The following is a 57,671-nucleotide window of genomic DNA, read 5'->3' on the forward strand; positions in this document are numbered from 1 at the left end:
CTGAGCGCCGCCCGCATCTGGGGAATCCCGCGGGCGCTGGAGCGGGCGGGGATCGTCACCCTCGCCGACAAGGGCTACCAGGGCGCCGAGGGACCACTGATCACCCCGTACAAGGGCAAGAACAAGCCCGAATCCCAGAAACGGGCCAACCGCGCCCACGCCAGACTTCGCGGACCCGGCGAACGCGCGAACGCCCAGCTCAAAGGCTGGAGGATCCTCCGAAAGCTACGCTGCAGCCCTTCCAAGGCCGGCCATCTCTGCAAGGCCATCGCCGTCCTTCAGAACCACCGTGTCGCTCACGCCACCCGAGGATGAAAAACATTCAGTCGCGGGCGGCACCTGGCGCTGGTCTGACCAGACAACGGTCTATAACGGCGATGGCCTGGCGATCAGGGTGAACGACCTTGGCGACACGGCCACCAGCAGCGACAACACTTGCACTACTACCACCTACGCGCGAAACGTGGCCTCCGGCGCATGGATGACGAACTTTCCGTCCACCGTTGATCGCCGAGCCGGGGATGTCTGCGGAAGCGGAACCCTCGTTGAGAGGACGGTGATGCTGTATGACGGCGGAACCGACCCAGCCACAAACGCGCCCAGCGACGGCAACATAACGGAGACGCGTTCTTACATCACTGCGTCTGCCTTCAGTGCGGCACGAGCCGCATTCGACAACTACGGGCGCCCCACCTCCGGCACTGACCCGATGGGTAAGACCACGACGATGGTCTACAGCCCCGCGATCGGATGGCCAAGCGCCGGCACAACGACGACGAACCCGCTCGGTCACTCCAGCACCGTTGTCGCTTCGCACCTGACCGACCTGCCGATTCGGGAAACCGACCCCAACGGGCACGTACAAGAACTCGACTACGACGCGCTTGGTCGGGCCACGAAGATGTGGGGATTGGGCGAACTCCGCGCGAACAACACTCCCACCGCCACTGTCTCATACAACATCCCGTTCGACGGAAATCTGGGCCAGCCGACAGGACCCGCGAAGACCACACTGCGGCGTCTGCTATCTGGTGACGGCACGTCGGCAAAGTATCTGACGACAGTCACTTATGACGACGGCCTCGGACGACTCCGCGAACAGCAATACGAGTCGTCTGCCGGTGGCCGGGTCGTGGCCGCTACCACGTACAACTCGCGTGGACTGACCGCCACGACTTCCCAGCCCACTCACAATTCCGCGAACCCCGGCAGCGGACTGCTCAATCCGGTGTTGACCACCCTGCCACAGTGGGAAGCCTCGATTTACGACGGCTTAGAGCGACCCAGCGCGCAGGTCAGCAATCATCTCGGCACCGAGCTGCGCCGCACGTCCATCTCATATCCAGGACTTGACCGGGTCGAAACGACTCCGCCTGTGGGTGCCAAGACAGTCACCATCCACGACCTGGCCGGACGGACGACCAAGGTTGAGGAATGGAAGGATGCGTCCACGCATCACGACACCACCTACTCGTACAATCGGTCGGGAAATCTGACTTCCATGACCGATGCAAACGGTAATGTCCGCACATTCACCTATGACCTGCTGGGCCGACGAACCGCCACCACCGATCCCGACGCAGGGGCCTCGTCCAGCGCCTCCGACGCCGCGGGTCGGCTCTTGTGGACGATCGACGGAAACGGCACCAAGGTTTCCTATACTTATGATGATCTCGGCCGCAAACTGACTGAATGGCAGGGTGAGATCGGCACCGGCACGAAGCTCACCGAATGGTTCTACGACACCCTTGCCAAGGGGAAACTTACGTCCGCCACTCGCTACGCAGGTGGGCAAGCGTATGTGAACTCCGTCGTCGGCTATGACACATCCTACCGACCCACCAAAACCACGGTGACGGTTCCGGAGTTCGGAGGGTTGGCGGCCGCAACTTACGGCTTTTCCGTCAGCTACAACCGGGCCGGAAAAGTGATCAGCCAAACTATGCCCGCCGCAGGAGGCCTGCCTGCCGAGACCGTCACCTACACGTATACCGACCTCGGCCAGCCCGCCACCGTCACCTCCGACTACGGCGGCGGCACAACATATGTGAAAGAGACGAATTACACCAACACCATGCGTCTCGCAAGTCGCGCATATGGAAATGACGGTCGCGTCACGCGCACTCAGGCATACGACGCGGTAACGGGATGGCTCAACACGGCCACGACCGCGACGGGTGCTGGCACTGCCAGCCCAGTCACGGTCCAGGACGACCGCTTCACATATGACGCCGGCGGCCAGGTCACCCGCGTTCTGGATGCTGTGTCCGGCTCTCCCGGCCAGTCCGAGTGTTTCGGCTATGACGGCCTGCGCCGGTTGACCTCGGCATACACGACGACAAATGTTTCCTGCGGCGTGGCCGACAACGGCGGAATCGATCCCTACAGGCAGACGTATACCTACGATGCTGTCGGCAACATGACGACGCTGGCGAGCAATGGCGACACATCGACGTACGCCTATCCGGCCGCTGGAGCCGCCGCGGTCCGTCCGAATGCCGTGTCGTCCATTACTCGCCCCAGCGGCGCGGAGACCTTCAGCTACAACAGTGCGGGTCAGCTCTCGGCGCGGACGGCAAACGGCGACCAGACGACCTACAGTTGGAACCCACTCGGCCAGATTGACCAGATCGTGGTGGACGGGACCCCCACCTCGATGATCTACGACGCCGGAGGCGAGCGGCTCCTCCGACGCGACGCTGCTGGAACGACGCTCTATCTCGGTCCGATGGAGCTCACGTTGTCCGCTGGTCAGGTTTCCGGTCGACGTTACTACAGCACCTCCGACGGGTCCTCGGTCGCGATGCGTGAAGCGGGAACACTGACGTGGCTGCTCTCCGGGTCACATGGAAGTGCGCAGCTGGCGATCGACGCGACCACGGGGAACGTCAGCCGGGAACGGTATCTGCCCTTCGGGCAACGGCGGGGTAGCGATGATCTGGCGTTCACCGACCGAGGGTTCCTCGGAAAAACCGAAGACACCTCTACCGGCCTTGTCCTCCTCTCCGCGCGCTACTACGACCCGGCGATCGCAAAGTTCATCGGCTCCGACCCCGAACTCGACCGGCGCAAACCTCAGTGGGCCAACCCCTATTCGTACGCTGGCAACAACCCCATCTCTCTGACGGACCCCGATGGGCTCAGGCCCGACGGTTGCGGAGACGGCTCAGGCCGGATGGAGTGCCCCAAGACTGGGCCGTCCCTTGTCCCGACCCCTTCACCGCAGCCCAAGGACACCTCTCGCCCCACACCCAGCCCGAGGCCCGGCGAGAACATGGCCGCCTTCGGAAGATGGTGCGACAAAATCGGCTGGGAGAACTGTCCCCGCAATCCGCACATGGTCACCGCACTTTACGACCTCTTCGTGAAGGACTTCGCCGACTGCGTCAACGGCAGCGTAGGCTCCTGTTTCTGGGCCTTCGCCGGGGTAGTGTCCTCGGGGTACGGCAAGGCTGCGCGAGCCGCCGCCGCAGGGCTCAAGGCCAAAAAAATAAAAAAGGCGGGCGCTCTTCGCCGAAACACCGACACCCCCGGTGCGCGTGGCCGCAGGCTACTAATGACCATGGACACGGTATACGCCGTGGCGGAAAAATGGGGAATCGATCTGGCGGGGGTGAAAATCAAGTTCAACAAGAGTCTACGCGGCATGACCGGCATAACCGGCCCAACTGGGGTAATTACACTGACCCCTCAGGCCTTCGCGGATGAGATCACTCTAGCTAAAACCCTCGCCCACGAGCGATACCATGTCGACCAGGTGAGGCGCGGCGAGCCGTATCCGAAGACGGAGAAAGAAGCGATCCCGTGGGAAGACGAGGCGTACGCATTCGAGAAGCTATGGTGGGATCACCATCCCCTCAATCCAAAGAATGCGAATAAATAGACTTCCATGAAAGACATCTTCGAAGAATGGCTTCAGGCATACGTTCGGGTATACGACGATCCCCAATCACTGGAGATCCTCCCCTGTCCTAGCTGTGGCCATTCAGCCCTCCGGCTGGTGTACAACGTTTACGATTCGGACCGATCCGTCGGCTGGGTGGAGTTCTGGTGCGACAACTGCCGTAAGGGGATTTTTCTCTCACGCGCTGTCGTGCCAGAATGGGGCGTAACCGTCACTAGCCAAGAACGCCAGGCCATGTCCGGTGACCAGGATTCGAGATTCGAAATCATTCCTCCGCCAATCGACGAGGATTGATCACATAGCTCTATGTGCGAAACCTAACCGCCTGGCGCCAGAATTGGCGCCAGGCGGTTAGCGCTCCTGCCGCATTTTAATATCCAGATATTTGGGATTGGTCGACCCCAGCAGGCGAAAGCCCTACCGATCGTCGGCCAAGAATTAGCAGGCAGAGATCGGCCTGGCTCACAAGCGCATCGGCTACCTCACCAAGTGCCTGACCGAGAGCCTCGGTGACCCCCTCGACCCCGACGACCCCGCCACCGAAGCCGCAGAGGCGCAGCTCGAACAACCTCACCGTTAAGGAGCGGACGCAGGGCGAGAAGGTCAAGCAGAGATCAATCCCGATTTACGATGACAGTGCTTGACCTGGGTTCCGCGTGTCCAAAGAGAGGGTGGGGCCAGGAATCATCGCCATTCAACACGGATGAGATACACCTCACGTTGGCCGAAGGTCGCCTTCGGCTCGGGCCGCTTGAACAGCCGATCAGCGATCCTCGAGGTCACCGCCGTGAGCTCGGTATCCCATGACACGACGAGATCGTAAGTGAGGCACAAGATCACTCGCAGACCATCGCCGATACACCCGCAGCCACGCTGACGAACGCCTCAAAGATCTATCGATGTAGTACCGGCCGGACCGGTTTCCGGTACCGGTTTGTGTTGACCCGCGGAGGGAGTGGCTGAAGGATGGAAAAGGGCTCTTGACGAAGGGGTGGGAAAAGGATGCGGTGGTGGCCGGAACGCTGGCGACGACGTGCGACCACATCTGATTCTTTCTCTGACTCCTTGCTGGCGGCGGCGCGGGAGCGAGGCATCCCCGTCGAGCGGGTGAGCAGTTCCGACGTCGATGACCTCGCGATCGCGGTGGCGAAGAACACCTACGAGAAAGGCGACATCGCCGCGGCGGAGAAAATGCTGCGACTGATCGCGGCCGAGGGCAGGCCGTCGGCCGCCGGGCTGGCGGCCTTCAACCTGGGCGTGGTGCTGGAATCCCGCGGTAATACGCGCGATGCCCGGCAGGCGTACCGGATGGCCGTGGATCTTCCCAATCCCGACGCGACGGCGATGGCCGCGTTGAACCTGGGGATCATCCTGTTCTACGAAGGCGACATCGAGCAGGCCCAGACCTTCCTGACCGTCGCCATGGAGTCGGGACACCCGGAGGCCGCGCCGAAGGGGGCCTTCAACCTGGGTGGCCTGCTCGCCCGGGGAGGGCCGTACCGAGGAGGCGATGCGCGCGTTGCAGCGCGCGGTGGACTCGGGTCATCCTGACGAGTCGCCGGGAGCACTGACCCAGCTCGGTGCCCTCTGGTTTACCGTCGGCCGGGTCGCGGAAGCCGAGGCCGCGTTCGAGCGGGTCATCGCGACACGGCACCCGGAGTTCGCGGCCAGGGCACACGCGTGCCTGGTCGACCTGCGTCGCCGACGACGCTGACCGCGACCGTGGGGAACGACCTCGCGGCTCCTCAAGCAGGGACCGGCCCGCCGGCACCTTGACGGGCGGCCGAACCACGGATCGGCCGATCGCGGGACGCCGCGTGGTGACACGGAAGCCGGACGCGCGGAGGCCAAACACGCGAAGGCCGGACACCCGGAGGCCGGACACGCGGACCCCGGACGCGCGAAGGCCGGGCGCCACCTGGGTGACGCCCGGCCTCACGGTCCGGTTACCGGTAGGAGAACCCGGTTACCCGACCAGGTATTTCATGATCTTCTTGAGGGTGGCGGCGCGTTCGGCCGGGGAGGCCACCTGCTCCAGGCCGAAGCCGAGGAACACGGTGTCCTTCGTCGAGACGGCCGCCGTGTTGTCGGCCTGGGCCCTGGCGAAGTCGCCGGCGTTCGTCGGGCTGCCCGGGGGCGGGCCGGGGATCGCCCAGGCGCCGAGGCCGGACTCGAAGCCCTCGGCGGCGAGCTGGCCGCCGCTGGTGGTGATCCTGGTGTCGTCCACGAACGCGCCGACGCCGCCGGTGCCGGGGTCGGTCACGTAGCTGATCGACACCTCGACCTGCTGGCCCGCGTACGCGGCCAGGTCGAAGGCCACCTGCTGCCAGCCGCCGGAGCTGCCGGTGAAGGCGTTCCAGGAACCGCTGGTCCCGCTCGCCGTGCAGGGGTTGCCCGGCGTCAGGTAGCGCAGCAGCCACGGGTGCTCGTCCAGCAAGAAGCCGACCTCGCACTCGGCCGGGACGTCGGTCGAGGTGCCGCCGTTGAGGTCGGGCAGGGTCGTCCAGTTGTCCTGGCCGACCGTGTGCGCCTCGACGATGACGTTGTCGTAGCCCTGCTCGGTGTCGTACGAGAGCTGGAACTGGAGCTTGGGCTGCTGCGCGGCGGTGACGGATGTCAGGTCGACCGTGCGGGTGAGCCGCTTGTACGCGTCGTCGGTGTGCGGGCCCGCCACGTACCAGTCGCCCTCGGCCGGGTCGAACGGACCGGTCGCCCCGGTGTACTGGGCCGTGGCCTCGCTCCTGAACTGCGGGAACTGCGCGGGCGGCAGCGTGTCGCTGGTCACCAGCAGGGAACCCGCCTCGTCCAGCGGGTTGTCGGCGAGCGCCTGGCCGCCGAAGGTGCCGCTCGTACCGTTCATCGCGGCGTCGCTGCCGGTGAACCCGGTCGGCCCGACGCGCGTGTTGCGGCCGTAGACGCCGAGGTAGTACTGGGCGAAGTCGTCGGCGAGGATGAGGCACTCCTCGAAGAAGCCGTCCTGGCTGGTGATGACGCAGTCGGAGTCCGGTGCGCCGTCCAGGCCGTAGTAGATGCCGCCGAGGCTGGCACCGAAGAAGCCGAAGTACGCGGCGGTCTCCCCGGTGTAGAGCAGCTTGCCTCCCTCGTTGAGGTAGTCGCGGACGGAGATGGTGAGGTCCTGCTGCTGCCGCTTGACGTCCATGTCGGGGAGCGGGCCGAACGGGGTCTGGGTCGCCACGTCCTGGGCGTCCATCGCGAGCCGGTCGTCACCGAGGTACCAGGCCACCGCCTTGAAGTGGCCGAGCACGCCGAGGTGGTGCGGCACGCCCTGGGCGTCGACGTCCCACGTCTCGGAGGCGTATCCGGCCGTCTGCAGCGCCTGCCTGTACTGCGCCGCGTACTTCGGCGCGGTCACCGACGCCGGGTAGTCGGGGTTGAAGCCGGTGTAGTCCTCGTTCGCCACGATGAGCACCTTGGCGTCGGACTTCTTCTCCAGCTTGTACGTGAAGTGCTGGCTCTCCACGGTCCCGGTGCCGGATTTGTGGCCGCTGAACCAGACCTCCACGTTGTCCCCCGGTTCGGCGCCCTCGACCTTGGCGCGGTACTCGGCGAAGTACAGGTCGTTCTCGTCGCCGTACCGCTCGCCGCCGTCCCACTCCTTGAGGTCGCGCACGTGCACGGGGCCGCCGTCGATCCGGAAGTGCAGCCGCTTGGCCGACAGGGAGCGCCGCGCGGTCACGGCCACCGGCTGCGGGTCGCCGTACGAGACGGTGAAGCTGTCGGGCCGGAAGTCGGGAACCGTGCGGTTCACCGGGGAGACCGGGCTGTCGGGGTTCTGCACGGACTTGGCGAGGTCGACCGCGAGCGGGACGTTCTTGGCGAACTCCGCCTGGATCAGCGCCTCGCTGTCGGGGAAGGTGAAGCCCGAGCCGCCCGCGCAGTCGGCGAGCGTCCACTCGTCGTCCGGCACGCTCTCGACCGCCACCTCGCAGGTGGTCATCTCCGGCGTGATCGTCAGCGCGTCGCGCTTGTTGGTCATGTGACCGTCGGTCTCGCCGTTGGTCGTGTAGAGCTCGGCGCCGATGTCGGGGTCGTAGCCGGGCACGGCGGGCGTCGCGTCGTCGCCGAGCAGCGCCTCGAAGATGAGGTCGTCGGGAGAGGGGGTGGCCTGTTGCCAGCCGATGCCGTACAGCAGCAGCTGGGCGGCCGAGTGGTAGTTGAGGATGTAGGTGAAGTCGACCTTCTTGGCGAGGGTGTCGACGGCCATGGTCTCCGGCTCGGACTGCGCCTTCGGGCCCCGGTAGGTCTGGCTCGCCGGGTTGTCGGAGGAGCCCTCGTTGTCGTAGCCCCACTTGTAGTCGAAGTTACGGTTCAGGTCGACGCCGTCGGCACTGGTGGTCTGGCCGTCGCCGTTGTTGTCGCGGAGGTTCTTGCGCCAGAGGCGGTTGCCGTCGGTGAAGCTGTGGTCGTAGCCGTCGGGGTTGGAGACCGGGATGAACCAGAGCTCGGTGTTGTCGACCAGCTGGGTGATCTCGGGGTTGGTCCCGTAGCCGTCCAGATAGTGGAGCAGGAGCCTGCGGGTCATCTCCGGCGTGATCCACTCACGGGCGTGCTGGGCGGACATGTAGAGCACGGCCTTGCGCGACCCGTCCCTGAGCTGCCGCGCGTTATTCGTCACCTTGATCGCGGTGAGCTTCTGTCCCTTGACCGTGGTGCCGAGGTCGACGACCTTGGCGATGTTCGGCTTGGCGTTCGCGGCGTTGACGATCTGCTCGCGGATGCCCCCCGCGCCGCTGTACGGCTTGAAGACACCGTCCCCCTTGGCCGCCTGCCTGCTCGCCGCCGCGGACTTCTGGACCTTCAGGCCGAGGCCCGCCTTGCCGAGCTGCTCCGCCTGGGCCGCGCCGAGGATCGCCTCGACGGTGACCTTCTTGCCGTCCGCGGACTTGGTGAACCGTAGTTCCTCGCGCTCCACCCCCGACTTCAGCAGCACCTCCAGCTGCTGCGCGGTGAGTTCGCCGACGTAGACGTTCACGCCGTCGTCGCCGGCGGCGGCGGGTGGATCGGGTACGGCCGCCGCGGGCGTGCTCACGACCAGGCTTGCGAGTAGGGCTGTGACTGCGAGAATGGCTAATCTCGCACGTTTCATTGCAACCTCCGTACATCCCCCGAAAACAGGAATGCCCGAAATCTGCGCGATAGCCGGGCCGGAGTCAACGTCAATCCTCGCCAGCTTTTCGCTCTGGCCTCATGTGGTCAGAACAGGCTCGGGGTCTTCCGGAATCGCGAGGGGCGTGCAGGGTGCGAACTTCCCGGGAACGCGGAGGGCCCCGGGCCGGTTCACCGGCCCGGGGCCCTCTTCATATGGGAGCGACGGGGAACGGGTTACCTGCCGTAGACCTCCAGCTCCCACAGGGAGTAGCCGTACGGGGTCGCCCGCTGGGTGCCGTACACCCGCACGTAACGGGCGCTCGTCGCGGTGAAGCTCACGTCGTCCACGCCGCCGTCACCGGCGGTCGTGGCGTGGACCTGCGTCCAGGTCGTGCCGTTGGCCGAGGTCTCGATGCGGTACGCCCTGCCGTAGGCGGCCTCCCAGTTCAGCCGGACCCGGCTGACCTGCTTGGCGGAACCCAGGTCCACCGAGATCCACTGCGGGTCGGAGAACGCCGACGACCAGCGGGTGCCGCCGTTGCCGTCCACCGCGTTGCCGCCGACGAACGCCCCGTTCTCGGTGGAGGAGGTCGTCACCGGACGCCCGGACGACAGCAGCACGATGCCCGGACTCGGGGTGGGAGTCGGGGTGGGGGTGGGGGTCGTGGTGGTCCCGCAGTTGCCCGCGACGACCCCGGCCGCGTAGCGCAGACCGCCGTACAGGTGCGCCCGGAAGTTGGCCTCGGTGTAGGAGGCGATGGTGTGGCCGAGGCCGGTGTACCAGGACCGGCCGCCCTGGTAGGCCTTGCACCAGGAGATGGGGTGGTCGGCGCCCATCGACCCGCCGGAGTAGGTCGACTCGTCCAGGGTGGCGAGCACGCGGGCGCTGGAGCGGGGGTTGGTGCGGTAGTTGTACAGCTCGTCGGTGCGCACCCAGTTCGCCGGGAGGTGGGTCGTCGAGGGGTGCGTGCGGTCCTCCACCTTCACGGTCACCTGCTGGATGGCCGGGTGGGAGGCGAAGTAGGCGCCGACGAGGCCGCCGTACCAGGGCCAGTCGTACTCGGTGTCGGCCGCGGCGTGGACGCCCACGTATCCGCCGCCGCCCGCGATGTAGGACTGGAACGCGGTCTGCTGCGTGGCGTTGAGCACGTCGCCGGTGGTCAGCAGGAAGACGACCGCCTGGTACTGGGCGAGGTTGGCGGTGGTGAAGGCGCCCGCGTCCTCGGTGGCGTCGACGGTGAAGCCGTTCTCGGTGGCCAGCCCGCGCAGCGCGGTGATGCCCGCCGGGATGGCGTCGTGCCGGAACCCGGCCGTCTTGGAGAAGACCAGGACCTTGTACGCCGGATCGGCCGCCAAGGCCGGAGCCGCCACCAAACCGACCATGACGACGAAGAACGCGGTGACGACCGCGATGACATTACGCACCGTAGACCTCCATTTCCCACAGGGAGTAGCCGTACTGGGTAGCCCGCTGGGTGCCGTACACCCTCACGTAACGGGCGCTCGTCGCGGTGAAACTGACGTCGTCCACGCCGCCGTCACCGGCGGTCGTGGCGTGGACCTGCGACCAGGTCGTGCCGTTGGCCGAGGTCTCGATGCGGTACGCCGTGCCGTAGGCGGCCTCCCACTGCAGCTTCACCCGGTTCACCTGGCGGGCCGAGCCCAGGTCGACCGAGATCCACTGCGGGTCGGAGAACGCCGACGACCAGCGCGTACCGAGGTTGCCGTCCACCGCGTTGGACCCCGCGGAGGCGGCGTTCTCCGTGGAGGAGGCGGTGACCGGGCGCCCCGCCGACAGCAGCGTGCCCGTGGGCGGCGGGCCCGTTCCGGTGGTGAGGGTGAAGTCGTCCACGTCGAACAGCGAGCCCGTCCCCCCGGCGAAGACCAGGAAGAGCTTGGTGGTCCCGGCCGGGGCGTTCGCCAGGGTGGCGGAGACGTCGACGAACGTCTCCCATCCGCCGGTCGGCGCCACGGTGGCGGTGCCCAGCAGGGTCCCGGTCGCCGAACCGGCCCTGACCTGGATCGTCCCGCCGACCCCGCCCGAGGAGACCCGGGCGGTGAACCCGGTGACGCCGCTCAGGACGTAGGGATCGAAGGAGATCCAGTCGCCGTTCTCGATGCTGCCCACGGTCTTGGCCCCGTGCGCGGTCGGTTTGTCGTACTGGGCGACGCCTTGAGAGGTGGTGTAGTGCTCGGCCTGCCGGTTTCTCGGCTGGGTGACGTGCTGGGTGTGGGTGGTGAGGCCGCCCGCGTCGGTGTACTCGGCGTCCCAGACCCCGAACAGGTTGGCGGCCCCGTCGTGCTCGCCGTTGCCCGGCGTCTGGATCGTGCCGGTGCAGCCGTTGGCGCTCGCCATCGGGTGCCCGTGGGTGTCGTGCCCGAGGATGTAGTTCATCTTCACCCGCGCGCAGTCGATCGTCGTGTCCTCCGCGTCGGTGACGGTGATGCGGTACGGCACGGCGTCGTTGAAGCCGAACACCTGCCCGTTGAGCGGGAGGTCGATCCGCACGACGGGCGCGGTGTTGCCGACGTTGATCTCGATGTTCGCCGTCGCGGTGTTGCCGGTGCTGTCACGCACGGTCAGGGTGACGATCCGCCTGCCGTCGGTGGTGTAGGTGTGGGTGGGATTGGCCGCGGTGGAGGTGGCGCCGTCACCGAACGCCCAGGAGTAGGTGAGCGCGTCGCCGTCCGGGTCGGAGCTGCCCGCCGAGGAGAACGCCACGGTGAGCGGCGCCCTCCCGGAGACCTTGTCGGAGGTCGCCCTGGCGATGGGCGCCCGCCCGCCGGTGCCGATGTGCTCGATGCGGTACAGCGCCGAGTCCTGGTTGCCGTTGAACCAGCCGGTGCCGTAGTCGAGCACGTAGAGGGCGCCGTCGGGGCCGAACGCCATGTCCATCACCAGCTTGCCCGACCAGGGGAAGGGCTGGATGGTGCCCCGGGTGCCGTTCGCGTTCACCTCGATGTCCTTGATCCACTGCCGCTGGAGCTCACCGGCGAGGAAGTGCCCGTCGAGCGACTGCGGGAACTTGACCGGCGAGTTCAGCGCGGCGGAGTAGCGGTAGACGACGCCGCCCATCGGTGACTCCGCGCCGCAGCCGAACTCCGGGACCAGGGTGCAGCCGTCGTAGGTGATCCAGGCCGGCTTGGCCGCGGGCAGCTTCACCAGGCCGGTGTTCTTGCGCGAGGTGTTCTCCGGGCCGCCCGCGCAGTCGTACTTCGCGCCGATCGTCGAGGTGTCGTAGTTGTAGCGGGCGTAGGTCTCGGCCGGGGTGTTGTTGCCGGTGCAGTACGGCCAGCCGAAGAAGCCGGGCCCGGTGATCCGGTTGAACTCGACCTGCCCGCCGGGCCCGCGCGGGCCCGCGGTGCCCGCGTCGGGGCCGTAGTCGCCGAGGTAGACGACGCCGGTGGCCTTGTCGACGCTCATCCGGAACGGGTTGCGGAAGCCCATCGCGTAGATCTCCGGACGGGTGTTCGCGGTGCCCGGGGCGAACATGTTGCCGGCCGGGATCGAGTACGAGCCGTCGGCGTTCACCTTGATGCGGAGCACCTTGCCGCGCAGGTCGTTGGTGTTGGCGGCGCCGCGCTGCGCGTCGAGGGCGGGGTTGCGGTTCGGCCTGTCGTCCAGCGGGGCGAAGCCGTCGTTGAACCCGGGCTCGGTGTCGTCGCCGGTGGTCAGGTAGAGGTTGCCCGCGGCGTCGAAGTCGATGTCGCCGCCGACGTGGCAGCAGGCGCCCCGGCTGGCCCGTACCTCCAGCACGGTCTTCTCGCTCGCGAGGTCGAGGGTTCCGTCGGTGTTCAGCCTGAGGCGCGTGAGCCGGTTGACGCCGTCGAAACGCGCGAACTCCGCCGGGGTCCCGTCGGGCGGGGAACCGTGCGGCGGCGTGGACAGCGGCGGCGCGTAGTAGAGGTAGACGAACCGGTTGGTGGCGAAGCCGGGGTCGACGCCGATGCCCTGCATGCCCTCCTCGTCGTTGAAGTAGACGGAGAGCTTGCCCGACACCTTGGTGTTCCCGGCGGCGTCGGTGATCCGGACCGTGCCGTCACGGGCGGTGTGCAGGACGGAGCGGTCGGGCAGCACCGCCATCGTCATGGGCTCTCCCACCTCGGCGACCCCCTTGGCCAGCGTGACCTGCTGGAATTTGGCGGGGTCGACGGGCGGGGCGGCTGCTTTCGCTGTGGTGGTCGCTGTGGCCGGGAGCGGGGACAGGAGGGCGATCACGGTGAGGAGAGCGGTCAGGGGTGGTAACCATCGGCGGAGCGAGGCCATGGATGAGACTCCGGGTCTCTGTGGGGGGTGGACCGGTGGTCATAGGTCTCGGGACAGGGGGCCGGGGTCTCTGGAGGGGGACGCCGGAAAACACTGAGGGAGCGCTCTCCCAAACCGAGATTGCTCTTGCTCGACAATCCTTGTCAAGGGGCTGTTTAACCTGACGGAAACAGGCCGCACATCGCGAGCGAACACGGGTGCACCTCGGGGAACGCTCCCTTTGCGCCTCTTTGCACCGTGCCAACCATCGCTGAGCTGGCCGAACCCGCGGCTCCGCGGGGAGGCGATTTCCTGACTCCACCCCTTCCGGCGGCGGGGCGGGCCTCTTCTGCCACTGAAAGGAAACGTGAACGCGACCGCCCGTCTCTGGGGAGCGCTCTCTTCATGATCGCCGTTTCTCGGGCGTCCGGCACGCCGCCTCTGCTTGGCCTTCGGTTCCTACCTCCCGATCCGGATCACGCCGTCCTCGGTCCCCTTCACTCCGGGGCGGGGGTCTTCGAGGAGGCGACGTCGTTCCTGAGATTGACCGGCCGGTGTGCCCGGAACTGGTCGCCCGGCTTCAGCCCGTGCTCGACGACGCGGTGGTCGGTGCCGTAGCCGGAGCGCTGCTGGTAGGCCCAGTACGAGGTCCGTCCGGCGTCCGCCCACCGGTCGAAGATGACCACCGAGCGGGCGGTGTTGCCGCCCACCGGGTCGATGACGAGGTCACCCCGGAGCAGCTCGCTCATCTTGATGGGACGGGTGTGGGCCCTGGTGGCCAGGCTGATCGTGTTGAGGCCCGGTTTCGGGAGCCCGAGCGTCATGGAGACGTAGCCGGAGCCGTCGGTCCGGTAGCCGCCGTACGACTTGAACTGGCTGTAGGGCACGCGCCGCGCGGTGGCCGGGTGCCAGCTCCTGGCCCGATCGATCATCCCGGCCCGGTCGACGACCGGTTTCACCGCTCCGGTGGCGCCCCCCTTGACGCCGCCCGCGACACCGCCGGAGACCGACGGCGTCGACCCGGTGCCGTCGCCCGCGCGGCTTTCCAGCGCCGATCCGCCGAGCAGCACACCGGCGGCCACGCCGACGGACAGGCCCAGCGCGGTTCCGATCAGGAACCGCCGCCGTGGGCGGCTCATCAGCCGTCGCGGCGCGGGCGGACCGGGCTCGCTCTCGTCTCCGGGTCCCCCACCGTTCCCGGATCTGCCGCCGTTTCCGGATCTGCCGTCCCCGGGGTTCTCCACGTTCCCGGGTTCCCTTCCGTCCCGGTTCCCCTCTCCTCCCGAGACCTCCGCCTCCTCGGACGTCTTCTCGGACGCCTCTTCGGACATCTCTTCGGACGCCTCCTCAGGCGTCTTCGCGGTCGTCTCCGGGGTTCGCTCACTCGCCTCCGGGACGCCTGCCATCCGCCGTGCGTGTTCGGCCGCCTCCCACAGTTCGCGGAACCGGCCCTCGTCCTCCCGGCAGAGCCGGGCGAGCCCTTCCACGGCGCCGAGGGGAATCCACGTGTCCCCGGCGAGCCATCGCCCCCAGGACGACCGGCTCGCGTGGGTGGCCTGCTCCAGGGCCCGCAGATCGAGCCCCGCCCGTTCCTTGAGAGCCCTCAGCTCCCGCAGGAGAACGCGGGTCGGCTCGGGCAGATCGTCGGGCAGCGGGCGCTGTCGTCGGCTCCGGCTCGTGTTCTCGATCCCATTCACCACGGTGATTCGTCCCAACCTTGTCCCAGAGGCCTGAGTCATCGCAGGTCATACCGCCACATTGGGAACTATTGTCCCAACTTCCCCAATTTCACGATGTGTTTCAGGAATTTCCTGTCAGCGTGTGTCCCGCCAACCGAACGATCAACGGCAGGGACAAGGAGAGCACATGCCCTCGAACCGAAGCTCATGGATCACGGCGGGAAACCTGGCACTCATCACGGTGCTCGCCTGCGGAGGCGGCCTGGTGCCGGCGTCCGCACAGGCGGCGAGCACCCACACCGACCCGCTGGCGAGCGCGACCACGACGCCGGCACCCACCCCCACCCCGACCCCGACCCCCACCCCGGCGCAGACGTCGGTGCCGGAGGACGAGACGGAGTCATCCCCGGAACCGGATGAGGAGGAGGGGGTGCAGACGCTGGCCGCCGCCGCTCCGGTGACCCGCTCGCAGATGATCGCGCGGGCCAAGACCTGGAAGCCCGGTACCGCGCAGCGCATCCCCTACAGCCAGACCAAGAGACACGGCGGCTACCGGACCGACTGCTCCGGCTACGCCTCCATGGCACTCGGCCTCGGCAAGCCCGGACAGATCACCGTCGGGCTCGCCAAGAGCGCCTTCACCCGTCCCATCAAGATGTCCCAGCTGCTCAGGGGCGATCTGGTCATCGACGCCATCGGCAGCAACACCACCCGGCACGTCGTCATCTTCGACCGCTGGGCCAACTCGGCGCGCACCTCGTACTGGGCCTACGAGCAGCGCGGCGGCTACGGGACGGACTACCGCACGCGCAACTATGGGCTCGCGGCGAAGAGCCAGTACAAGGCGTACCGGGCGCTGAACATCCGTGAGGACGCGCCGCCGAAGCCAACCACGGTCACCCGCGCCCAGGTGATAGCGCGGGCCAAGACCTGGAAGCCCGCCACCGCGCAGCGGGTGCCCTACAGCCAGACCAAGAAGCAGGGCGGCTACCGGGCCGACGGTTCGGGGTATGTCTCCATGACCCTCGGCCTGGCCAAGCCCGGACCCATCACCACCGCCCTCGCCACCAGTGCCCACACCCGTCCCATCAAGATGACCGAACTCCTCCAGGGAGACCTCGTCATCGACCCGGTCGGCGGCAACACCGCACGACAGGCCCTCATCTTCGACCGCTGGGCCGACGCCAAGCGCACCTCCTACTGGGCCTACCAGCAGCGCTCCGGCTACGGCACCGACCACCGCGTCGTCAAGCACGGCCTCACCGCGGGCACCCAGTTCCGTGCCTACCGGCCCCTCGCCTTCCGCTGACCCGGAACGTCCACTGACCCGGAGCACTCACTGGTCCGGAACATTCACTGATCCGGAACGTCCACTGACGCGGAGGAGCGTTCACCGGCCCGAAGCGGGAGCCCGGTCACACTCGTGACCGGGCTCCTCGCCGTTCTCGTTCCCGCCGTTCTCGTTCTCGCCGTTCTCGTTCTCTCCGGGGCGTTCCTCCGTGTGCCGTACCGCGATTTTGTCGGTGGGCTGCCATAGCGTCGGTGGCCACGGCCGTGGCGGACCGGTCGTGAGCGGGGTCGGCTCCGATCCCGATCGGACGACCATGAGCATGGCCGCGGCGCCGACCCGAGTCGGCACCGGGCCGGAAGGGAACGCCGGTGAGTGGTGTACGAGTGCTGGTCGGCACGCGCAAGGGCGCGTTCATCCTGACGTCGGACGGCAGGCGCGAGCGGTGGGACGTCAGCGGCCCCCACTTCGGGGGCTGGGAGATCTACCACGTCGCCGGATCCCCCGCCGACCCGTCCCGGCTCTACATGTCGCAGTCGGGCGGCTGGTTCGGGCAGGTGATCCAGCGTTCCGACGACGGCGGCGCGACGTGGGAGGCGGTCGGCAACCGGTTCGAGTACGACGGCGTCCCCGGCACCCACCAGTGGTACGACGGCACGCCGCACCCGTGGGAGTTCAACCGGGTCTGGCACCTGGAGCCGTCACCGACCGACCCCGACACGGTGTACGCCGGGGTCGAGGACGCCGCCCTGTTCCGTTCGGTGGACGGCGGGCACAGCTGGCAGGAGCTGCCCGGGTTGCGCGAGCACCGCTCGGGGCCCTCCTGGCAGCCGGGCGCCGGTGGGATGTGCCTGCACACGATCGTCCCCGACCCGCGCGATCCCGGGCGCATCACCGTGGCGATCTCGGCGGCGGGCGTGTTCAGGACCGACGACGCCGGCAAGAGCTGGCGGCCGACGAACCGCGGCCTGCGCTCCGAGGGCATCCCCGACCAGGACGCCGAGGTCGGCCACTGCGTGCACCACATCGCCTCGCACCCCTCGCGCCCGGACGTGCTCTTCATGCAGAAGCACTGGGACGTCATGCGCAGCGACGACGCCGGTGAGTCGTGGTACGAGATCAGCGGTGACCTGCCCAGCGACTTCGGGTTCCCGATCGCCGTGCACGCGCACGAGCCGGAGACCGTCTACGTCGTCCCGATCAAGAGCGACTCGGAGCACTACCCGCCCGAGGGCAAGCTGCGGGTGTACCGCAGCCGGACGGGCGGCAACGAGTGGGAGCCGCTCACCAGGGGGTTGCCGCAGAGCCACTGCTACGTCAACGTGCTGCGGGACGCGATGGCCGTCGACACGCTCGACTCCTGCGGCGTCTACTTCGGCACGACCGGCGGGCAGGTCTACGTGTCGGCCGACTCCGGCGACAACTGGACGGCCATCGCCCGGGATCTCCCGGCCGTGTTGTCCGTCGAAGTGCAGACGCTCCCATGATCCGGGTGGTGCTCCCGGCTCATCTGCGCAACCTCGCGCGTACCGAGGGCGAGGTGGAGCTCCAGATCCAGGGGGAGGCCACCCAGCGCTCGGTCCTCGACGCGCTTGAGGCCCGTTATCCGATGTTGCGCGGGACGATCCGTGATCACGCCACGCAGCGGCGCCGCCCGTTCGTGCGGTTCTTCGCCTGCGAGCAGGATCTGTCCCACGAGCCGCCGGACACCCCGCTGCCCGAACCGGTCGCGACGGGGGCCGAGCCGTTCATGGTCGTGGGAGCCATGGCGGGCGGGTAGGTCCGCCCTCGGGCCCCTCACCGTCCGCGTCCCCCGAGCCGCCCGCCCGGGAAGGATCGGCGATCACGTGAGGGGCCGCCAGGGCCGAGGAGCCACGAGCCAAGGAGTCACGGGCCAAGGGTGATGACAGGGGCCGGAAATGACTGAGGGCACCTCCGCGATGCGGAAGGTGCCCAGGTCATCGGCTTCAGCCGGTGGTGCGCCGCCAGGGACTCGAACCCCGGACCCGCTGATTAAGAGTCAGCTGCTCTAACCAACTGAGCTAGCGGCGCTTGCAACGGAGGTAACTCTAGCAGCAGCCCCAGCGCGCTCGCACCACGGTTGATCCCGTTCGGCTCCTGCCCGTCTTCTGGGGAAATTTCCGGAGAAACCGGATCATTCGGCCCCCACACAGACTCGGGGCCGGACAGTCCCCCAACTGCCCGGCCCCGGCCTCTTCGCGGGCGTCGCCTTCGTCTCCCCCAAGACTTCCGGCTGCTCCGCTCAGGAACGCGATCCCCCTCGCGTTCTTATCCGGTGAAAAGTCTCTGCAACGCTCCCCCCGGGCTTCGCAGACCCCTCGACCTGCATCAACACTACCTAGCCAAATGCAACGGGAGCGTCATCCAAAGGTTGATTTTGCGCCTACACCCAACCTTGACCCGGTATCACCGAAGCGCCACCGGCCTAAGGATTCGTAAGCCCGGCGTCGAGAGGCGACCGCGGAGGTTTCCGGGCGCGTGACCCGAGCACACGGCCAGAGCACGCGACCAGAGCACACGACCAAGGCGCGCGGCCAGGGCCCGGCGGCCGTCCAGGGCCGGGGCCGGGGCGTGGTGATCGTCAGGTTCACGGCCGGGAAGAGCGGGTTCCCCGGCGGAGGCCGTCAGGGGAGTTCGAGGTTGATCTCCATGTTGTCCTTCAGGACCCGGCTCACCGTGCAGTACTTCTCCTCGACGCGGTGGGCCACGGAGCGGAGGACCTCGGCGGCCTTCTCGTCGCCCTCGGGCAGCTCCACGTCGTAGGTGATGGTGATCGGCCCGAGCCTGGACGACTCGACCTTCTCCGCCCCGACGGTCATCGCCAGGCGGACCATGCGGTGGCCGCGCTGGGCCGTCAGCGGCTCCACGGTGACGATGTTGCAGCCGCCGAGCGCCGCGAGCAGCAGCTCGACGGGGGTGAAGACCCCCTGCTCGTCACCGCCGCCCATGGCGACCTCGGCGCCGCGATCGTTGCGCGCCACGAACCCGTCCTCGGTCCGCTCCACTCTCACCTGTGCCATGGCGTTCCTCCCCCTGGATCTGCGGATCACCCTACAGATGCCCGCGAAGGGAGGGACGCCCGGGTAAGGGCGGGAATCAGGCCCGCCCTCAGGCCTCCGGATGTTTGGACAGGTACTCGATGTAGAACGGCCGCAGTGCCTCGCCCAGCTCCCCGTGGCCCGAGGCCATCGCGTCGCTGAGCAGGGCCGAGACCCGGCTGAGGTCGTTGGTCGTCTGGTCCTCGTTCCCCGCGGACGCCTCCGCCGCGGGAATCAACGTGAGCAGCTCCCACAGGAAGCCGAGATCTCCGTGGTGCACGGCGTAGTGGACCGCGCGATCGTGCAGTTCCTGGGCCGACAGCGACTCAAGCTCGTCCGTTTCCAACAGACCCACCCCCTCACGCCCCTTCTGCCCCGAGAATATGGCCATCATGCGCAATTGACGGTGCGTACCGTCAGTGCACCAGCCTGACCAGCATCTTTCCCGTGTTGGCGCCGCGGAGCATGTCGACGAACGCCCGCGGGGCGTTCTCCAGGCCGTCGACCACGGTCTCGGTGAAGACGATCTTTCCCTCGCGGAGCCAGGCGCCCACCTCGGTGATCATGTCGGGCAGGCGGTCGGAGTGGTCGGACACGATGTACCCGCGCAGGGTGAGCCGCTTCCCCACGACCAGGCCGATGTTCCTCGGGCCCGGTACCGGCTCGGTGGCGTTGTAGGAGGAGATCGAACCGCACATCGCGACCCTGCCGTACGTCCTCAGCTCGTCGATGGCCGCCTCCAGGTGGTCGCCGCCGACGTTGTCGAAGTAGACGTCGATCCCGCCGGGAGCCGCCCTGGCGAGCTGCCCGTGGATGTCACCGTCGTGGTAGTCGAAGGCGGCGTCGAAGCCGAGGTCGCCGACCAGATGGGCCACCTTCTCCCGCGACCCGGCGCTGCCCACCACGCGCGAGGCGCCCCGCAACCGGGCGATCTGCCCGGCCATGCTGCCCACCGCCCCCGCCGCGCCGGACACGAACACCGCCTCGCCGTCCTTGAAACGGGCGATGTCGAGCAGGCCCACGTACGCGGTGAGGCCGGTCATGCCCAGCGCGCCCAGGTAGGCGGTGAGCGGTACCCCGGAGATCTCCTCGACCTCGCGGGCCTCGCCGGCGTCGAGGACGGCGTACTCGCGCCAGCCGTAGCGGTGGGTGACGGTGGCTCCGGGCGCGAGGCCGGGGGCGCGTGACTCGACGACCTCGCCGAGCGCGCCGCCGTCCAGGGGCTCGCCGACCCGGAAGGGCGGGGTGTAGGACTTGCCCTCGTTCATCCGGCCCCGCATGTACGGGTCGACGCTCATGAAGAGGTTGCGGACGAGGATCTCCCCCTCGGCGAGGGCGGGCGGCTCGACCTCCGCCAGCTCGAAGTTCTCCGGGACCGGCCACCCCGAGGGCCGCGACGCGAGCCGGATCTCCCTGGAGACCGTACGTCCCCCTCCTCGTGGCGCGTGACCGGCGACCGTGGCCTTCGTGCCGTTCACGGCGGCGGGCCCCGCCCACGACGCTCCCGCCGGGGCGGGTCCGGCCCCCTTTCCAGTCCTCGCCTCCGACCCGGACCCGGGCCCGTTCCCCGTTCCCGGCCCGTCCTTGGGGTTCGGCCTGTCCTTGGGGCCCGGCGCGGGAGAGGATCCCGGAGGGGGGCCTGGCTTGGGAGGGCCGGGTTTCGGCGGAGGGCTCGGCTTGGGCGGGGGGCCGGGCTTGGGGGGAGGACCGGGCTTGGGAGCGGAGTGGGCCTCGGTTCCGGTTCCGGGCGTCGAGCCGGCTCCGGCGGACGGCTTCTCCGGTCGGCCGGCGGATGGTCGGGCGTTGGACATGATGAGGCCCCCTCGGCGATTCGTGCTCCTCACCTGGGACTTTCCCATCCGGCCGCGTTTCTTCCCGCCGGGGAACGGCACGCCTGACGCGATCTCGCCACTTTCATGACCGCATACGGTCACGGATGCGAAACTTTCCGCGGCGGCCGGGCCGGCTCACCGTTCCCGGCGCTCGTGGCGACCGCCGCGTCCTCGCCGTCCGAGGTAACCGGATCGGCGGGTACGCGACCGGTCGGCAAATCACCTGTTATGCGTATATATCCACATTCGGGGCGCGAACCTACCGCCCGCTCGACCATCCATGCGAGGATCCCAAAACGTGAAAATACTCATCAAAATAGTGGTCGTAGCAGCCGCTCTGTGGGCGGCGACCCAGCTCGTGGACGGCATCACGGTGTCCGCGCGCACCCCGGTCAGGGAGATCGGCACGCTCGTCGCCGTCGCCCTCGTCTTCGGGATCGTGAACGCCGTCCTGAAGCCGATCATCTCGACGCTCGGCTGCGCCTTCTACATCCTCACGCTCGGCCTGTTCGCCCTGGTGGTCAACGCCGGGCTGCTGCTGCTGACCAGCTGGATCGCCCGCCAGCTCTCGCTGCCCTTCCACGTCGACGGCTTCTGGGCCGCGTTCTGGGGCGCGATCGTCATCGGCATCGTCAGCTGGCTGCTCGACCTCATCCTCGACAAGATCGTCGGCGACTGAGCCGATGACCGTCGTCCTTGACGGCGCCCACCTGACCTGCGAGCGGGTCGACCGGGCGGCCCGCGGTTCCGGGATCGCGCTGGGCTCCACCGGCCGTGCGGAGGCGGCATGGCGGACGGCCGGCCTGCTCGACGGGCCCGTGTACGGCCGAACCACCGGCGTGGGCGCCAACAAGGACGTGGCGGCCACGGACACCGGCCTGGACCTGCTCCGCAGCCACGCGGGCGGCGCCGGACCGGTCATCGAGGAGTTCCGCGCCCGCGCCACCCTCGTGGTCCGTCTCAACCAGCTGCTCGCCGGGGGCTCGGGGGTCGACCCGGCCCTCCTGCCCGTCCTCGCCGACGCTGTCAACCAGGGCCTCACCCCGCCGATCCGCACCTACGGCGCCATCGGTACCGGCGACCTCACCGCCCTGGCCACCACCGCGCTCTGCCTCATGGGCGAGCTCCCCTGGACCCCTCCCGCCGGACCCTCCGAGCTCTCCGAACAGGGCGGGACGCGGGCGGGCGATCCGGTGCCCAGGTTCGCGCTCGCCCCGGGCGACGCGCTGCCGTTCATCAGCTCGGGCGCGGCGACCCTGGCGGACGCGGCGCTGGCCTGCCACCGCCTGGGGGTCCTGCTGTCCGCCGCCACGACGGTCGCGGCCCACTCCTTCCGGGCGATCGAGGCCTCGCTCGAACCGCTCTCCCCCGTCGTGCAGCGCGGCCCCGAGCAGACCGGGGTGGCGTCCGGGCTGCGCGCCCTGATCGGTTCCACCAGCCCGCGCCGCGTCCAGGACCCGTACGGCTACCGCGCCTTCCCGCAGGTCCACGGGGCCGTCCTCGACGCGCTCGGCCGGGCGGAGCGGACGGTCGCCGAGGAGATGAACGCGGCCCCGGAGAACCCGCTGATCGCCGACGGCCGGGCCTGGCACAACGGCAACTTCCACTCGGCGCGGGTCGCGCTCGCCCTCGACGCCCTGCGGGCCGCGCTCGTGCAGACCGCGACGCTGAGCGCCGCCAGGCTCGCCACCCTGAACGACCCGGCCCACACGGGCCTGCTCCCCTTCCTGGCCGAACGTCCCGGGTTGTCCGGGGTCATGATCCTCGAATACGTCGCGCACTCCGCGCTGGCCGAGCTGCGCCACCTGGCGGCCCCGGTCACCCTGGGCGGCGCCGTGCTCTCCCTGGGCACCGAGGACCACGCGAGCTTCACCCCGCAGGCGGCCCGCTCCGCGCTCGCCGCCGCCGAACCGCTGGAGATCGTCCTGGCGTGCGAGCTGGTGGCCTCCGTACGGGCCCTGCGGCGGCGCGGCCTGCCCTGCGACCTGCCGCTTGACGACGCGATGCACGACCGTCCCCTGGACGCCGACCTCGACGCGGCGCGCGGGCTCCTGCCCGGCCTTACCCCTCGGCGTCCTTGAGTCAGCCGACCGAGCCGCGCTCGCGCAGCTGGGGCGCCTGGACGATGCGGCGGCGGCGCGTGTTGCCGTCGGCGGCGGCCACGACGATGCGGACGGCGGCCCGGACGATGCCGTCGATGTCCCAGTCGACCGTGGTCAGGCCGGGGGTGAGCAGTCCCGACATGGGATGGTCGTCGTAGCCCATCACGGACACCTCGAACGGGATGCCCAGCTTCCGCTCGGCCGAGGCCGCGTAGACGCCGTAGGCGATCGAGTCGGCGAAGCAGAAGAACGCCCGGTGACCGGCGTCGAGCATCTCGCCCGCGACCCGGGTGGCGGTTCCCAGCGACTGCGAGGAGGTGACCGTCTCGATGTCCAGGCCCAGCCGCCCGGCCTCGGCCAGGACGTGCACGTCGGCGGGCCGGTCGGGGGTGCTGGCCCGCGTCGAGGTGAGGACGGCCAGGCGCCGGTGACCCCGCCCGCGCAGGTGCTCCAGGGCGAGGGTCACCCCGGCCCGGTTGTCGAAGACGACCTCGCCCGCGGTGCGCGCCCCGGCCAGGGCGTCGCCGATCGACACCACCGGCAGCCCTTCGCACAGGTCGGCCCAGAGCGGCGCGGCGGGGTCGACCGGCTGCACGATCAGCGCGTCCACCCGCTGGTCACGGAGCTGCCTGGCGAGCGTGTGCTCCCTGGCCGGGTCTCCGGCGGCGTCCAGGATCAGGGCGTAGCGGTCGTTGTCCTTGAGCGCGCGGCCGATGCCGACGGCCAGCGCCTGCTGCCAGAGGTCCTCCAGCGAGCCGCAGAGCAGGCCGATCATGCCGGTCCGGCCGCTGGCCAGGGCCCGGGCGATGGGGTCGGCCTCGTAACCGAGCTCGGCCGCGACCCTGCGCACCCGCTCGATGGTCTCCTCCGACACCTGCATGCCGCGCAGGGCGTACGAGACGGCGGCGGGCGACAGGCCGGTGGCCTTCGCCACCTCGCGGATGGTCGCTCGTTTCCGGGGCTGGGGCATCGGACCAGCCTATTCCCCGGGCCCTCCGGAGACGCGGTTCCCACGCGATCGGGGGCTTCGCAGGACATTCGGGAGGGATTGACACGATCTTCGTGAAGCGGTTCACTGAAACGGTTCACTGAACCGTGTCACTGTTGGATGTGGCGAGGTGGAGGCGTTTACCCCTATTCTAGGTAGGGAATACCTCGAAGCGTGAAAGGAGGGGACCCGTCGTGACCGTCGACGTTCACCAGCATCTGTGGACGCCCGCGTTCGTGGACGCGCTCAGACGGCGCACGGCCGCGCCCCGCCTCGACGGCTGGACCCTCCACCTGGACGGCGAGCCCGCCTACGAGGTCGACCCCGCCGACCACGACCTCGCCGGGCGCCTCGCGCTGAACGCGGGCCTCGACCTCGCCCTCGTGTCGCTGTCCAGCCCGCTGGGCATCGAGTCCCTGCCCCCCGACGACGCCTGGCCGATCATCGACGCGTACCACGAGGACGCCCTCGCGCTGCCCGCGCCCTTCGGCGCCTGGGCGGCGACCTGCCTCAGCGAGATCGACCCCGCCAGGCTCGCCAAGACCCTCGACACGCGAGACGGCGTCAAGGGCGTCGGAGGGCACGTCGACGGGAACGCGCGGCCGGGGCTCGTCGGGCTCCAGCTGCCCGCGACCGCCGTGCGCGACGCCGCCGGTCTGGCCGGGGTCGCCCCGCTGCTCGACGTGCTCGCCGAGCGCGACCTGCCGCTCTTCGTGCACCCCGGCCCCGCCACCGAGCCCGAGGGGCCCGGCTGGTGGCCGGCCGTGGTGCCGTACGTGCAGCAGATGCACGCCGCGTGGTACGCCTTCGCCGCCTTCGGCCGGGCCCGCCACCCCCGCCTGCGGGTCTGCTTCTCGCTGCTCGCCGGGCTGGCCCCGCTCCACTCCGAGCGCCTGGCCAACCGGGGCGGCGAGGGCCGGGGCCAGGTCGATCCCGACCTGTTCCTGGAGACCTCCTCCTACGGCCCGCGCGCCATCGACGCGATCGTCCGCGAACTCGGCGTCGACATCGTGGTCAGCGGTTCCGACCAGCCCTACGCCACCGCACCCGACCCCGCGCTCGGCGACGCCGCCTGGCACGCCGTCGCGGTCACCAACCCGCACCGCCTTCTGAACGGAAAGGAGTCGCGCAAGTGAACCAGTACCAGGGCCGCGAGAGCTGTGTGCTCCCGGCGAACCACGCCGCGGGCAAGCGGCGCGCAAGAGTCATCGGTCATGCCGGTCACGCCGGGCGAGTGGACATCGCGGGCTCCGGGCCGTCCGGCGGTGAGACCTCATGAGCTACGAGGCCCTGCCCGCCCGCGCCCTCGACCGGCGCGAGCTCCTCGACCTGGTCAACGAGCTGGCCGCCGACCCGTCCGGGTGGGCGGACCAGGTGGAGTTCCCCGAGGAGGGCGGCCGCCACTTCGCCTCCCTCTACCGCGACTCCCACGTGGACGTCTGGCTGCTGTGCTGGCGTCCCGAGGACGACACCGGCTGGCACGACCACGACACCTCCTCGGGTGCCGTCCGCGTGGTGGCCGGGACGCTCCTGGAGTGCAACCCCCGCATCGGCGGCGAGCACCTGGAGACCGTGATCTCGGAAGGCGAGTCCTTCTCCTTCGGCCCCGACCACATCCACCGGCTGACCGGCGCGGTGCACGGCAGCGTCTCGATCCACGCCTACTCGCCGCCGCTGTGGCGCCTGGGCCAGTACTCCATCAGCGACAGCGGCGTGATGCGCCGCGTCTCGGTCAGCTACGCCGACGAGCTGCGTCCCATGGACGACGTCGAGCAGATGGTCGAGGTCGCCTGAGAACGCGGGTTCCGTTGAGAATTTGACAAGAAGGTAATCCCGGACCGTTGCCGGATTTGGTCAGAAAGGCTTTGATCAAATCTGGTAACGGAAGGGGACCTGTGAACATCCCGACCATCGTCCGTAGCTCGCTGACGGCCTTGTGCCTCCTGGTTGCGAGCGCGTGTGCGAACGCCGACACCGGCGGCGCCCCCGCGACGGGCTCCGGCGCGCCGTCCGCGCCTCCCGCGGCCACCAAAATCAACTACCTGACCTCGTTCAACGTCTTCGGGCGCGACTCCTACGCCTACGTCGCCCTGGAGAAGGGCTATTTCAGGGACGCGGGGTTCGACGTCACCATCAGGCCCGGCAGCGGCACCGCCGACTCCCTCAAACTGATCGCGAGCGGCCAGGCCGACTTCGGGATCACCGACCTGACCGGCTCCATCGTCACCCTCGCGGGGCAGAGGCTGCCGGTCACCGGCGTGGCGGCGATCCAGCAGCGGTCGCTCACCGCCGTCATCGCCCTTGAGGACTCGGGCATCACCGCGCCCGAGGACCTGGAGGGCAAGCAGATCGCCGACCCGCCGGGCTCGGCCGTCAAGCTCGTCTTCCCCGCGTACGCCAAGGCCGCCGGGATCGACCCGGCCAAGGTCACCTTCGTCCCCGCGCCGCCCCCGTCGCTGCCGCAGCTGCTGGCCTCGGGCAAGGTCGACGCCATAGGCCAGTTCGTGGTGGGCAGGCCGACCATCGAGCAGGCGGCCCAGGGGCGCAAGGCCGTGGTCCTGCCGTACAGCGACCACGTCAGGGAGATGTACGGCAACATCCTCACGACCACCGCGAAGATGGCGGCCGAGAGGCCCGAGGTGGTGACGAAATTCCGGGACGCCCTGCTCAAGGGGCTGGAGTACGCCATCGACAACCCCGACGAGTCCGGAAAAATCCTGAACAAGTATCACCCGACCCAGAACGCGGTCACCGCAGCCGCGGAGCTGAAGGAGATGGCCGCCTTCGTACGGCCGTCGGAGGCCGGGGTGCCCGTGGGCGCGCTGGAGGAGAGCCGCCTGGCCGCCGTCATCGCCATCCTTGAGGACGCGAAGGTGATCAAGCCCGGTTTCAAGCCCTCCGACATCGTCACCTTCGGCCTCGTCCCCGGATCCTGAGGTGATCGAGATCTCGGATCTGTCCTGCGTGTTCCCTGGCAGGACCGGACCGGTGACCGCGCTGGAGGGGATCGGCCTGCGGGTGCGCGAGCACGAGTTCGTGGCGGTGATCGGGCGCTCGGGCTGCGGGAAGTCGACGCTCCTGCGGCTGGTCGCCGGTCTCATCCCGGCGACCGGCGGGCAGGTGCGGGTCGCGGGAGAGCCGGTGACCGGGCCGCGCCCCGACGTCAGCCTCATGTTCCAGCGGCCCGCCCTGCTCCCGTGGCGGACGGTCCTCGGCAACGTGCTGCTGCCCGTGGAGTTCCTCGGCCGGTCGAGGGCCGCCCATCTCGGCCGCGCGCGCGAGCTGCTGCGCGTGGCCGGGCTGGAGGGGTTCGAGAGGCGGCTCCCGCACGAGCTGTCGGGTGGCATGCAGCAGCGGGTGGCCCTGTGCCGGTCGCTGATCTGCGAGCCGAAGGTGATGCTCATGGACGAGCCGTTCTCCGCGCTGGACGCGCTCACCCGCGAGGAGCTCTCCGCCGAGCTCCAGCGGATCCGGGCGGAGAGCGCCGCCACGGTCGTCCTCGTCACCCACTCCATCGAGGAGGCGGTACTGCTCGCCGACCGGGTCGTGGTGCTCAGCCCACGGCCCGGCCGGGTCCGGGAGATCGTGGAGATCGACGTACCCCGGCCGCGTTCCCTCGGCCGCGACGCCCACGCGGAGCGGCTGGCCGGGTACGGCGCACGGCTGCGCTCCCTGCTCGCGGAACCCCTCGGCGAACGAGCGGGCGAGCGGCCCGGTGAGCGGGCCGACGAACGAACCGATGAGCGGGCCGACGAACGAACCGGCGAGCGGGCTCCGGGCTCGTCCGGGGAGCCGACGGGGAGAGGCGCCCGATGAGGGTCTGGGTGCTTCCCCTGATCGGCGCGGCGCTGACCGTGGCGGCGTGGTGGCTGGCCACGGTCGCCTTCGGCATCGCGCCGTACGTCCTGCCCGCGCCGCCGGACGTGCTCGCCGTCTTCGGCGAGCACGGCGGCTACCTGCTCGACCAGACCTGGGTGACGCTGGTGGAGACGCTGCAGGGGTACGCGCTCGCCGTGGTGACGGGCGTGCTGATCGCGGTCCTGATCGCCACGTTCCGGATCGTCGAGGAGAGTGTCTACCCCCTGCTGATCGCGGTGAACGCGGTGCCCAAGGTGGCCGTCGCGCCGATCCTGGTCGTGTGGATGGGGTTCGGTCAGCTCCCCAAGGTGGTCATGGTCTTCCTGGTCTGCTTCTTCCCCATCGTGATCTCCACGGCCACCGGCCTGCGGTCCACCCCGGCGGAGTTCGTCGAGCTGAGCAGGTCGCTCCGGGCGAGCTGGTGGCGCCTGTTCCTCCAGGTCCGCTTCCCGCACGCCCTGCCGCAGATCTTCGTCGGGCTCAAGGTCGCGATCTCGCTCGCCGTCATCGGCGCGGTGATCGGTGAGTTCGTCGGCGCCCAGGCCGGGCTCGGCTACGTCATCGTCCAGTCCGGCGCGAGCGCGGACACGGCGCTGGCGTTCGCCGCGATGGTGCTGCTCGGCGCGATGAGCATCGCGCTGTTCTACGTCCTGGTCGCGATCGAACGCCTCCTGCTGCCGTGGGCGCGCGAGACCACCGCCTGAACCCGGCTCTCCCGGCAGGGACCCGCCACATCATCCGAGTCGACACGGAGGTATCCGATGAGTGATCCAGAAGCGGGCGAGGCCGGGCTGGGCCCGGTGGGCCAGCACATCGTCTTCGAGAACGAGCTGGTCAGGGTCTGGCAGATCGAGCTGGAACCGGGCCAGACCCAGCCCCTGCACCGGCACGACCACCCGTACCTCATCGTCGCGGTCGAGGAGGCCGTCAACGTCATCGAGACCGCCGACGGGCAGCTGATCGACGCGCCCGAGCCGCGCGGCTCGGTGATCTTCAGGGAGCCGGGCGCGGTGCACAAGCTGACGAACGTGGGAGAGACGAGATACGTGTCGCGCCTGGTGGAGTTGAAGAATGGCTGACCGCCCGGCCGCCGGGGACCGGCCCGCGTCGGCCCCCGGTGAACGGCCCGCACCGGTCCACGGTGAAGGGCCCGCTCCGGTCGTCGTGGCCGGTGCGGGTCCCGTCGGGCTCATCACCGCGCTCGGGCTGGCCCACCACGGCCTCCCGGTCGTGGTGCTGGAGGAGGACGAACGGCTGTCCCCGGACACCAAGGCCGGCTCGCTGCTCACCCGCAGCCTGGAGATCCTGCACCGGTACGGGGCACTGCCCCCGGTGCTGCGCGCCGCGCTGCGCGTCGACGAGATCGGCGAGTTCGAGCGCGCCACGGGCCTGCCCAGGTTCCGGGTGGGTACGGACGCCCTGGCCTCCGACACCAGGTTCCCGTTCCTCGCCAACATCCCGCAGCACCACCTGGAGCCGGTGCTCCGCGACGAGCTGGAGCGCAGGGCCCCGGGCGCCCTGCGCATGGGACACCGCGTGACCGGCTTCCGGCAGGACCCGGAAGGGGTGGAGGTGACCGCCGAGACGGCCTCGGGGTCCCGGGTGATCCGCGGGTCGTACCTGCTGGGCTGCGACGGCGGGCGGTCGTTCGTCCGGGGGGCGCTCGGCGTGACCGTCGAGGGCCGGACGCTGGAGGAGCGGTACGTGCTCGTCGACCTGGAGGTCGACCTCGACGTCGAGACCCCGCGCGACTACCCCTACCTGGGCTACTTCTCCGACCCGGAGGAGTGGGTGGTCGTGGTGCGCCTGCCGCACTGCTGGCGCTTCGTCTACATGCTCAAGCCGGGCACGCCGGAACCGGACGAGGCCGAACTGCGGGACAGGGCGCTGCGCTTCCTCGGGGAGGTGGGCCCCTCGCGGCTGGTGGGCTGCAACGTCTACCGCGTCCATCACCGGATCGCGAGCCGCTGGCGTGACCACCGGGTCTTCCTGCTCGGGGACGCCGCCCACCTGATCACGCCGATGTGGGCCCTCGGCCTCAACACCGGGGCGCTGGACACCTCCAACCTGGCGTGGCGCCTGGCGTGGGTGCTGCGGGGGTGGGCGGACGACCGGCTGCTCGACGGGTACGAGCGCGAGCAGCTCCCGATGGCCTCCCTCGGCTCGGGCAGGATGGCCGAGGCGGCCCGCGCCGTCATGGCCCATCGCGGTGAGGGCGCCGCGGCCATGACGGAGGGCGGCTGGGGAACCGCCCAGACGCGCACGCTGCTGGGAGTACGGCTCGACGTGGACGGCACCGGCGACTGGGCCATGGTCAGGACCGGTGACACCCCCGCACCGGTGCGGGCCGGTGACCGGGTCCCGGACCTGCCGCTGTTCGGCCCTGCCGGGGAGGTCCACCCGCACGACCTGTGCGCGGACTCCTTCGTCGCGCTGTACTTCACCGACGCCCGGCGGGCCCCCCTGGCCCCTCCCCCCGACTCCCCCGCGCTGCGGCAGTACGTGGTCAGCAGGTGGGACGTGCCACCGGGCTCGGAGCTGCGCGACCGGCTCCTGCTCGACCCCGGCGAGCGGGTCCGCCTGCGGTTCGGCGTCCCCGGCGACACGCTGGTGCTGTTGCGGCCCGACGGGCACGTCGTCGCGATCAGGCCGTTCGCCCCGCGGGGAGGCGAGGGTCTCGCCGAGGACCTCTACACGGCCGTCACGGACAGGCCCCCGCCACCCGCCCCCTCCTCGGCCGGCTAGCCGCGTTCCCGACCGTACGGGGTCGTGCCCGGACGGTCGGGAACGGGAGGGGTCAGAAGACGCGCGCCCTGACGGCGTTGGCCATGCCCGGGTCGTCGGCGAAGACGCCGTCGATCCCGAGGGAGTAGAGCCTCTCCAGCCAGCCCATCACGTTGCCGGTGGCGCGCGGGTAGGCCGGGCTCGCCGGGTTCCCGAACCGGAAGTCCACCGGGAGCTGGGCGTTCTCGTTCCTGACGGTCCAGGTGTGGACCTTCAGGCCGGCCCGGTGGGCGTCCCGGACGAGCGTGGTGGGCGGCAGGAGGCGGCCGTCGGGGCCGGTGGGCACGATCCGCCTGGTGTCGACGCCGACGCCGTCCGCGTAGCTCGCCACGTCGCGCAGCCCCGCGGGGGTGACCATGGTGTCGTAGGTGCGCGGGTCCCCGGCGGCGATCCAGTCGTACGGGGCGCCGGTGGCGGTGATCAGCTGGACCAGCGGCAGCCTGGTCCTCTTGCTCAGCTCGCGCAGGTTGGCGGTCTCGAAGGACTGGATGAAGACCGGGTCGCGGCTCCCGCGCCAGCCGTGGCGGCCGAGCACGTCGAGCAGCGGCTCCTCCAGGGAGAGGCCGATGGAGTCGAAGTAGCTCGGGTGCTTGGTCTCGGGGTAGACGCCGACCCCGCTGCGCCTGGCGAGCGCCACGACCTCGTCGAAGGTCGGGATCTCCGCGAGGCCGTTGAAGACGGTGTTGTCCGGGCGCAGGTCGGGGATGCGCTCCTCGGCCCTGAGCGTCTTCAGCTCGGCGAGCGTGAAGTCCTCGGTGAACCAGCCGGTGATCGGGGTGCCGTCGATGGTCTTGGTCGTCCGGCGCGCCGCGAACTCGGGGTGGTTCTCGACGTCGGTGGTGCCGCCGATCTCGTTCTCGTGCCTGGCCACCAGCACGTGGTCCTTCGTCGAGACCAGGTCGGGCTCGATGTAGTCGGCACCGAGCGCGATCGCGGTCTCGTACGCGAGCAGGGTGTGCTCGGGCCGGTGCGCGCTGGCGCCCCGGTGGCCGATGACGACGGGTTCGCGGCCACGGGGCTCGGCGGTGGCGGGTTCGGGTTGTTGCAGCACAACGGCGACGGTACCGGTCGCGAGGACCGCCAGCGCCGCGGCCAGAAGCCTACGGATCATGTTCAGGAACGTAGGCCGCCCGGATGACCATTGGAACAACGACTCGCGAAGGAAACGGGTCGTACGGGCGGCCGGTGATGCGGCCCGTCCCGGAGGGTGGGGAACCGCCTCAGCCGCCGCCGGGACCGCCCCCTTCCGCCCTTCTCGTCTCGGCGTCCACGTCGTGGCCGGTGAGGTCGGCGTTCATGAACTGCGGCGTGCGGGGGAGGCTGAGACGCAGTTCGGCCTCGGTGCTGATCCGCAGCGTCGCCCGCCGTACCGTGACGTCGATCACGTGGCCGCCGCCGGTGCGTCCGGCGTCCAGGAAGTGCAGGTGGTACCCGGCGACCGCGATCCCCTGCGCGTAGTCCGGCGTACGGAAGCCCGCGACGGTGCCTTCGACGTCGGTGAAGGTGGTCAGGCGCTGGTCGCGGGTGGCCTCGACCAGGGGCGGGTAGGGCCGGTGCTGCCTGGCCACGGTGCGGGTGGTCACCCGCGCGAACAGCCCGTCGAGGCGTACCGCGTAGAAGAGGTTGCGCCCGGCGGCGAGCCCGTCGCACAGCGACTCCAGCTCCGCGCGCGACATGCCGGGGCCGACCTCGGCCTCCCGGTCGGCGCGGAAGAAGGTGACGGCGGCGAAGGGGGTCTTCTCCGCGGGATCGGCCGGGACGGCGGTGCCGTCCGGGCGGAGATGGTGGAACCGGCCGTCGAACCCCACGAGCTCGCCGTCCAGCCCGTTGAAGGTCCCGAGGCCGAAGTCCCCGTGTCGGCGCAGCTCGCCGATGGTGAGGTCGCCCTCGTACACCCCGTCGAGGAGGGCGTCCATCGTGGAGGACTGGAAGATCTCGCGGGCGCGGGCGGTGTCCCGGTGCAGGGCGCCGCCGACGTCGCGGTGCGCGAGGAAGGCGCGCAGCAGTCCCCCCAGGAGGTCGTGGTGTCCGTTCATCGTGCCGTCACCCCTCCCGGGAGGATGTCACTCGAACGACTCCAGGCGCAGAACCGCCGCGAGGCTCTCGTTGTCGCCGTAGTCGACCGGCACGTCGACGACGACGGGCCCCGGAGTGTCGATGGCCCGGCGGAGCACGCCGGGGAGCTCGTCCGCGGAGGTCGCCCGCATCCCGGTCGCGCCGAAGCTCTCGGCGAAGCGCACCGTGTCGATCGGGCCGAAGTCGACCCCCGACGTCCGCCCGTACTTCAGCCGCTCCTGGAAGGCGACCATGTCGTAGGTGCCGTCGCGCCACACCAGATGCGTGAGGTCGGCGCCGACGCGCACGGCGGTCTCCAGCTCCATCGCGGAGAAGAGGAAGCCCCCGTCGCCGGAGACGGACACCACCTTGTGGCCCGGCCGCACGAGCGCGGTGGCGACGGCCCAGGGCAGTGCCACGCCGAGCGTCTGCTGGCCGTCGGAGAACAGCAGGCCGCGTGGCCGGTAGGTCCGGAAGTGACGGGCCATCCAGATGTAGTGGGAACCGACGTCGCAGACCACGGTGGCGTCGTCGTCGACCGCCTCCCGCAGGGCGCGGACGATCCGCAGGGGATGGATCCGGCCCGGACGGGACTCGGCGGGCGCGGCGTCCAGCTCGGCGAGCCTGGCGCGCAGCGCGGCGACACGGGCCACGGCGCCGCGGGCGGGAGCGAGCCCGTCCAGCCGGTCGGCCAGCGCCGTCACGGTCGCCGCCACGTCGCCGCGCAGCTCGATCGACGGCCGGTAGCGGTTGTCGATCTCCGCCGGGCCGTCGTCCAGGTGGACGATCTCCGGTCCTGGGCCGGGGCCCGGGTTCCACAGCCCGGGGTCGTACTCGACGTGGTCGTAGCCGACGGCGAGGACGAGGTCCGCCTGGCCCAGCGCCTCGTCCCCCGGCTGGTTGCGGAACAGGCCGACCCTGCCGAGGAAGCGTTCCTCCAGGTCCCCTCGCGGCACCACCCCGGCGGCCTGGAAGGTCTCCACCACCGGCAGGCCGGTACGGGACATCAGGTCGCGCACCGCCTCGGCCGCGTCCGGGTCGCCGGTCCGGGCCCCGAGGAGCACGACCGGCGTCCGTGCCCCCCTGACGGTGTCCGCGGCCCGGTCGATCGCCTCCGGAGGGGCGGCCCCGAGCCGCGGCACGTCCGGCGTCCCGGCGGGAGGCTCGGTGGCGGCGTCGGCGAGGAGGTCCTGCGGGAGGATGACGGCCACGGCCCCGCGAGGCGAGGTGGCCGCCGCCCGGCAGGCGTTCGACACGACCTCGGGCAGGGCGGCCACGTCGTCCACCTCCCAGGTGAACTTGCAGACCGCCCGGAGCAGGCCGGCCGAGTCCATCGACTGGTGCGTCCGCTTCAGCCGGTCGGCGCGGGGCACCGCCCCGGCGAACGCGACGACCGGGTCGCCCTCCGTGGTCGCCGTCGCCAGGCCGGTGGCCAGGTTGGAGGTGCCGGGTCCAGAGGTCACCAGCACCACGCCGGGCCGTCCGGTGAGCCGTCCGGCCGCCGCCGCCATGAACGCGGCGTTCTGCTCGTGCCGGCACACCACCAGCCTCGGCCCGGCGTCGAGCAGGGCGTCGAACACCGCGTCGATCTTGGCGCCCGGGATCCCGAAGACGTACTCGACCCCCGACATCTCCAGGCAGCCGACCAGCAGGTCGGCGCCGGTGGCGGGAACCCGCCTCACGAGCCGGCGCGCCGTCACGGCCATGTCCCCACCTCCCCGTCCGCATGGTGAGAGGTCCCTGTGACCCAGGGTCCCGTCGCGAGTCGCAAAGAGTGACGGCCACCCTGGATCCGGGTGGACGCGATGCCGTACGGCCTGCCGCCGATCACGGCCCCGCCGTCCGGCCGGCCGGTGACGGTCCCGTCCAACGCTACGCGCCCGCCCAGGAAGCCACAAGAGGCCCCTCAACCCCGCTGACCAGCGCTTTTACGGCACGTACGTCACGCCGGAAAGGGTGGAAAGGGCGGAAGGCCGGCTTCCCGGCGCGGGCCAGGCCGGGGAGGATGAGCCCCGTCGCGGGCGAGATCGGGGAGCGTGCCGGGCCGGGAAGCGGGTCAGGCCAGGGAGGGTGATTCCTCGGCCGGTCGGGGCTCGCCCGCGCCGGACGGCGCGACCGGGCGCCCGGCCAGGAAACCGGCCGCCAGTTGCAGGCCGCACGCGCCGAGCCCGGCCAGCAGCGGCAGCGTCCAGCCGCCCGAGAGCTCGTGGAGCGCGCCGATCAGTAACGGCCCGAGCGCGGCCAGCGTGTAGCCGACGGACTGGGCGACGGCCGACAGCGCGGTCACCGAGACCGGGTCGGGCGCGCGGAGCGTGATGATGAGCAGGGCGAGCGCGATCGAGGCGCCCTGCCCCACCCCGAGGACGATCATCCAGAGCCACGGCAGGGTGGCCGGGGCGATCAGCACGCCGAGGTACCCGGCGACCGTGAGGACGGTCGCGGTGGTGACGTACGGCACCTGCGACCGGGCCCGTCCCGCGAGCACCGGGACGGTCAGGGTGGCCGCCACCTGGGCCAGGTTGGTGAGGCTGAGCATGTATCCGGCCTGGTCGGCGGGGAGCCCCGCGTCCTTGAAGATCGTCGGTATCCAGGCCAGCATGATGTAGAAGGTCAGCGACTGCAGGCCCATGTAGACGGTGACGTACCAGGTCACCCGGCTGCGGAGCAGCTGGGCGAACGGCCTGGGCGCGGCCTCCGGGCGGGCGGGGCGGCGCAGGGCCTGGGGCAGCCAGAGCGCCGCGGCGGCCAGTGCCGGGATCGCGGCCATCGCGGTCACCTCGCGCCAGCCGAGCCCCGTGGCCCGCTCGATCGGGACCGCCGAGCCGGACGCCATCGCGGCGCCCAGCACCAGGCCGGAGACGTAGATCGCGGTGAACGGCCCGACCCGCGAGGGGAAGTGCTGCTTGACCACGCCGGGCATCGCGACGTTCATCACGGCGATGGCCGTACCGGCGACGGCCGCGCCCGCGTAGAGCGCGGGGACGCTTCCCACGCTGCGCAGCGCCACGCCCGCGGCCAGGATCAGCAGCCCGGCCATGAGCGTGCGGTCCAGGCCGAAGCGGCGGGCGAGCAGGGGGGCGAGCGGGCCGAGGACGCCCAGGCAGACCACCATGACCGTGGTGATCGCCCCTCCCCCCGCGGCGCTCAGCCCGAGATCGTCCATGATCTCGCCCAGCACCGGGGAGACGCCCGCGAGCGCGGGCCGCAGGTTGAGCGACGCGAGCACGAACCCCGCGATGAGCAGAACCCGCGACACCCATGACACCGGCGACACCCGCGACACACTGACCCCCCGTTCGGACATTGCCCAACTCTCCCATAAGCCTCACAGAGCACCAGAGGGGGAGGTTATTCAACGCATCAGAAGGGATACGTCGCGATATTTCCTTGCATAGTCACCCAGCGCGTCTCGGTGAAGGCCTCGATGTTGGCCCGTCCCCCGCCGAAGCGCGAGCCGGTGCCCGACGCGCCGACCCCGCCGAACGGGGCCACCGCCTCGTCGTCCACCGTCTGGTCGTTGACGTGCACGATCCCGGTGGGAACGAGGTCGGCCAGCGCCAGGCCGCGCATCGCGTCACGCGTCAGGATGCCCAGCGACAGGCCGTACTCGCTGTCGGACGCCAGCGCGGCGGCCTCCTCGATCGTGGAGAACGGCAGCACGGGCGCGACCGGGCCGAACACCTCCTGGACGTACGCGGGCGCGCGCGGGGGCAGGTCGGCCAGGACCGTGGGCCGGTAGAAGAGCCCCTCGTAGGTGCCGCCCGCCGCCAGCCGCGCCCCGGCGTCGACGCTCGCGGTGACCAGGCCGTGGACCTTGTCCCGCTGCCCGGCGTCGATCAGCGGGCCGAGCGCGACCTGCCCGCCCGCCGGGTCGCCGACCGGCAGGTGGTCGGCCTTCTCCGCGAGCCGCGCCACGTACTCCTCCGCGATCGAGGAGTGCACCAGGTGGCGTCCGGTGGTCATGCAGATCTGCCCCTGGTGCAGGAAGGAGCCCCAGGCGCCCGCCGAGACCGCGAGGTCCAGGTCGGCGTCGTCCAGGACGATCAGCGCGCTGTTGCCGCCGAGCTCCAGGTGGGCCCGCTTGAGCAGCCGCCCGCACGCCTCGCCGACCGCGCGCCCCGCCGAGGTCGAGCCGGTGAAGGAGATCACCCGTACCAGCGGGTCGCCGACCAGCGCCTGCCCCGCCGCCACCCCTCCCGGCAGCACCTGGAGCAGCCCGGACGGCAATCCCGCCTCCTCGAAGACGCGGGCGAGGACGACACCCCCGGAGACGGCGGTGCGCGGGTCGGGCTTGAGGATCACCGCGTTCCCCAGCGCGAGCGCCGGGGCGACCGACCGGATGGCGAGGACCAGCGGGAAGTTGAACGGGGAGATCACCCCGACCACCCCGGCGGGCACGCGCCGGGCCAGGCTGAGCCGCCGCTTGACGGTCGGCAGGATCTCCCCCAGCGGCTGGGAGGCCAGCGCGGCGGCCTCGTGACACTCCTGGGCGGCGACGTGTGTCTCCACGCCCGCCTTGGGGCGGATCGACCCGGCCTCGCGGACCAGCCAGTCCTGGATCTCCTCCGCGTGCTCCTCGAACAGCCCGCCCGCCCGCCGCAACACGGCCGCCCGCTCCTCGAACGAGGTCGCCGCCCACTCCCGCTGCGCCCGTACGGCGAGCACGGCCGCCGCCGCCACGTCCTCGGCCCCGGCGACCCCGACCCTGCCGAGCTCCGCGCCGGTGGCGGGCTCGACCACGGCCGCGTCACCCGCGCGCGAGGTGACCCATCCGTCCCCGAAAACCTGCCCGGCCCACTTCGTGGCATCCATAAGCGGCATGGTGTCTCCTTCGTCGTTCTCATCATGGCGAGGTGCGCGGTCGTCACCCGGCCCTGTCCTTCACTTGGCTGTCACTCGGCCGTCACGGTCGGAAGTCCGGGTCGGGCACGACCGCCACGTCGAGCGGCAGCGGTTCGCGTCGCCCGGCCGGTCCCGGGACCACCTCGTCCAGCGCGCCGGCCGGCTCGCGGTAGGTCTCCACCCGCCGCGCCGGGCACCCCGGCGACCTCGCCAGGGCCGCCATGCGGACCTCGGTGAACGGCGGCCAGGGGGCCTTGCCCGCGCCGGCCCGCTCCGCCGGCCGGTCCATGACCGCCCCATGACCGAGTACCGGCCGTTGGCGAGCACCACGAACAGCGTCCCCACCCCGTAGTGCGCCGCGCTCCACAGGGCCTGGACGCCGTGCGGCGCGGAGCCGTCGCCCACGACCGGCACTCCCGCGCGGGCCGTTCCACCCCGTGTCGCGGGTCAAGGGATCAGCGCGGCCACGCCGGCCCTGCTCCTGAGGACACCGTCCCCCTGCGCCAGGTCCGCGATCGCCTGCACCGGCTCGCGGTCGATCTCCGTACCCCACCTGGGCAGGTCGATCCCGGCGATCGCCCTGTCCTTGGCGTCCTTGGCGTCCTTGGCGTCCTTGGCGTCCTTGGCGGGTTGCCCGCCCGAACCACACGCGACCGCGCCGGTCAGGACGGCTGTGGGACGGTGCACAGGACCTCCCGAGAGGGGAAGAACGCGAGGGGTGACGTTCGTTATACGAACAATGATTCTCCGGACGAACGGGGCATATCGCGGAAGTTACGCCGTCGATGTCAAGTGTGTCAAGGAATCGCGAGCCTCCGAGTTGACCGTCGGAACGGCGGATCAGTATGTTCATTCTGAGAACATTCGTTCATATAACGAACAAACACTCCGGAATCACGTCACCCGAGCACCGGAGCGGCCGAAGCACCGGGCGGACAGGAGTCTCCGACCTTGAACGACGTCTACATCCTCGACGCGGTCCGCACCCCCATCGGCCGGTACGGCGGCGCGCTGTCGGGCGTCCGCCCCGACGACCTGGCCGCGCACGTCGTCCGCGCGCTGGCCGACCGCGCCCCCGCCCTCGACCCCGCCGCCATCGAGGACGTGTTCTTCGGCGCGGCCAACGGGGCGGGCGAGGACAACCGGGACGTCGCGCGGATGGCCGTGCTCCTGGCCGGGCTGCCGGTGACGGTGCCCGGCACCACCCTCAACCGGCTGTGCGGCTCCGGCCTGGAGGCGGCGATCGCCGCCTCCCGCGCGGTGGCCGTGGGCGACGCGTCCCTGGTGGTCGCCGGGGGCTCCGAGTCGATGAGCCGGGCGCCGTGGGTGATGCCCAAGCCCGCGCGGGGCTTCGACCGGGGAGAGCGGACCCTGCACGACACGGCCCTCGGCTGGCGCATGGTGAACCCCCGGATGCCCGCCGAGTGGACGGTCGCCCTGGGCGAGGGCGCCGAGATCCTCGCCGACCGCTACGACATCGGCCGCGAGGCCCAGGACCGGTTCGCGCTGCGCAGCCACCGGCGCGCGGCGGCGGCCTGGGAGCGCGGTGTCTTCGGCCGCGAGGTGGTCCCGCTCGACGCCCTCGACCACGACGAGTCCGTCAGGGCCGACTCGACCGAGGAGTCGCTGTCCCGCCTGAAGCCGGTCTTCCGCTCCGGCGGCACCGTCACCGCGGGAAACGCCTCCCCCCTCAACGACGGCGCCGCCGCGCTGCTCGTCGGCGACGAGGCGGGGGCCGCCCGGTCCGGGCGAGCCCCGCTGGCCAGGATCGTCTCCCGCGCGGTGGCCGGCGTCGAGCCGCACCTGTTCGGCATCGGACCGGTCGACGCGGCCCGTACGGCCCTCAAGCGGGCGGGCGTCGGCTGGTCCGACCTGAGCGCGGTCGAGCTCAACGAGGCGTTCGCCGCCCAGTCGCTGGCGTGCCTCGCCGAGTGGCCCGACCTCGACCCCGAGATCGTCAACGTCAACGGCGGCGCCATCGCGCTCGGCCACCCCCTCGGCTCCTCGGGGGCGCGCATCCTCGGCACCCTCGCCCACGAGCTGCACCGCCGGGGCGGCGGGTACGGCCTGGCCGCCATCTGCATCGGCGTGGGCCAGGGACTGGCCGTCGTCCTTGAGGGAATCGGTTCCTGAGCGGCGTCCGAACCACCCGGAGGTGGACATGACCTCTCCCGCCGAGCCCCCGGCTCCCGCGGCTCTCACGACCGGGGGCCTGTTCTCCGGGATGTTCGCCAGGGGCGCGACCCCGGCGGAGGTGTCGGACGTCGCGTGGCTCGCCGCAATGCTGGACGCCGAGACCGCGCTGGCCCGCGCGCAGGCCGGGATCGGCCTGGTCCCGGCCGAGGTGCCCGCCGCGCTGGCGGAGGCCTGCCGCCCCGAGTTCTACGACGTCACCGAGCTGGGCGAGCGGGCCGCGCGGACCGGCAACCCCGTCATCCCCCTGGTCGCCGCCCTGCGGGAGCGGATCGAGCCCGGCCTGCGGCGGTTCGTCCACTACGGCGCCACCAGCCAGGACATCAACGACACCGCCGCCATGCTGGTCGCCCGCCGCGCCCTCGCGCCGATCCTGGCCGACCTGTCCGCCTGCGCGGACGCCTGCGCGCGGCTGGCGTCCGAGCACCGCGGCACCGTCATGGCAGGACGCACCGTCCTGCAGCACGCCGTGCCCGTCACGTTCGGGTTGAAGGCGGCGGGCTGGCTGAGCGCGCTGGACGGCTCGCGGACCGGGCTGGCGGAGGTTCCGCTGCCGGTCCAGTACGGCGGGGCGGCGGGCACCCTGTCGGTCCTCGGCGACCGGGGCCACGAGGTGCCGCCGCTCCTGGCGGCCGGGCTGGGGCTGGCCGAGCCGGTCGTCCCCTGGCACACCGACCGTACCCCTGTGGCCCGGCTCGCCTGCGCGCTCGGCACCGCCGCCGGGACGCTCGCCAAGGTGGCGAACGACGTGAAACTGCTCGCCCAGACCGAGGTGGCGGAGGTCGCCGAGCCCACCGGCCCCGGCCGGGGCACCTCCAGCGCGATGCCGCACAAGCGCAACCCGGTGGGCTCGATGTCCGTGCTCGCCTGCGCCCAGCGCGTCCCCGGGCTGGTCGCCTCGATCCTGGACGGCATGGTCCAGGAGCACGAGCGCGCGGCGGGCCCTTGGCAGGCCGAGTGGGAGACGCTGGGCGAGCTGCTCCGGCTGACCGGCAGCGCCGCCTCCTGGCTCCGCGAGGTGCTGGAGGGCCTGACCGTGGACACCGCCCGGATGCGCGCCAACCTCGGCGCGACCCGCGGGCTGCTCATGGCCGAGCAGGTCGTCGTACGGCTCGGAGGCACCCCGGAGGCCCGGCGGCTGGTGGACGCCGCCTGCGCCCGCGCCGCCGAGGAGGGCGCGGAGCTGCGGGAGGTCCTGCTCGCCGACCCCGGCGTCCCCCTCACCCCCGGGGAGATCGACGCGGCCCTCGACCCGGCGGGCGCCCTCGGCTCCGCCTCCGCCTTCGTCGACCGGGCGCTCGCCGCCCACGAGAACCTCACCGGAGCCGGAACATGAGCGAACGGGACGAACGGGAGAGCGGGTACATGAGCGAGTTCACAGGCGAGAAGACGGACGGCGCGAACGGGCAAGCGGCCGAAGAGAACCACCCGAACGGGGGCGCCGCCGAAGGAGCGGACCACACGAACGAGGGCGCGCCCCAGGAAGCGACCCGCGTGAACGGCTGGGCGGCCGGGGACGCGACGCGCCGGGCCGTACTCGGCGACGAGCACGTGGACCGCGCCGTCGCGGGCACCACCCCGTTCACCGCCGACTTCCAGGAGTTCATCACCACCTACGCCTGGGGTGAGATCTGGACCCGTCCCGGCCTGGACCGGCGCACCCGCAGCTGCGTCACGCTGGCCATGCTCGCCACGCTCGGGCACGAGCAGGAGCTGGCCATGCACGTCAGGGCGGCGCTCCGCGTCGGCCTGACCGAGGAGGAGATCAAGGAAGTGCTGCTGCAGACCGCGATCTACGCGGGCGTGCCCGCCGCCAACCGGGCGTTCGCGGTGGCACGGGCGGCGCTAGAGTTCGACCGGAACGAGGAGGGCGGGGATGGTCGAACCGGTTGACCGTGGCTCTGACCACGTGCAGTCGCTGGCACGCGGGCTCTCGGTGATCAAGGCGTTCAGCGCGACGAGCCCCGAGCTGACGCTCAGCGAGGTGGCCCGCGCGACCGGCCTGACCCGGGCCGCGGCCCGGCGGTTCCTGCTGACGCTCGTCGACCTCGGCTACGTCAGGACCGACGGGCGGCTGTTCGCGCTCTCCCCCCGCGTCCTGGACCTCGGGTACGCCTACCTGTCCAGCCTCTCGCTGCCCGAGGTGGCCGAGCCGCACCTCGAACGCCTCGTCGCCGAGGTGCACGAGTCGGCGTCGGTGGCGGTGCTCGACGGCGAGGACGTCGTCTACGTGGCCCGGGTGGCCACCAGCAGGATCATGCGGGTGACCATCAACATCGGCACCCGCTTCCCGGCCCACTGCACCTCGATGGGCAGGGTGCTGCTGGCCTGGCTGCCGCCCTGCGACCTCGACGCCTATCTCGGGAACGTCGAGCTGCACAGGTTCACCCCCAGGACGATCACCTCCCCCACCGCGCTCGGAGCCGAGCTCGACAGGGTCCGCGCCCAGGGCTGGGCCATGGTCGACCAGGAGCTGGAGGAGGGCCTGCGCTCGATCGCCGTCCCGGTGAGGGAACGCTCGGGGCGGGTGACCGCCGCGATCAACATCTCCTCCCACGCGAGCCGTACGACCTCCGAGTCCGCCCGCCGCAACCTGCTCCCGCCGCTGCTCGCCACCGCCGCGCGGGTGGAGGCCGACCTGCACGCCTCGGGCGTCAAGGGCAGCGCCCTCTCTCCCCGCTGACCCCGACCACCGCCCCCTTTGACACGTCACCTTGATGACAACGTTGTCACCGCGCCGAACCTGGGCGATGATCGGGGCCGTGACAGAGAGTTCGCGGGGACGTCCCACCATGAAGGACGTCGCGGCGCTGGCCGGGGTGGCGCTGAAGACCGTCTCCCGGGTCGTCAACGACGAACCGGGGGTCAACCCCGCCACCGCCGGGCGGGTGACGTCCGCCATCGAGCGGCTCGGCTACCGGCGCAACGAGAGCGCCCGCGTCCTGCGCCGGGGCAGGACCGCGAGCGTCGGCCTGGTGATCGAGGACGTGGCCGACCCCTTCTACGCGGGGTTCAGCCGCGCGGTCGAGGACGTGGCGCTCCGGCACGGCTCGCTGCTGCTCAGCGGCTCCTCCGGGGAGGATCCCCGGCGCGAGCGGGAACTGGCGCTCGCCTTCTGCGCCCGCGGGGTCGACGGCCTGATCATCGTGCCCGCCGGGACCGACCACGACTACCTGCGGCCCGAGCTCGACGCGGGCGTCGCCGCCGTCTTCGCCGACCGGCCGGGCGGGCTGGACGCCGACACGGTGCTCTGCGACAACGCCGGGGGCGCGCAGGCGGGTGTGGCCCACCTGATCCGGCACGGTCACCGCCGCGTCGCCTTCGTCGGCGACAGCGCGTCCATCTTCACCTCCGGCGAGCGCCTGCGCGGCTACCGTCGCGCCCTCGCGGAGGCGGGCCTGCCCTTCGACCCCTCCCTGGTCGCGACCGGCCCGGCCCGGCTGGCCGGGTCCGCCCTGGCCCGGATGCTCTCCGGCGAGCACCCGCCCACGGCGGTGTTCACCGGCAACGGCCGGATCACCGTGGCCGCGCTGCGCACGGGACACCGGCCCGCCCTGGTGGGTTTCGACGACTTCGAGCTGTCGGACCTGCTGGACCCCGGCGTGACCGTGGTGGCCCAGGACCCGGTCCGGCTCGGCGGCACCGCCGCCGAACTGCTCTTCCGCCGCCTCTCCGGCGACCTCGGCCCTCCCGAGCGGATCGAGCTGCCGACCCGGCTCGTCCCCCGGGGCTCGGGAGAACTCCCGCCGTGACGGGCCTTCCAGCGATCAAAGCGGTGAAGGCGGAGGCGGTGAAGGCGGTCAGGCGATGTGGGCGGGCAGGGCGACGCCGGTGAGGCGTTCGGCCTCGGCCCACAGCCGGGCGTTGGTCCCGGCGTCGAGGGCCCTGCGGGGCGGCCGGGCGGTGACGGTGGGGCCGACCAGGCCGAACCGCCCGCCGGGGCCGTAGTAACCCCCGGCGACGGCGCCGGGGCCGGTCGCGGCGTACAACAGCGGCTCGGTGCCCTGCTCGACGCCCTGCGAGGGCAGGAGACCGTCGAAGGCGCCGAGCAGGACCGACAGGCGCGACCTCCTGCCGCCACCGAGGCTCGCGCCCGCAGTCTGCAGGTTCGTGCGCGTGTAGCCGGGATGGGCGGCGGTGCTCAGCAGGTTCCAGCCGCGCCGTTCGGCGAGGGCGGCGAGGTGCCGGGTCAGCATGAGGTCGGCGAGCTTGGACTGGGCGTAGGCGCGGTTGGGCCCGTAGCGGCGCTCGCACTGGAGGTCGTGGAAGTCGATCCGGCCGAAGTGGGCCATGCCGCTGCTCATGGTGACCACGCGCGGCGCCGGGGCGGCGAGCACCGTCGGCAGGAGCCGGACCGTGAGCGCGAAGGGGCCGAGGTAGTTGCTGCCGAACTGCAGCTCGAAGCCGTCGGCCGTGGTCATGCGGACGGGCGGGGCCATCACCCCGGCGTTGTTGACGAGCAGGTCCAGCGGGGTTCCCTCGGCGACGATCCCGTCGGCGAACTCCTTGACCGAGCCCAGGTCGGCCAGGTCGATCCGGCGCACCTCCAGCCGGGCGTGCGGGTGCCTGGCCAGGATCTCGGCGCGGGCCCGCTCGCCCTTGGCGACCGTGCGGACGGCCATCACGACGCGCGCCCCGGCGTCGGCGAGGCGCCGGGCGGCCTCCCTGCCCGTGCCGCTGTTGGCCCCGGTGACGACGGCGAACCTCCCGCTCTGGTCGGGTACGGCGTACATGGCGACTCCTTCGGACTCCATTTAGAGACTGACGGTCTGTTGTCGTGGACGTTAGCAGACTGATGGTCTCTTAACAAGGGACCGCCGGTCTGTAGACTGCCGGGATGACGACGTTCCAACGCGCGCGCAGCGAGGAGCAGCGTGCGATGCGCAGGCGGGCGATCCTGGACACCGCCGCCGCGATGCTGGCCGAGATGCCGGTGGCGCGGGTGAGTCTCAACGAGCTGAGCCGCCGCGTCGGCCTGGCCAAGTCGAACGTGCTGCGCTACTTCGAGTCCCGCGAGGCCGTGCTGCTCGAACTGCTCGACGTCGCCTCCCGGGAATGGCTGGAGCGGCTCGACGGCGCGCTCACCGCCGCGGTCGGCACCGGCACGCCGTACGAGCGCGGCGACCAGGTGGCCGCCACCCTCGCGGCCACGCTCGCGGACCGCCCGGTCCTGTGCGACCTGGCCGCCTCCCAGGCCGCGGTGCTGGAACACAACGTCTCCCCGCACGTCGCCGCGCAGTACAAGCGCGCCGCCGTCGCCAACGCCGTCACCCTGAGCCGCCTGGTCGGCGCACACCTCCGCGAGCTCGGCGAGCACGACGCGATGAGGCTCGCCGCCGCCACCGTCATGGTGACCGGCGCCGTGTGGACCCACTCGCGCCCGGCCGTCGCGATGCTGGCCGCCTACGAGGCCGACCCGTCGCTGGCCGCCATGCGACTGGACTTCACCACGGCCCTCCGCGAGACACTCGAAGTCCTGATCACCGGTCTTCTCGCCCGCCCGTCCCCCCGAGACGAGGCGCAGCCCGGACCGTCGTGACGCGGGCCGGCGCGGGATCGGCCCTGACGGCTGCGGACATACCGACCTCGTCGCCGGTTCGGGGAGTTCGACATCGTCCCGCACCCCGCGCGTACGACCGCCTCACCCGCCCCTGACAGGGCCTCGCACCCCCCGGCCATTCACCGGAAAGTCGCGACATAACGCGAAATTTGATGAAGGGCTTGCCGTGCGCCCCACTCTATACGTAGCCTTATACGTATACGGGATGAGGATGGAACGATGCCCAACAAAACGATCTACGTCTCGGACGAGGACCTGCCGCTGTTCCAGCGGGCCCAGGAACTCGCCGGGGGCAAGCTGTCGACGGCGATCAGCCTGGCGCTGCGGCGCTACGTCGAGATGGAGGAAGGCCGCCAGGAAGGCTACGAAGAGATCATCATCCAGGTCGGCCAGGGCGGCACGGGCCGCAAGCAGCGCTTCTCCGGGGTGCTGCTCGGCGAGTGGGGACGCACGACGGGCAGCCGGATGGAGATGTTCCGGGTGTACCGCTCGCGCAAGGACAACTACGTCCTGCACGTGGACCGCTCGCCCGACTGGACGGACAGCCTGACCTCGGGAGCCGACAACTGGCTGGAGGGCCTCCTGTCGCGCGGCGCGTGGCGGAGCTATCTCGGGCTCGCCGACTCCAGCTGGGGCTTCGTCCAGGGCGAGTCCACGCTTGAGGTCGTGAACACCTTCCAGGAGCTGCGCGGCAGGATCCCGGACGAGTTCTACGACCTGATCGCCGACATGGCCGAGCGTCCCGCCGTGGAGGACCTCGACATCTAACCCCGTCCACAGAACGCAACCGGACGGTCGAAATGCGACCGCCCGCTACCCCGTCACGCCCTCATCCCCCCTCATCCCCCCTCATCCCCTCTCGTCCCATGGAAACGACCGAAGGAGAGACCCGCATGCCCCCCGCAGTCACAGCCGAAGGGCTGGTCAAGAAGTACGGCGACGTCGTCGCCCTCGACGGGCTGGACCTGTCCGTACCCCAGGGCACGGTGTTCGGCCTGCTCGGCCCCAACGGCGCGGGCAAGACCACGACCGTGCGAATCCTGACCACCCTCCTGAAACCGGACGCGGGCCGCGCCACGGTCGCCGGGTTCGACGTCGTCGCCGACGCGCACCGGCTGCGCGGCCACATCGGCGCCTCCGGCCAGTACGCCGCCGTCGACGAGCACCTCACCGGCGCCGAGAACCTGGAGATGGTCGGCCGCCTCTACCACCTCGGCGTCAGGCGCAGCAGGGAGCGGGCCCGCGAGCTGCTGGAACGCTTCGACCTGACCGAGGCGGCCGACCGCCCCGTGGAGGGTTACTCCGGCGGCATGCGACGCCGCCTCGACCTGGCCGGGGCGCTGGTCGCCAACCCGCCGGTGCTGTTCCTCGACGAGCCCACCACCGGCCTCGACCCCCGGGCCCGCACGAGCCTGTGGGACGTCATCTCCGAACTCGTCGCCGACGGCACCACCGTGCTGCTCACCACGCAGTACCTGGAGGAGGCCGACCGGCTGGCCAGGACGATCGCGGTGGTCGACCACGGCCGCGTGATCGCGCTCGGCACCGCCGACGAGCTCAAGGACCTGGTCGGCGGCGACCGCGTCGAGCTGACCGTGACCAGCGCGACCGACCTGCGCGTCGCGCGGCGCGTGCTCGCCCCGCTGGCCGTGGGGGAGACGCGGGCCGACGACGTCACGCTCCGGCTGACGGTCCCGGTCAACGGCGGCACGGCCTCCCTCACCACGGCCCTGGGCCACCTGGCCGCCGAACGCGTCGCCGTACGCGACGCCGGGCTGCGACGGCCGACGCTGGACGAGGTGTTCCTCACCCTCACCGGACACCAGGCCGGCGCCCCCACCACGACGAAGGAGCACGCCCGATGAACACCCTCCAGATGGCGATCGCCGACGGCATGACGATCACCAAGCGCAACGTCCTCAAGATCAAGCGAGCACCCGACCTGCTGGGCGGCGTGATCATCCTCCCGATCGTGTTCGTGGCGCTGTTCGCTTACGTCTTCGGCAGCATGATGAACCTGCCGGGCATGTCGTACCAGGAGTACATGATCCCGGGAATCTTCGTCCAGACGATCGTGACGAGCGCGCAGATCACCGGCTACACGCTCACCCAGGACCTGCAGAAGGGCATCTTCGACCGGTTCCGCACGCTGCCCATGTCCCCCTCGGCGGTGCTGACCGGCCAGACCTCCAGCGACGTCCTCATGAACGCGAGCAGCGTCGTCGCGATGACCCTCGTCGGGCTGGTCGTCGGCTGGCGCATCCACTCGGAGCCCCACCGGGCCGCGCTGGGCTTCCTGCTGCTCCTGCTGTTCTCGTACGCGTTCTCGTGGGTGACCGCGACGGTCGCGCTGGCCCTGCGCAAGCCCGAGATCTTCAACAACATCGCCACCATCGTGTCGATGCCGCTGGTCTTCCTGTCCAACGCCTTCGTCGACAGCACCCGCCTGCCCGGGCCGCTGCAGGTCGTCGCCGAGTGGAACCCCGTCTCCACGGTCGTCCAGGCCACCCGCGAGCTGTTCGGCAACACCAACGCGGCCATGCCGGTGCCCGACGCCTGGCCGCTCCAGCACGCGGTGCCGATGACACTGCTCTGGTCGGCACTGCTCCTGGTCGTGTTCGTGCCCCTGTCCATCCGGCTGTACAAGAGGGCGGTCAGCCAGTGACCCGGCCCGACGGGACGGAGCGTGCGGTGATGAGGACGGAACCGCGGACACGTGCCTCCGACGGGGAGCGCGACGGTGTCGTGCACCGCCTCCAGCAGGCGTTCGCCGACGGTCGCCTCGGCTCCGCCGAGATGGAGGAACGGGTCGAACGCGCGCTCACGGCGAGGTTCCACGGCGACCTGCTGCCGCTGGTCGCCGACCTGCCGAACGCCCTGGACCACCCGGACTCCCCGAACTCCTCGGACGACGTGCTCCGGCTGACGTCCGGTGGTCGTATCAGGCGGTCGGGCGACTGGCAGGTCCCGCGCGTGCTGAGCGTCGAGTCCGAGTACGGCGGCGTGCGGCTGGATCTCTCCCGGGCCCTCGTCCGGCACCCGGAGATCGACATCAGGCTCCGGCTCCCCTACGGCTCCGCCACGATCCTCCTGCCCCCCGGCGCGACCGCGAACACCGACGGGGTGCGCACCGTATGGGGCAGCGTGACCTGCGCGCTGCCCGGCCGCGCGCACCCGGGCAGGCTGCACGTCCGGGTCACCGGGGAGCTCGAATACGGCCGCCTGCGCGTCCGCACCTCACACCTCCGGCCCGGCACCCGGCGATGAGACCGTGACAGAGACGTGGAGCGCTGTCACGCGGGCCGGGCTCCAGCGCCTCTCAGTGACCGGTGCAGGACGAGCGAGCAGAGGACGGTCGCGGCTCCGACGAGGACGATCGCCGTGTGCGGGGAGGTCAGCTCGGCGGCGGCCCCCGCCAGGGCGCCGCCCACGGCCTGGCCGGTCATCATTCCCGCCGAGGCCAGGCCGAAGGCCTGTCCCCTGACCGGTTCGGGGACCGCGTCCACGAACCACCGCTGCAACCCGAGCTGGCAGGCGGTCGACGCCGCCGTGGCGAGCAGCACGATCAGCGCGGCTCCCGCGAGTCCCGGCCGGGCGGCGAAGGCGAGCAGGGGAAGCCCCGACACGACCGCGAAGGGAAACGCCAGCCGTTCCCTGCCGGTGGGCGAGACGAAGCGGCCGACGACGAAGTTCCCGGCCGCCAGGCCGACGGAGGCGGCGGCGAGCGCGAGCCCGGCGGTGTTCCCCAGGTAGGGGACCATCATCGCCTCGGCCCCCACCACGAGCGAGATCGGCAGCCACTGCGCGAGCAGCAGGCCGCGTACCCTGCGATCGGCCAGCAGTGCCCGGTTCACCCGCAGCGTCTCCCGTACGGCACCCTCGCCCCCCGCGTCGTCGACGCCCGCGTTCCTGGCCGGGAAGTCGGGCAGGCCGAAGCGCAGTACCAGCGCCGCCAGGACGGACAGCCCGGCGGTGACGGCGAGCGCCCCCTCGGGCCCGGCGAGGGCGAGGATGGCGCCACCCGCCGCCAGGCCGCCGATCTGGGCCCCGGCGGACGTCACGTTCAGCACGGACCTGGCCAGGACGAACGCGTCGCCCGGCAGAAGGTCGGGCAGGAGGGCGCTGCGCGCCGCGCCGAAGACCGGCGAGAACAGCCCGGTGGCCAGGACCAGGACGAGCATCGCCCAGACGGGCAGCCCCGCGAAGGCCAGGAGGACGCAGGTCACCACCCGCAGCAGCTCACCGGCGACCATCAGCGCGCGCGGGCGGATCCGGTCGGCGAGCGAGAGCAGGAACGTCCCGCCGACGATGTAGGGAAGGAAACCCACCATGTACGCCGCCGCCGACAACCCCGGCGAGCCGGTCCGCGCGTAGACCAGCGCCGACAGGGCCAGCATCTTGACCTGGTCCCCCGCCACCAGCAGGGTGAAGCTCCCGAACAGGACACGGAACTCCCGGCTCGCGAAGACCTCCGTGTAGGTCGCGCCGCGCTCTTGTGTGGTCATGGACACGATGGTGGGAGGCTCCCGGACGGCTGGCTAAGCTTTCGGATATATCCGAAAGGTCGTTTCATGGTCTTCCGCATCGAGGTCACCCCGCAGGACATCATGGCCAGCAGGTTCGCCATCTCCCCGCTCATCGTGACCAAGGACGCGCTCTGGATCCTCTCCGGCAGGCGGGAGGCCGGGGAGTGGCGGGCGTGGGCCGGGAGGATGCGGGAGCCGTACGGGAGGCTGCTGCTCACCCACCCCGGGCTGGGCGCCATGGTGGCGCTGTTCCGCGAGCTGCACTACAACGCCGACTTCCCCGCGCCGCCGCCGACCGGGGTGAACACCCCGTTCGAGACGGAACTCGCGGCGGTGCGCGCCACCCCGGCGGCACGGGCGCACGCCGAGATCGCCAGGAACCTGGAGGGGATGCCGCGCCTCCCGGAGCCCGTCAGGGACGTGCTGTTCTCACCGGACGTCGTACGGCTGTTCGCCGAGGCGCTGGGCGCGGTCTGGAAGGAGATCGTCTCCCTCGCGTGGCCGCGCTTCCACGCGATCCTGGAGCGGGACGTGGTCCAGCGGGCGGGCCGCCTGGCGACCTACGGCTGGGGTGCGGCACTCGACGACCTCAGCCCCCGGGTCCGATGGCGTCCCGACGGCGCCATCGAGGTGCTCTCCAGGGGCACGGACGAGACCTACCGGCTCGACGGGCGCGGTCTGCTCCTCATGCCGACCGTGTTCCCCGTCGGGGTCGGCTCCTACCTGGAGAACCACTGGCCGTACGCGATCAGCTATCCGGCCCGGGGCACCGGCATCCCGCCCGAGACGCCGGACGGCCTGGCCGGGCTGATCGGCAGGACCAGGAGCCGTCTCCTGCTGGAGCTGGCGACCCCGGCGACCACCACCCAGCTCGTGAGCCTGCTGGAACTCAGCCTGGGGACCGTGGGCGGCCACGTCTCCGCCCTGCGCAGGGCGGGCCTGGTCACCGGCAGCCGCACCGGCCGGGGCGTCCTGTACCACCGCACCGCGCTGGGCGACTCCCTGGTCGACCCCTCGGGCCTGCGGCCCTGAGGAGCCGGGACATCGGAACCGGTTCGGCCTTCCAGGACCGCCGGGTCGCGGAGCCGCGCGAGAACCGGTCGTCCCGAGGACGAACGCGGGCGGCCCGGACCACGGAGGCGCCCGGTTCCGTCCGCGACGGCGCGTTCAGGCCGTGTTCAGGCCGCGTTCAGGCCGCGTGCGACGGGAGCGGGACGCCGGTCAGGTTGGCGCACGCGTCGAGGAGGCCGTCCTGCACCTCGGGCGACCGCGCGGCGGGGTGGGCGAAGCACGTCTCCTGGTGGTGGAAGTAGCCGCCGGTCACCATGGCCTCGGGGTCCTGGCTCGTGGCCAGCCACACCTGCGTCACGGGGCCCAGGGAGAGGTCGTCGGGCGCGCCCGGACCTCCCATCCTCGTCGGGACCCAGCCGGGTTCGAGCGCGTTGGACAGCACGTCCGGCCACCGGCGGGCGACCGCGAACGCGAGGACGACGTCGAGCAGCTTGCTGTCGGCGTACGCCCGCGAGCCGTCCCAGTTGCGGGTGTTCCACTGGAGGTCGTCCAGCTTGGGGTCCCCGCCGCGATGCATGCCGGAGCTGAGGTAGACCAGCCGGGCGGGCGGGGTGATGAGTGCCGTGAGCAGGTACGGGGCGAGCACGTTGACCGCGAACACGTGGGCCAGGCCGTCGGCGGTCTCGATCCTGCTCGGCTCCCGGTATCCGACGGCGGCGTTGTGAATGATCGCGTCGTAGCGGCCCAGTTCGTCGGCCTGGACCGCCACGGAGCGCATCCCCTCGATGGTGGTCAGGTCTCCGACGAGGACGGCCTCCGCCTCCGGCAGTGCCTCGCGCGCGTCGTCGGCGCGGGTGTCGTTGCGCGCGTGCAGCGTGACGCCGTGGCCGTCGTGAGCCAGCAGCCGGGCGGCCATCAGCCCGAGGCCGTCGGTGGAGCCGGTGATCAGAATGCGCGCCATGAGAACGATCCCCCTCGCAGAACATGCTGGTCGTTAACTACCCACGGGGAAGGCGCGCACGCCGCCGGGCACACATCCGGCCAGGTCAGTGGCCCCGTACGGCAGCCCGGTCAATCTTTCGAAACCCCGGGAGACCGGAGGCGCCGCGCGGGCGTCGCCGTCCGTCAGGGATTCGCGAGGCGCCTTGGGCACGCGGGAAAGCCCCGGCCGGACGAACACCCGAGAACACCTCGGGGACGCGGAAAGACCCCGGACGAACACTTCGGACACGCTGGAACACCACGGACGAACGCCTCAGGAACGTCTCGGACCCGCCGGGAACCCGGGCGGAGACCTCAGACGCGCTGGACGGCCCCGTCGGACAACGCCACGACGGTGACCCCGAAGTCGTGGATGGTCGCCGACAGCTCGTCGGGCGAGAGGCCGGGGGCCACGACGACCAGGGAGCCGCGCATCAGCGCCAGCCCGATCAGGGTCGTCATGGCCAGGCTGCACCTCAGGGGCCAGGTCACCAGGAGGACGTCGGACTTCTCCAGCTCGACACCCTCGTCGAGCACGCTCATCCGCACGATCAGGTCGTGGTGGGTGTGCACGCCCCCGTCGTCGACCAGGAGGGCGGGCTGCACCGCCGGGTCGAGGAAGGGCAACGGGACGGGCTCCAGGAGCAGCAGGTCGGCGAAGTCGACGGTGTCACGGGCCTGGCCGAACGCGATCACCTGCCGGACCCGCGAGTCCTCGACGGCCCGCAACGACGCGTCCGCCAGGCGCGGGGTGGTGATGAGCAGCCGCGCGTCCCACTCGGCCAGCAGGTCGGCCATCTCGTCGCATCCGGAGGCGATCGGCGCCGCCACCCCTCCCGCCGCGATGACCGTGTGCACCGCCAGCGTCTGGGCCACCGCGCTGTCCACGTGGATCCCGGCCACCTGGCGCCGCCGGGCACCCCGCCTCACCAGGCCCGACGCTCCCCGCGTCACCTCAGCGGCCAGCCGGCGGTAGCCGTACACCACTCCGGCGCCGAGGTCGATCAGCGCGGGCCGGTCACCTCGACCGTGCGCGTAGCCGAACACCGCCTCGGTGAGGGTGCAGCTGGTGGACGGAGAGGTGGGTCTCATTCCGCCGACGGTAGGGCCGCCCCGCGCACGCGGGCATCCGCAGATGTATGTAGATGACTGTGTATTCGGTCCTCACCCCCCGGCGACGCCCGATTTCCCCGCCCTGAACGGGCTTCCGGTCCCCTCGTACGGTCCTGGATTCCCCCTCGTATGGCCCCCGATCCCCTCTTCGCGCGGCCCCTGATTCCCCTTCGTGCAGCCTTCGGTCCCCTTTCCCACGGCCTTCCGGTTCTCCCCTGAGACACCCCGGTCCCCCGGCCGGCACCCGGTTCCCGCTTCGCGGGCCCCGACGCGCCGCGGTGAAGAAGGTGAAGCAGGAGAAACCGGGAGAAGAACCCGGAGAAGCGCTGGGCGGGCCCGAGCCCTGCGCGACTCGAGCCCGCTGTCGCGTGACCCATGGCCCAGGCCCCCACCCCTCCGAGGAGACCTCGGCCATCAACGGGGACACGCGACGTCCGCAGCGTGCTCGACCGAGACGCCCGGGATGGTGTGGACCTACCGTCCCGGACCGGAACTGTGACCGGCACGGTGCGGAAGGCTGGACGTCATCGGTCGAACACCAGGAAAACGTACGGTGCGCTGCGGGTACGACACATGCTCCGGACTGCGTATCCCGGGATGTATCTTCACGGCCGTGAATGTGTAGCCCGAAGTATGTAGCACTCGGCGGAACTCACGGGCTCCGGGCGGGCCCTGTGAGCCGGGCGAACGTGCGAGCCGGGCGCGCCCTGTGAGCCGGGCGAACGTGCGAGCCGGGCGCGCCGGAGCCGGGCGGCCCGCTAGGAACGGTTCTGCTCGATGACCCAGGTGGCGACCTGTGTGCGGGAGGAGAACCCGAGCTTGGCCAGGATGTTGGCGACGTGCCGGGCCGCGGTGGCGGGACTGATCACCAGCTCGTCGGCGATGGCCTTGTTGCTCATCCCCCTGGCGATCAGCTCGGCGATCTCCCACTCCCGGCAGGTGAGCGTGGTCATGGGAGCGACGACCGGATGCTTGCCGAGCAGCGCGGGCGTCTCGTACGGCTCGTCGAACTGCAGCGCGTAGCGGACCGCCTGCTCCTGCGACATCTCCTGGCCGTGCGCCCACAGCTGCGCGACCAGCGCGTCGCCGAGGCGCATCCGGGCGGGCTGGAGCAGCTCCTCCATCCGCGCCCCGAACCCGGGCGGCGGCAGCACGGCGCCGCCCATCGCGCTCCTGATCGCGGCGGAGGCCCCGGCCAGGCGCACCGCCCGGCGGTCGTCCTCCTCGGCGAGCGCGAGCTGCGCGAGCGTCTCGATGCGGCGGGCCACGCCGAGCCGCTGGCCGGTCCCGATGCAGAGCCGCAGGCTCTCGATCAGCCTGCCCCGCGCGGTGGCGAGGTCTCCCTGGGCCAGCGCGATCCGGCCCAGCCCCGACAGGCAGGTGATGGCCTGCCAGTGGGCGGTGATGTCCTGGAGCATGTCGAGGGCGCGCTCGTAGTGGGCGCGGGCCTCGGCCAGGTCGCCGCGGAGCCAGGCGACCTGGGCCAGGCCGATGAGGGCGACCGGCGCGGCCCAGTGGTTGTCGAGCTCGTGGGCGATGGCCAGCGCGGCCTCGAAGGAGCGCTGCGACTCCTTCGCCCTGCCCTCCGACAGCGCGAACGTGCCCTCCATGGACCGGATGACCGTCTCGTGCCAGGGGTCGTCGACCGTGCGCACGGCCTCCAGCGCGTCGTCGAGCAGGGACCTGGCCCTCTCGGGGCGTCGCTGGTAGATGGCCACCCAGGCGAGGATGGCGAGCGAGCCGCTGAGCGGTCCGTACAGGCCCGCCTCGCGGCACGGGTCGACCGCGGCGGCGCAGGCGATCTGCGCGGTGTCGGGATCACCCTGCCCGAAGGCCACCTGCCCGCGCAGCGCGAGCGCGTCGCCGCGCACGCACGGCGTCAGCTCCCCGGGGCCGGCGTCGAGCAGGCGGTCGAGCCACTTGTCGGCCGGGGTGAACCTTCCCCCGGCGATGATCGGCCAGCGCAGCAGGATGAGGAGGCGCAGCGCGCTCTCGGGGTCGCCCGCGGACTCGACCGACCAGCGCACCGCCGCCCACACGTTGGCCTGGAGCTCGTCCAGCATGACCAGCATCGGGCAGATCTCGGTCCAGGCCGGGCGGGGGCGCCGGACGATCGTCTGGTGGATCCGGGCGGCGACCTCGATCATGTGGTCGCGGTGCAGCCTCCGGAACTCGGGCTCCTCGCCCGAGGCGTCGAGCTGCTCGGTGGCGTACTCGCGGATCGTCTCCAGCATGCGGTAGCGCGTCTCGCCCGCCACCTCTGCGTCGGCCAGCACCAGCGACTTGTCGACCAGGTCGCAGAGCACCCCCAGGACGTCCTCCGCCCACAGCGCGTTGCCCGCGCAGACCTGCTCGGCCATGTCGAGCGTCCATCCGCCGGTGAAGACCGCCAGCCGGCGCAGCAGGATCCGCTCGGGCTCGTTGAGTTGCTGGTAGCTCCAGTCGACGGTCGCCCTGAGCGTCTGCTGCCTGGCCGGGGCCGTCCGGTCGCCCGCCGACAGCAGCCGGAACCTGTCCCTGATCCTGGCGTTGATCTGCTCCACGGTCAGCACCCTGCACAGGGCGGCGGCGAGCTCGATGGCGAGCGGCATTCCGTCGAGCGCCTCGCAGAGCCCGGCGATGTCGGCCGCGTTCTGCTCGGTGACGGAGAAGGCACGCGAGGCGGCGGTGGCGCGGTCGGCGAAGAGGCGCACCGCCTCGCTGGTGCCGAGGAAGAGCCGCACGCCCTCACTGGTGCCGAGGTCGTGGCCGTCGCTCCTGGGCAGGGTGAGCGGCGGCACCCGCCACACGGTCTCCCCCGCCACCCGGAGCGGCTCGCGGCTGGTCGTGAGCACGCGCACGTCGGGGCAGACGGTGAGCACGGCGCGACAGAACCTCGCGGACTCCTCGATGAGCGACTCGCAGTTGTCCATGACCAGCAGCAGCCGCCGGTCGCCGAGCGCGTCGATCAGGGTGTCGGCCAGCGCCCGGGACGGCTCGGCCTTGACCCCGAGCACGGCCGCCACCCGGGGCTCGATCTGGTCGCCGCGGACCGCGTCGGCCAGCTCGACCAGCCAGACCCCCCCGGGGAACTCCCCCGCCACCTGGCTCGCGACCCGGACCGCCAGCCTGCTCTTACCGATGCCGCCCGCCCCGCAGAGCGTCACCACCCGGGCGACGCCCAGCAGGTCGGTGAGTTCTTCCACGTCGGCTTCACGCCCCACGAAGCCGTTGGGTTCGAGGGGGAGGTTGCCTCCGGTGAGGGAGGCGTGTGCGGTGTCCTGGGTCATCGGCTCTTAGGAGAGGTCGCGGGTAGAACCGTCACAGAAAGTGTGACATCAATTACCGAACCATGCCCACTCTTAGACCTTTTCCGGCCTATGTGATTCCCCGCGCCCGCTCCCTCTCACGCGCCGCCCCGCGCCGCTCCCTTTCACACGCCGCCCCGCCGCGCCCCGCCCCCGCCCCGGCGTGACCGCCCACGGCCATCCGGTGACCACACGATGGCCATCGTCGGCGCGGCGACTCACACTGCTCCCATGGCAGACTCCCCCACCGACACGACACCCGAGATCGGCGAGCTCAGCGTTCCCGGCTGGTACGCCCACACCGACAAGATGACGAAGGTCGGCTTCCTGACCGTCGCCCGCAGGCTTCCGGCGCTGGTCTCGCAGGCCGTCAGGCTGGCGTGGCTGGCCAGTCCCCGCGACACCGTCGTCACCATCACCCTGAACCTGCTGAGCGGGGTGTTCACCGCGTTCGGGCTGCTCGCCACGACCGGGGTGCTGTCGGCGCTCTTCGAGGCGGGACCGACCCCCGAGCGGGTACGGGCCGCCCTGCCCAGCCTGATCCTGGTGGGGGTGGCCGCGGCCCTGCGTACCCTCACGCAGGCGGGGGCGGGCTGGGCGCAGTCGCGCCTGGAACCGCAGGTGGGCCGGATCGCCGAGGAGCGCCTGTACGGGCTGACCGGCCGGGTCGGCCTCGCGTCCTTCGACGACCCCGACTTCCACGACGCGCTCCAGCGGGCCAGGTCGCGCGGGGTCGCCGTCGCCGACGAGGTGGTGGGCACGGCCATCAACACGCTGAGCGCGGTCATCGGCATCGTCGCCGCGGCGGGCGTGCTGGGGGTGCTCCACCCGGTCCTGCTGCCGCTGCTGTTGCTGGCGGTGCTGCCCGACGCGTGGGCGGCGGTCCGCTCGGCGCGCATGCGCTACACGACGATGTACGCCCTGATCCCGGCCAGGCGCCACAAGTGGATCATCGCGGAGCTGCTCGCGGACCGCGACCCGGCCGCGGAGGTGCGCTCGTTCACCATGCGCGGCTTCCTGATGCGGATGTACGACAGGGTGGCGACGGCCGAGCAGGCCGTCATGCTCGGCCTGGCCCGGCGGCAGGTCCTCGCGCGGGTCGTCGGCGAGGCACTGGGCGGCCTCGGCACGGCCGTGGTCTACGTCGCCCTGGGCGTGCTGCTGGCGGTGGGGGCGGTCCCCCTGGCGGTCGCGGGCACCGCGGTGCTGGCGATCCGCTCGGGCCAGACCTATCTGGCCAACCTGATGTACGCC

48 protein-coding genes and 1 tRNA gene (1 of these 49 running past the window's edge) are annotated in these 57,671 nt (G+C 71.1%); 28 read left to right on the top strand and 21 right to left on the bottom strand.

The features are described from left to right. From ACFYWM_RS15415 to ACFYWM_RS15430, 4 genes are all read left to right on the top strand, one after another. A partial coding sequence (locus tag ACFYWM_RS15415) for a transposase family protein (RefSeq protein WP_389914464.1) occupies positions 1-315 on the top strand: 315 nt, incomplete at its 5' end. Continuing rightward, positions 290-3,883, top strand: coding sequence for an RHS repeat domain-containing protein (locus ACFYWM_RS15420; RefSeq protein ID WP_389914467.1), 3,594 nt, complete (start codon positions 290-292; stop codon positions 3,881-3,883). The genes ACFYWM_RS15415 and ACFYWM_RS15420, both read left to right, overlap by 26 nt. Before the next feature lie 6 nt (positions 3,884-3,889). Next, positions 3,890-4,198, top strand: coding sequence for a hypothetical protein (locus tag ACFYWM_RS15425; protein WP_389914471.1), 309 nt, complete (start codon positions 3,890-3,892; stop codon positions 4,196-4,198). 813 nt (positions 4,199-5,011) lie between these two features. Further along, positions 5,012-5,455, top strand: coding sequence for a tetratricopeptide repeat protein (locus tag ACFYWM_RS15430; RefSeq protein ID WP_389914474.1), 444 nt, complete (start codon positions 5,012-5,014; stop codon positions 5,453-5,455). Positions 5,456-5,870: 415 nt separating this feature from the next. On the opposite strand, the gene ACFYWM_RS15435 is transcribed toward ACFYWM_RS15430, so the two are convergent. The 4 genes from ACFYWM_RS15435 to ACFYWM_RS15450 all read right to left on the bottom strand — a co-directional run bounded on the left by ACFYWM_RS15435 (position 5,871) and on the right by ACFYWM_RS15450 (position 14,959). After that, positions 5,871-8,954, bottom strand: coding sequence for a M14 family zinc carboxypeptidase (locus ACFYWM_RS15435; protein ID WP_389914477.1), 3,084 nt, complete (start codon positions 8,952-8,954; stop codon positions 5,871-5,873). Between the two features lie 293 nt (positions 8,955-9,247). Beyond that, a complete protein-coding gene (locus tag ACFYWM_RS15440; RefSeq protein ID WP_389914480.1) occupies positions 9,248-10,438 on the bottom strand; it encodes a ThuA domain-containing protein in 1,191 nt (396 codons plus the stop codon). Continuing rightward, positions 10,431-13,232, bottom strand: coding sequence for a PQQ-dependent sugar dehydrogenase (locus tag ACFYWM_RS15445; protein ID WP_389914483.1), 2,802 nt, complete (start codon positions 13,230-13,232; stop codon positions 10,431-10,433). Before ACFYWM_RS15445 ends, ACFYWM_RS15440 begins: the two co-directional genes overlap by 8 nt. 524 nt (positions 13,233-13,756) lie before the next feature. Beyond that, positions 13,757-14,959: a helix-turn-helix domain-containing protein gene (locus tag ACFYWM_RS15450; protein ID WP_389914486.1), complete on the bottom strand. Its 1,203-nt coding sequence runs from the start codon at positions 14,957-14,959 to the stop codon at positions 13,757-13,759. 166 nt (positions 14,960-15,125) lie between these two features. Between ACFYWM_RS15450 and ACFYWM_RS15455 the strand changes: the two genes are divergently transcribed. The 3 genes from ACFYWM_RS15455 (at position 15,126) to ACFYWM_RS15465 (ending at position 18,006) form a co-directional block, all read left to right on the top strand. Next, complete coding sequence (locus ACFYWM_RS15455) at positions 15,126-16,247, top strand: hypothetical protein (RefSeq protein ID WP_389914489.1); 1,122 nt, start codon at positions 15,126-15,128, stop codon at positions 16,245-16,247. Positions 16,248-16,597: 350 nt separating this feature from the next. Further along, positions 16,598-17,713 (top strand): WD40/YVTN/BNR-like repeat-containing protein, encoded by a 1,116-nt coding sequence (locus tag ACFYWM_RS15460; RefSeq protein WP_389914492.1) that lies wholly within the window; start codon positions 16,598-16,600, stop codon positions 17,711-17,713. A gap of 8 nt (positions 17,714-17,721) precedes the next feature. Next, the gene (locus tag ACFYWM_RS15465) at positions 17,722-18,006 is read left to right on the top strand and encodes a MoaD/ThiS family protein (protein WP_389914495.1); all 285 of its coding nucleotides are present in this window, start codon (positions 17,722-17,724) and stop codon (positions 18,004-18,006) included. A 195-nt stretch (positions 18,007-18,201) separates the two neighbouring features. Here ACFYWM_RS15465 and ACFYWM_RS15470 read toward each other — a convergent pair. The 4 genes from ACFYWM_RS15470 to ACFYWM_RS15485 all read right to left on the bottom strand — a co-directional run bounded on the left by ACFYWM_RS15470 (position 18,202) and on the right by ACFYWM_RS15485 (position 20,763). Then, a tRNA-Lys gene (locus ACFYWM_RS15470) sits at positions 18,202-18,278 on the bottom strand. Between the two features lie 593 nt (positions 18,279-18,871). Then, positions 18,872-19,267 carry an OsmC family protein gene (locus ACFYWM_RS15475; protein WP_389914498.1) on the bottom strand — a complete coding sequence of 132 codons (396 nt, stop codon included), beginning with the start codon at positions 19,265-19,267 and terminating at the stop codon, positions 18,872-18,874. 88 nt (positions 19,268-19,355) lie between these two features. Continuing rightward, a complete protein-coding gene (locus ACFYWM_RS15480; protein ID WP_329085017.1) occupies positions 19,356-19,640 on the bottom strand; it encodes a hypothetical protein in 285 nt (94 codons plus the stop codon). A gap of 61 nt (positions 19,641-19,701) precedes the next feature. Further along, positions 19,702-20,763, bottom strand: a complete 1,062-nt coding sequence (locus tag ACFYWM_RS15485; protein ID WP_389914502.1) for an NADP-dependent oxidoreductase — start codon at positions 20,761-20,763, stop codon at positions 19,702-19,704. Positions 20,764-21,415: 652 nt separating this feature from the next. Between ACFYWM_RS15485 and ACFYWM_RS15490 the strand changes: the two genes are divergently transcribed. Beyond that, positions 21,416-21,796: a phage holin family protein gene (locus tag ACFYWM_RS15490; RefSeq protein ID WP_389914505.1), complete on the top strand. Its 381-nt coding sequence runs from the start codon at positions 21,416-21,418 to the stop codon at positions 21,794-21,796. A 4-nt stretch (positions 21,797-21,800) separates the two neighbouring features. Further along, a complete protein-coding gene (locus tag ACFYWM_RS15495) occupies positions 21,801-23,198 on the top strand; it encodes an aromatic amino acid lyase (protein WP_389914508.1) in 1,398 nt (465 codons plus the stop codon). Between the two features lies 1 nt (position 23,199). Here ACFYWM_RS15495 and ACFYWM_RS15500 read toward each other — a convergent pair whose 3' ends face one another. Then, positions 23,200-24,189, bottom strand: a complete 990-nt coding sequence (locus ACFYWM_RS15500) for a LacI family DNA-binding transcriptional regulator (protein WP_389914511.1) — start codon at positions 24,187-24,189, stop codon at positions 23,200-23,202. Between the two features lie 212 nt (positions 24,190-24,401). Here ACFYWM_RS15500 and ACFYWM_RS15505 point away from each other — a divergent pair, with 212 nt between their 5' ends. The 7 genes from ACFYWM_RS15505 to ACFYWM_RS15535 all read left to right on the top strand — a co-directional run bounded on the left by ACFYWM_RS15505 (position 24,402) and on the right by ACFYWM_RS15535 (position 30,810). Further along, the gene (locus ACFYWM_RS15505) at positions 24,402-25,343 is read left to right on the top strand and encodes an amidohydrolase (protein WP_389914513.1); all 942 of its coding nucleotides are present in this window, start codon (positions 24,402-24,404) and stop codon (positions 25,341-25,343) included. Between the two features lie 139 nt (positions 25,344-25,482). Further along, positions 25,483-26,001: a cysteine dioxygenase gene (locus ACFYWM_RS15510; protein ID WP_389914516.1), complete on the top strand. Its 519-nt coding sequence runs from the start codon at positions 25,483-25,485 to the stop codon at positions 25,999-26,001. Between the two features lie 101 nt (positions 26,002-26,102). After that, positions 26,103-27,143, top strand: coding sequence for an ABC transporter substrate-binding protein (locus ACFYWM_RS15515; protein ID WP_389914518.1), 1,041 nt, complete (start codon positions 26,103-26,105; stop codon positions 27,141-27,143). 1 nt (position 27,144) lies between these two features. Further along, the gene (locus ACFYWM_RS15520; RefSeq protein ID WP_389914522.1) at positions 27,145-28,023 is read left to right on the top strand and encodes an ABC transporter ATP-binding protein; all 879 of its coding nucleotides are present in this window, start codon (positions 27,145-27,147) and stop codon (positions 28,021-28,023) included. Continuing rightward, the gene (locus ACFYWM_RS15525; RefSeq protein ID WP_389914525.1) at positions 28,020-28,769 is read left to right on the top strand and encodes an ABC transporter permease; all 750 of its coding nucleotides are present in this window, start codon (positions 28,020-28,022) and stop codon (positions 28,767-28,769) included. Before ACFYWM_RS15520 ends, ACFYWM_RS15525 begins: the two co-directional genes overlap by 4 nt. Positions 28,770-28,826: 57 nt before the next feature. Further along, the gene (locus ACFYWM_RS15530; RefSeq protein ID WP_389914528.1) at positions 28,827-29,144 is read left to right on the top strand and encodes a hypothetical protein; all 318 of its coding nucleotides are present in this window, start codon (positions 28,827-28,829) and stop codon (positions 29,142-29,144) included. Next, positions 29,137-30,810, top strand: a complete 1,674-nt coding sequence (locus ACFYWM_RS15535) for an FAD-dependent monooxygenase (RefSeq protein WP_389914531.1) — start codon at positions 29,137-29,139, stop codon at positions 30,808-30,810. The genes ACFYWM_RS15530 and ACFYWM_RS15535 overlap by 8 nt, the downstream gene beginning before the upstream one ends. A gap of 52 nt (positions 30,811-30,862) precedes the next feature. On the opposite strand, the gene ACFYWM_RS15540 is transcribed toward ACFYWM_RS15535, so the two are convergent. The 7 genes from ACFYWM_RS15540 to ACFYWM_RS15570 all read right to left on the bottom strand — a co-directional run bounded on the left by ACFYWM_RS15540 (position 30,863) and on the right by ACFYWM_RS15570 (position 38,433). Continuing rightward, on the bottom strand, positions 30,863-31,960 hold the full coding sequence (locus ACFYWM_RS15540) for a glycerophosphodiester phosphodiesterase (RefSeq protein WP_389914534.1): 1,098 nt from the start codon (positions 31,958-31,960) through the stop codon (positions 30,863-30,865). A 109-nt stretch (positions 31,961-32,069) separates the two neighbouring features. Continuing rightward, the gene (budA, locus tag ACFYWM_RS15545; RefSeq protein ID WP_389914537.1) at positions 32,070-32,885 is read right to left on the bottom strand and encodes an acetolactate decarboxylase; all 816 of its coding nucleotides are present in this window, start codon (positions 32,883-32,885) and stop codon (positions 32,070-32,072) included. Between the two features lie 27 nt (positions 32,886-32,912). After that, entirely contained in the window at positions 32,913-34,610 is a 1,698-nt protein-coding gene (gene alsS / locus ACFYWM_RS15550; RefSeq protein ID WP_389914540.1) for an acetolactate synthase AlsS, read from the bottom strand. A gap of 350 nt (positions 34,611-34,960) precedes the next feature. Then, a complete protein-coding gene (locus ACFYWM_RS15555) occupies positions 34,961-36,160 on the bottom strand; it encodes a CynX/NimT family MFS transporter (RefSeq protein WP_389914543.1) in 1,200 nt (399 codons plus the stop codon). Between the two features lie 104 nt (positions 36,161-36,264). Next, positions 36,265-37,725 carry a benzaldehyde dehydrogenase gene (locus ACFYWM_RS15560; protein WP_389914546.1) on the bottom strand — a complete coding sequence of 487 codons (1,461 nt, stop codon included), beginning with the start codon at positions 37,723-37,725 and terminating at the stop codon, positions 36,265-36,267. Between the two features lie 82 nt (positions 37,726-37,807). Continuing rightward, positions 37,808-38,035 (bottom strand): hypothetical protein, encoded by a 228-nt coding sequence (locus ACFYWM_RS15565; protein ID WP_389914549.1) that lies wholly within the window; start codon positions 38,033-38,035, stop codon positions 37,808-37,810. 158 nt (positions 38,036-38,193) lie between these two features. Continuing rightward, positions 38,194-38,433 carry a hypothetical protein gene (locus ACFYWM_RS15570; RefSeq protein WP_389914552.1) on the bottom strand — a complete coding sequence of 80 codons (240 nt, stop codon included), beginning with the start codon at positions 38,431-38,433 and terminating at the stop codon, positions 38,194-38,196. 264 nt (positions 38,434-38,697) lie between these two features. Between ACFYWM_RS15570 and ACFYWM_RS15575 the strand changes: the two genes are divergently transcribed. The 5 genes from ACFYWM_RS15575 to ACFYWM_RS15595 all read left to right on the top strand — a co-directional run bounded on the left by ACFYWM_RS15575 (position 38,698) and on the right by ACFYWM_RS15595 (position 43,691). Then, positions 38,698-39,879, top strand: coding sequence for a thiolase family protein (locus ACFYWM_RS15575; protein ID WP_389914555.1), 1,182 nt, complete (start codon positions 38,698-38,700; stop codon positions 39,877-39,879). Between the two features lie 28 nt (positions 39,880-39,907). Continuing rightward, the gene (gene pcaB / locus ACFYWM_RS15580; protein ID WP_389914558.1) at positions 39,908-41,275 is read left to right on the top strand and encodes a 3-carboxy-cis,cis-muconate cycloisomerase; all 1,368 of its coding nucleotides are present in this window, start codon (positions 39,908-39,910) and stop codon (positions 41,273-41,275) included. A gap of 29 nt (positions 41,276-41,304) precedes the next feature. After that, positions 41,305-41,832 carry a 4-carboxymuconolactone decarboxylase gene (gene pcaC / locus ACFYWM_RS15585; RefSeq protein ID WP_389914561.1) on the top strand — a complete coding sequence of 176 codons (528 nt, stop codon included), beginning with the start codon at positions 41,305-41,307 and terminating at the stop codon, positions 41,830-41,832. Beyond that, positions 41,816-42,622: an IclR family transcriptional regulator gene (locus ACFYWM_RS15590; protein WP_389914564.1), complete on the top strand. Its 807-nt coding sequence runs from the start codon at positions 41,816-41,818 to the stop codon at positions 42,620-42,622. The genes pcaC and ACFYWM_RS15590 overlap by 17 nt, the downstream gene beginning before the upstream one ends. Positions 42,623-42,701: 79 nt before the next feature. After that, positions 42,702-43,691: a LacI family DNA-binding transcriptional regulator gene (locus tag ACFYWM_RS15595; RefSeq protein ID WP_389914567.1), complete on the top strand. Its 990-nt coding sequence runs from the start codon at positions 42,702-42,704 to the stop codon at positions 43,689-43,691. A gap of 48 nt (positions 43,692-43,739) precedes the next feature. On the opposite strand, the gene ACFYWM_RS15600 is transcribed toward ACFYWM_RS15595, so the two are convergent. Next, complete coding sequence (locus tag ACFYWM_RS15600) at positions 43,740-44,672, bottom strand: SDR family oxidoreductase (RefSeq protein ID WP_389914570.1); 933 nt, start codon at positions 44,670-44,672, stop codon at positions 43,740-43,742. A gap of 104 nt (positions 44,673-44,776) precedes the next feature. Between ACFYWM_RS15600 and ACFYWM_RS15605 the strand changes: the two genes are divergently transcribed. The 5 genes from ACFYWM_RS15605 to ACFYWM_RS15625 all read left to right on the top strand — a co-directional run bounded on the left by ACFYWM_RS15605 (position 44,777) and on the right by ACFYWM_RS15625 (position 48,766). Further along, positions 44,777-45,478, top strand: coding sequence for a TetR family transcriptional regulator (locus ACFYWM_RS15605; RefSeq protein WP_389914573.1), 702 nt, complete (start codon positions 44,777-44,779; stop codon positions 45,476-45,478). Between the two features lie 240 nt (positions 45,479-45,718). Then, on the top strand, positions 45,719-46,267 hold the full coding sequence (locus tag ACFYWM_RS15610; protein WP_389914576.1) for an EXLDI protein: 549 nt from the start codon (positions 45,719-45,721) through the stop codon (positions 46,265-46,267). Between the two features lie 125 nt (positions 46,268-46,392). Further along, a complete protein-coding gene (locus tag ACFYWM_RS15615) occupies positions 46,393-47,364 on the top strand; it encodes an ATP-binding cassette domain-containing protein (protein WP_389914578.1) in 972 nt (323 codons plus the stop codon). After that, positions 47,361-48,164: an ABC transporter permease gene (locus ACFYWM_RS15620; RefSeq protein ID WP_389914581.1), complete on the top strand. Its 804-nt coding sequence runs from the start codon at positions 47,361-47,363 to the stop codon at positions 48,162-48,164. The genes ACFYWM_RS15615 and ACFYWM_RS15620 overlap by 4 nt, the downstream gene beginning before the upstream one ends. A 29-nt stretch (positions 48,165-48,193) precedes the next feature. Beyond that, positions 48,194-48,766: a DUF1707 domain-containing protein gene (locus ACFYWM_RS15625; RefSeq protein WP_389914584.1), complete on the top strand. Its 573-nt coding sequence runs from the start codon at positions 48,194-48,196 to the stop codon at positions 48,764-48,766. A gap of 26 nt (positions 48,767-48,792) precedes the next feature. Here the strand turns inward: ACFYWM_RS15625 and ACFYWM_RS15630 are convergent, their stop codons facing one another. After that, positions 48,793-50,004, bottom strand: coding sequence for an MFS transporter (locus ACFYWM_RS15630; RefSeq protein WP_389914587.1), 1,212 nt, complete (start codon positions 50,002-50,004; stop codon positions 48,793-48,795). 66 nt (positions 50,005-50,070) lie between these two features. Here ACFYWM_RS15630 and ACFYWM_RS15635 point away from each other — a divergent pair, with 66 nt between their 5' ends. Beyond that, on the top strand, positions 50,071-51,057 hold the full coding sequence (locus ACFYWM_RS15635; protein ID WP_389914590.1) for an ArsR family transcriptional regulator: 987 nt from the start codon (positions 50,071-50,073) through the stop codon (positions 51,055-51,057). 157 nt (positions 51,058-51,214) lie between these two features. Here the strand turns inward: ACFYWM_RS15635 and ACFYWM_RS15640 are convergent, their stop codons facing one another. The 3 genes from ACFYWM_RS15640 to ACFYWM_RS15650 all read right to left on the bottom strand — a co-directional run bounded on the left by ACFYWM_RS15640 (position 51,215) and on the right by ACFYWM_RS15650 (position 56,399). Next, positions 51,215-51,997 carry an SDR family NAD(P)-dependent oxidoreductase gene (locus ACFYWM_RS15640; protein ID WP_389914593.1) on the bottom strand — a complete coding sequence of 261 codons (783 nt, stop codon included), beginning with the start codon at positions 51,995-51,997 and terminating at the stop codon, positions 51,215-51,217. 335 nt (positions 51,998-52,332) lie between these two features. Then, positions 52,333-53,109: an AMP-binding protein gene (locus tag ACFYWM_RS15645; protein WP_389914596.1), complete on the bottom strand. Its 777-nt coding sequence runs from the start codon at positions 53,107-53,109 to the stop codon at positions 52,333-52,335. 779 nt (positions 53,110-53,888) lie between these two features. Further along, positions 53,889-56,399, bottom strand: a complete 2,511-nt coding sequence (locus ACFYWM_RS15650; RefSeq protein ID WP_389914599.1) for a tetratricopeptide repeat protein — start codon at positions 56,397-56,399, stop codon at positions 53,889-53,891. 249 nt (positions 56,400-56,648) lie between these two features. Here ACFYWM_RS15650 and ACFYWM_RS15655 point away from each other — a divergent pair, with 249 nt between their 5' ends. Beyond that, positions 56,649-57,671 carry the 5' portion of an ABC transporter ATP-binding protein gene (locus ACFYWM_RS15655; RefSeq protein ID WP_389914602.1) on the top strand. Its footprint extends 855 nt past the window's final position, so the window shows 1,023 of its 1,878 coding nt (coding positions 1-1,023); its start codon is at positions 56,649-56,651; its stop codon lies off the right edge, out of view.

Origin of the sequence: Streptosporangium sp. NPDC002721 (assembly GCF_042888905.1) — a bacterium.
GTDB lineage: Bacteria > Actinomycetota > Actinomycetes > Streptosporangiales > Streptosporangiaceae > Streptosporangium.

Excerpts from the sequence above, each read along its gene's own strand:
- ACFYWM_RS15535 (WP_389914531.1), top strand. The coding sequence starts at position 29,137 with ATGGCTGACCGCCCGGCCGCCGGGGACCGGCCCGCGTCGGCCCCCGGT.
- ACFYWM_RS15425 (WP_389914471.1), top strand. The coding sequence starts at position 3,890 with ATGAAAGACATCTTCGAAGAATGGCTTCAGGCATACGTTCGGGTATAC.
- ACFYWM_RS15645 (WP_389914596.1), bottom strand. The coding sequence starts at position 53,109 with ATGAGACCCACCTCTCCGTCCACCAGCTGCACCCTCACCGAGGCGGTG.
- pcaB (WP_389914558.1), top strand. The coding sequence starts at position 39,908 with ATGACCTCTCCCGCCGAGCCCCCGGCTCCCGCGGCTCTCACGACCGGG.
- ACFYWM_RS15560 (WP_389914546.1), bottom strand. The coding sequence starts at position 37,725 with ATGCCGCTTATGGATGCCACGAAGTGGGCCGGGCAGGTTTTCGGGGAC.
- ACFYWM_RS15540 (WP_389914534.1), bottom strand. The coding sequence starts at position 31,960 with ATGATCCGTAGGCTTCTGGCCGCGGCGCTGGCGGTCCTCGCGACCGGT.
- alsS (WP_389914540.1), bottom strand. The coding sequence starts at position 34,610 with ATGGCCGTGACGGCGCGCCGGCTCGTGAGGCGGGTTCCCGCCACCGGC.
- ACFYWM_RS15455 (WP_389914489.1), top strand. The coding sequence starts at position 15,126 with ATGCCCTCGAACCGAAGCTCATGGATCACGGCGGGAAACCTGGCACTC.
- ACFYWM_RS15525 (WP_389914525.1), top strand. The coding sequence starts at position 28,020 with ATGAGGGTCTGGGTGCTTCCCCTGATCGGCGCGGCGCTGACCGTGGCG.
- ACFYWM_RS15590 (WP_389914564.1), top strand. The coding sequence starts at position 41,816 with ATGGTCGAACCGGTTGACCGTGGCTCTGACCACGTGCAGTCGCTGGCA.
- ACFYWM_RS15640 (WP_389914593.1), bottom strand. The coding sequence starts at position 51,997 with ATGGCGCGCATTCTGATCACCGGCTCCACCGACGGCCTCGGGCTGATG.
- budA (WP_389914537.1), bottom strand. The coding sequence starts at position 32,885 with ATGAACGGACACCACGACCTCCTGGGGGGACTGCTGCGCGCCTTCCTC.
- ACFYWM_RS15600 (WP_389914570.1), bottom strand. The coding sequence starts at position 44,672 with ATGTACGCCGTACCCGACCAGAGCGGGAGGTTCGCCGTCGTCACCGGG.
- ACFYWM_RS15565 (WP_389914549.1), bottom strand. The coding sequence starts at position 38,035 with ATGGACCGGCCGGCGGAGCGGGCCGGCGCGGGCAAGGCCCCCTGGCCG.
- ACFYWM_RS15615 (WP_389914578.1), top strand. The coding sequence starts at position 46,393 with ATGCCCCCCGCAGTCACAGCCGAAGGGCTGGTCAAGAAGTACGGCGAC.
- pcaC (WP_389914561.1), top strand. The coding sequence starts at position 41,305 with ATGAGCGAGTTCACAGGCGAGAAGACGGACGGCGCGAACGGGCAAGCG.
- ACFYWM_RS15625 (WP_389914584.1), top strand. The coding sequence starts at position 48,194 with ATGAGGACGGAACCGCGGACACGTGCCTCCGACGGGGAGCGCGACGGT.
- ACFYWM_RS15635 (WP_389914590.1), top strand. The coding sequence starts at position 50,071 with ATGGTCTTCCGCATCGAGGTCACCCCGCAGGACATCATGGCCAGCAGG.
- ACFYWM_RS15510 (WP_389914516.1), top strand. The coding sequence starts at position 25,483 with ATGAGCTACGAGGCCCTGCCCGCCCGCGCCCTCGACCGGCGCGAGCTC.
- ACFYWM_RS15610 (WP_389914576.1), top strand. The coding sequence starts at position 45,719 with ATGCCCAACAAAACGATCTACGTCTCGGACGAGGACCTGCCGCTGTTC.
- ACFYWM_RS15605 (WP_389914573.1), top strand. The coding sequence starts at position 44,777 with ATGACGACGTTCCAACGCGCGCGCAGCGAGGAGCAGCGTGCGATGCGC.
- ACFYWM_RS15620 (WP_389914581.1), top strand. The coding sequence starts at position 47,361 with ATGAACACCCTCCAGATGGCGATCGCCGACGGCATGACGATCACCAAG.
- ACFYWM_RS15530 (WP_389914528.1), top strand. The coding sequence starts at position 28,827 with ATGAGTGATCCAGAAGCGGGCGAGGCCGGGCTGGGCCCGGTGGGCCAG.
- ACFYWM_RS15495 (WP_389914508.1), top strand. The coding sequence starts at position 21,801 with ATGACCGTCGTCCTTGACGGCGCCCACCTGACCTGCGAGCGGGTCGAC.
- ACFYWM_RS15475 (WP_389914498.1), bottom strand. The coding sequence starts at position 19,267 with ATGGCACAGGTGAGAGTGGAGCGGACCGAGGACGGGTTCGTGGCGCGC.
- ACFYWM_RS15630 (WP_389914587.1), bottom strand. The coding sequence starts at position 50,004 with ATGACCACACAAGAGCGCGGCGCGACCTACACGGAGGTCTTCGCGAGC.
- ACFYWM_RS15650 (WP_389914599.1), bottom strand. The coding sequence starts at position 56,399 with ATGACCCAGGACACCGCACACGCCTCCCTCACCGGAGGCAACCTCCCC.
- ACFYWM_RS15500 (WP_389914511.1), bottom strand. The coding sequence starts at position 24,189 with ATGCCCCAGCCCCGGAAACGAGCGACCATCCGCGAGGTGGCGAAGGCC.